The sequence below is a fragment of the Parazoarcus communis genome (assembly GCF_003111665.1).
GTDB lineage: Bacteria > Pseudomonadota > Gammaproteobacteria > Burkholderiales > Rhodocyclaceae > Parazoarcus > Parazoarcus communis_B.
Genome location: NZ_CP022188.1, coordinates 2,912,247 through 2,968,892, shown reverse-complemented (window position 1 = coordinate 2,968,892; position 56,646 = coordinate 2,912,247). Strand labels below are relative to the sequence as shown.

General features: G+C 63.8%; 55 protein-coding genes and 2 tRNA genes (2 of these 57 running past the window's edge). 6 read left to right on the top strand and 51 right to left on the bottom strand.

What is annotated here, in order from left to right:
• Both CEW87_RS13605 and mltB read left to right on the top strand, forming a co-directional pair.
• A protein-coding gene (locus CEW87_RS13605) for a transglutaminase TgpA family protein (RefSeq protein WP_234421535.1) crosses the window boundary here: on the top strand, positions 1-1,806 show its 3' portion. It extends 174 nt beyond the left edge of the window; 1,806 of the gene's 1,980 nt are visible here — the last part of the coding sequence; its start codon lies off the left edge, out of view; the stop codon is at positions 1,804-1,806.
• Entirely contained in the window at positions 1,803-2,849 is a 1,047-nt protein-coding gene (gene mltB / locus CEW87_RS13600) for a lytic murein transglycosylase B (RefSeq protein WP_108973775.1), read from the top strand. The genes CEW87_RS13605 and mltB overlap by 4 nt, the downstream gene beginning before the upstream one ends.
• Positions 2,850-2,927: 78 nt before the next feature.
• Here mltB and rpoS read toward each other — a convergent pair whose 3' ends face one another.
• The 27 genes from rpoS to CEW87_RS13465 form a co-directional block, all read right to left on the bottom strand.
• Positions 2,928-3,863, bottom strand: a complete 936-nt coding sequence (rpoS, locus tag CEW87_RS13595; RefSeq protein ID WP_108973773.1) for an RNA polymerase sigma factor RpoS — start codon at positions 3,861-3,863, stop codon at positions 2,928-2,930.
• Positions 3,864-3,874: 11 nt separating this feature from the next.
• Positions 3,875-4,783: a peptidoglycan DD-metalloendopeptidase family protein gene (locus CEW87_RS13590; RefSeq protein WP_108973771.1), complete on the bottom strand. Its 909-nt coding sequence runs from the start codon at positions 4,781-4,783 to the stop codon at positions 3,875-3,877.
• Positions 4,780-5,382 (bottom strand): protein-L-isoaspartate(D-aspartate) O-methyltransferase, encoded by a 603-nt coding sequence (locus CEW87_RS13585; protein ID WP_108973769.1) that lies wholly within the window; start codon positions 5,380-5,382, stop codon positions 4,780-4,782. Before CEW87_RS13585 ends, CEW87_RS13590 begins: the two co-directional genes overlap by 4 nt.
• Positions 5,383-5,420: 38 nt before the next feature.
• Positions 5,421-6,164 (bottom strand): 5'/3'-nucleotidase SurE, encoded by a 744-nt coding sequence (surE, locus tag CEW87_RS13580; protein WP_108977211.1) that lies wholly within the window; start codon positions 6,162-6,164, stop codon positions 5,421-5,423.
• A 325-nt stretch (positions 6,165-6,489) separates the two neighbouring features.
• Positions 6,490-7,065: a HupE/UreJ family protein gene (locus CEW87_RS13575; protein ID WP_108973767.1), complete on the bottom strand. Its 576-nt coding sequence runs from the start codon at positions 7,063-7,065 to the stop codon at positions 6,490-6,492.
• Positions 7,066-7,248: 183 nt separating this feature from the next.
• On the bottom strand, positions 7,249-8,613 hold the full coding sequence (locus tag CEW87_RS13570) for a sensor histidine kinase (protein ID WP_234421534.1): 1,365 nt from the start codon (positions 8,611-8,613) through the stop codon (positions 7,249-7,251).
• 10 nt (positions 8,614-8,623) lie between these two features.
• Positions 8,624-10,084 carry a nickel-dependent hydrogenase large subunit gene (locus tag CEW87_RS13565; protein ID WP_108973763.1) on the bottom strand — a complete coding sequence of 487 codons (1,461 nt, stop codon included), beginning with the start codon at positions 10,082-10,084 and terminating at the stop codon, positions 8,624-8,626.
• A 106-nt stretch (positions 10,085-10,190) separates the two neighbouring features.
• Positions 10,191-11,186 (bottom strand): HupU protein, encoded by a 996-nt coding sequence (locus CEW87_RS13560; RefSeq protein ID WP_108973762.1) that lies wholly within the window; start codon positions 11,184-11,186, stop codon positions 10,191-10,193.
• Positions 11,187-11,207: 21 nt separating this feature from the next.
• On the bottom strand, positions 11,208-12,653 hold the full coding sequence (locus CEW87_RS13555) for a sigma-54-dependent transcriptional regulator (protein ID WP_108973760.1): 1,446 nt from the start codon (positions 12,651-12,653) through the stop codon (positions 11,208-11,210).
• Positions 12,650-14,380, bottom strand: a complete 1,731-nt coding sequence (locus CEW87_RS13550) for a hydrogenase maturation protein (protein WP_108973758.1) — start codon at positions 14,378-14,380, stop codon at positions 12,650-12,652. Before CEW87_RS13550 ends, CEW87_RS13555 begins: the two co-directional genes overlap by 4 nt.
• A 10-nt stretch (positions 14,381-14,390) precedes the next feature.
• Entirely contained in the window at positions 14,391-15,446 is a 1,056-nt protein-coding gene (gene hypE, locus CEW87_RS13545; RefSeq protein ID WP_108973756.1) for a hydrogenase expression/formation protein HypE, read from the bottom strand.
• A 34-nt stretch (positions 15,447-15,480) separates the two neighbouring features.
• Positions 15,481-16,623, bottom strand: coding sequence for a hydrogenase formation protein HypD (hypD, locus tag CEW87_RS13540; protein ID WP_108973754.1), 1,143 nt, complete (start codon positions 16,621-16,623; stop codon positions 15,481-15,483).
• The gene (locus tag CEW87_RS13535; RefSeq protein WP_108973752.1) at positions 16,620-16,865 is read right to left on the bottom strand and encodes a HypC/HybG/HupF family hydrogenase formation chaperone; all 246 of its coding nucleotides are present in this window, start codon (positions 16,863-16,865) and stop codon (positions 16,620-16,622) included. Before CEW87_RS13535 ends, hypD begins: the two co-directional genes overlap by 4 nt.
• A 3-nt stretch (positions 16,866-16,868) precedes the next feature.
• The gene (hypF, locus tag CEW87_RS13530) at positions 16,869-19,229 is read right to left on the bottom strand and encodes a carbamoyltransferase HypF (protein WP_108973751.1); all 2,361 of its coding nucleotides are present in this window, start codon (positions 19,227-19,229) and stop codon (positions 16,869-16,871) included.
• The gene (gene hypB / locus CEW87_RS13525) at positions 19,229-20,182 is read right to left on the bottom strand and encodes a hydrogenase nickel incorporation protein HypB (protein ID WP_108973749.1); all 954 of its coding nucleotides are present in this window, start codon (positions 20,180-20,182) and stop codon (positions 19,229-19,231) included. The genes hypF and hypB overlap by 1 nt, the downstream gene beginning before the upstream one ends.
• A 79-nt stretch (positions 20,183-20,261) precedes the next feature.
• Positions 20,262-20,603 (bottom strand): hydrogenase maturation nickel metallochaperone HypA, encoded by a 342-nt coding sequence (gene hypA, locus CEW87_RS13520; protein WP_108973747.1) that lies wholly within the window; start codon positions 20,601-20,603, stop codon positions 20,262-20,264.
• A complete protein-coding gene (locus CEW87_RS13515; protein WP_108973745.1) occupies positions 20,596-21,729 on the bottom strand; it encodes a nickel-dependent hydrogenase large subunit in 1,134 nt (377 codons plus the stop codon). The genes hypA and CEW87_RS13515 overlap by 8 nt, the downstream gene beginning before the upstream one ends.
• The gene (gene hybE / locus CEW87_RS13510; RefSeq protein ID WP_108973743.1) at positions 21,726-22,277 is read right to left on the bottom strand and encodes a [NiFe]-hydrogenase assembly chaperone HybE; all 552 of its coding nucleotides are present in this window, start codon (positions 22,275-22,277) and stop codon (positions 21,726-21,728) included. The genes CEW87_RS13515 and hybE overlap by 4 nt, the downstream gene beginning before the upstream one ends.
• Positions 22,274-22,486, bottom strand: a complete 213-nt coding sequence (locus tag CEW87_RS13505) for a rubredoxin (protein WP_199917020.1) — start codon at positions 22,484-22,486, stop codon at positions 22,274-22,276. The genes hybE and CEW87_RS13505 overlap by 4 nt, the downstream gene beginning before the upstream one ends.
• Before the next feature lie 103 nt (positions 22,487-22,589).
• Positions 22,590-23,447, bottom strand: coding sequence for a hydrogenase expression/formation protein (locus CEW87_RS13500; protein WP_108973741.1), 858 nt, complete (start codon positions 23,445-23,447; stop codon positions 22,590-22,592).
• Positions 23,448-23,460: 13 nt separating this feature from the next.
• Entirely contained in the window at positions 23,461-23,922 is a 462-nt protein-coding gene (locus CEW87_RS13495) for a hydrogenase (RefSeq protein WP_108973739.1), read from the bottom strand.
• Complete coding sequence (locus tag CEW87_RS13490) at positions 23,919-24,230, bottom strand: HypC/HybG/HupF family hydrogenase formation chaperone (RefSeq protein WP_108973737.1); 312 nt, start codon at positions 24,228-24,230, stop codon at positions 23,919-23,921. Before CEW87_RS13490 ends, CEW87_RS13495 begins: the two co-directional genes overlap by 4 nt.
• A 1-nt stretch (position 24,231) precedes the next feature.
• The gene (locus tag CEW87_RS13485) at positions 24,232-24,855 is read right to left on the bottom strand and encodes a HyaD/HybD family hydrogenase maturation endopeptidase (protein ID WP_108973735.1); all 624 of its coding nucleotides are present in this window, start codon (positions 24,853-24,855) and stop codon (positions 24,232-24,234) included.
• 182 nt (positions 24,856-25,037) lie between these two features.
• Positions 25,038-25,367: a HigA family addiction module antitoxin gene (locus tag CEW87_RS13480; protein WP_108973733.1), complete on the bottom strand. Its 330-nt coding sequence runs from the start codon at positions 25,365-25,367 to the stop codon at positions 25,038-25,040.
• Positions 25,368-25,425: 58 nt separating this feature from the next.
• Positions 25,426-26,133 carry a Ni/Fe-hydrogenase, b-type cytochrome subunit gene (gene cybH / locus CEW87_RS13475; protein WP_108973731.1) on the bottom strand — a complete coding sequence of 236 codons (708 nt, stop codon included), beginning with the start codon at positions 26,131-26,133 and terminating at the stop codon, positions 25,426-25,428.
• 68 nt (positions 26,134-26,201) lie between these two features.
• Positions 26,202-27,992 carry a nickel-dependent hydrogenase large subunit gene (locus CEW87_RS13470; protein ID WP_108973729.1) on the bottom strand — a complete coding sequence of 597 codons (1,791 nt, stop codon included), beginning with the start codon at positions 27,990-27,992 and terminating at the stop codon, positions 26,202-26,204.
• A gap of 2 nt (positions 27,993-27,994) precedes the next feature.
• Positions 27,995-29,089 carry a hydrogenase small subunit gene (locus CEW87_RS13465; protein WP_108973728.1) on the bottom strand — a complete coding sequence of 365 codons (1,095 nt, stop codon included), beginning with the start codon at positions 29,087-29,089 and terminating at the stop codon, positions 27,995-27,997.
• A 365-nt stretch (positions 29,090-29,454) separates the two neighbouring features.
• Here CEW87_RS13465 and CEW87_RS13460 point away from each other — a divergent pair, with 365 nt between their 5' ends.
• The 4 genes from CEW87_RS13460 to CEW87_RS13445 all read left to right on the top strand — a co-directional run bounded on the left by CEW87_RS13460 (position 29,455) and on the right by CEW87_RS13445 (position 35,230).
• Positions 29,455-30,834, top strand: coding sequence for an L-serine ammonia-lyase (locus CEW87_RS13460; RefSeq protein WP_108973726.1), 1,380 nt, complete (start codon positions 29,455-29,457; stop codon positions 30,832-30,834).
• Positions 30,835-30,917: 83 nt separating this feature from the next.
• Positions 30,918-32,153, top strand: a complete 1,236-nt coding sequence (sstT, locus tag CEW87_RS13455) for a serine/threonine transporter SstT (RefSeq protein ID WP_108973724.1) — start codon at positions 30,918-30,920, stop codon at positions 32,151-32,153.
• 202 nt (positions 32,154-32,355) lie between these two features.
• Complete coding sequence (locus CEW87_RS13450; protein WP_108973722.1) at positions 32,356-34,500, top strand: FAD-dependent oxidoreductase; 2,145 nt, start codon at positions 32,356-32,358, stop codon at positions 34,498-34,500.
• 259 nt (positions 34,501-34,759) lie between these two features.
• Positions 34,760-35,230 carry an NUDIX domain-containing protein gene (locus CEW87_RS13445; RefSeq protein WP_108973720.1) on the top strand — a complete coding sequence of 157 codons (471 nt, stop codon included), beginning with the start codon at positions 34,760-34,762 and terminating at the stop codon, positions 35,228-35,230.
• A gap of 12 nt (positions 35,231-35,242) precedes the next feature.
• Here CEW87_RS13445 and CEW87_RS13440 read toward each other — a convergent pair whose 3' ends face one another.
• The 24 genes from CEW87_RS13440 to hisC form a co-directional block, all read right to left on the bottom strand.
• Positions 35,243-35,614: a cupin domain-containing protein gene (locus CEW87_RS13440; RefSeq protein ID WP_108977207.1), complete on the bottom strand. Its 372-nt coding sequence runs from the start codon at positions 35,612-35,614 to the stop codon at positions 35,243-35,245.
• A gap of 161 nt (positions 35,615-35,775) precedes the next feature.
• A tRNA-Pro gene (locus CEW87_RS13435) sits at positions 35,776-35,852 on the bottom strand.
• 48 nt (positions 35,853-35,900) lie between these two features.
• Positions 35,901-36,281: a MerR family transcriptional regulator gene (locus CEW87_RS13430; protein ID WP_108973718.1), complete on the bottom strand. Its 381-nt coding sequence runs from the start codon at positions 36,279-36,281 to the stop codon at positions 35,901-35,903.
• On the bottom strand, positions 36,262-36,573 hold the full coding sequence (locus CEW87_RS13425; RefSeq protein WP_108947619.1) for an integration host factor subunit alpha: 312 nt from the start codon (positions 36,571-36,573) through the stop codon (positions 36,262-36,264). Before CEW87_RS13425 ends, CEW87_RS13430 begins: the two co-directional genes overlap by 20 nt.
• Entirely contained in the window at positions 36,570-38,960 is a 2,391-nt protein-coding gene (pheT, locus tag CEW87_RS13420) for a phenylalanine--tRNA ligase subunit beta (RefSeq protein ID WP_108973716.1), read from the bottom strand. The genes CEW87_RS13425 and pheT overlap by 4 nt, the downstream gene beginning before the upstream one ends.
• A gap of 7 nt (positions 38,961-38,967) precedes the next feature.
• Entirely contained in the window at positions 38,968-39,999 is a 1,032-nt protein-coding gene (gene pheS / locus CEW87_RS13415; RefSeq protein WP_108947617.1) for a phenylalanine--tRNA ligase subunit alpha, read from the bottom strand.
• A 69-nt stretch (positions 40,000-40,068) separates the two neighbouring features.
• A complete protein-coding gene (gene rplT, locus CEW87_RS13410) occupies positions 40,069-40,428 on the bottom strand; it encodes a 50S ribosomal protein L20 (RefSeq protein WP_108947616.1) in 360 nt (119 codons plus the stop codon).
• A gap of 12 nt (positions 40,429-40,440) precedes the next feature.
• Positions 40,441-40,638, bottom strand: coding sequence for a 50S ribosomal protein L35 (gene rpmI, locus CEW87_RS13405; protein WP_108947615.1), 198 nt, complete (start codon positions 40,636-40,638; stop codon positions 40,441-40,443).
• A 151-nt stretch (positions 40,639-40,789) separates the two neighbouring features.
• Complete coding sequence (gene infC / locus CEW87_RS13400; protein WP_108947614.1) at positions 40,790-41,314, bottom strand: translation initiation factor IF-3; 525 nt, start codon at positions 41,312-41,314, stop codon at positions 40,790-40,792.
• Between the two features lie 26 nt (positions 41,315-41,340).
• Positions 41,341-43,257: a threonine--tRNA ligase gene (thrS, locus tag CEW87_RS13395; RefSeq protein ID WP_108973714.1), complete on the bottom strand. Its 1,917-nt coding sequence runs from the start codon at positions 43,255-43,257 to the stop codon at positions 41,341-41,343.
• 198 nt (positions 43,258-43,455) lie between these two features.
• A tRNA-Val gene (locus CEW87_RS13390) sits at positions 43,456-43,532 on the bottom strand.
• A 70-nt stretch (positions 43,533-43,602) separates the two neighbouring features.
• On the bottom strand, positions 43,603-44,391 hold the full coding sequence (locus CEW87_RS13385) for a 3'-5' exonuclease (protein WP_199917018.1): 789 nt from the start codon (positions 44,389-44,391) through the stop codon (positions 43,603-43,605).
• Positions 44,391-44,801, bottom strand: coding sequence for a YdbL family protein (locus CEW87_RS13380; protein ID WP_108973710.1), 411 nt, complete (start codon positions 44,799-44,801; stop codon positions 44,391-44,393). The genes CEW87_RS13385 and CEW87_RS13380 overlap by 1 nt, the downstream gene beginning before the upstream one ends.
• On the bottom strand, positions 44,798-44,989 hold the full coding sequence (locus CEW87_RS13375; protein ID WP_108973708.1) for a hypothetical protein: 192 nt from the start codon (positions 44,987-44,989) through the stop codon (positions 44,798-44,800). Before CEW87_RS13375 ends, CEW87_RS13380 begins: the two co-directional genes overlap by 4 nt.
• Before the next feature lie 39 nt (positions 44,990-45,028).
• Entirely contained in the window at positions 45,029-46,987 is a 1,959-nt protein-coding gene (locus tag CEW87_RS13370; RefSeq protein ID WP_108973706.1) for a hypothetical protein, read from the bottom strand.
• A 37-nt stretch (positions 46,988-47,024) separates the two neighbouring features.
• Positions 47,025-47,915 carry a cysteine synthase CysM gene (cysM, locus tag CEW87_RS13365; RefSeq protein WP_108973704.1) on the bottom strand — a complete coding sequence of 297 codons (891 nt, stop codon included), beginning with the start codon at positions 47,913-47,915 and terminating at the stop codon, positions 47,025-47,027.
• Positions 47,916-47,954: 39 nt separating this feature from the next.
• A complete protein-coding gene (locus CEW87_RS13360; protein WP_108973702.1) occupies positions 47,955-49,277 on the bottom strand; it encodes a UDP-glucose dehydrogenase family protein in 1,323 nt (440 codons plus the stop codon).
• A gap of 33 nt (positions 49,278-49,310) precedes the next feature.
• Complete coding sequence (gene lapB / locus CEW87_RS13355) at positions 49,311-50,486, bottom strand: lipopolysaccharide assembly protein LapB (protein WP_108973700.1); 1,176 nt, start codon at positions 50,484-50,486, stop codon at positions 49,311-49,313.
• A 5-nt stretch (positions 50,487-50,491) separates the two neighbouring features.
• Positions 50,492-50,797, bottom strand: coding sequence for a LapA family protein (locus CEW87_RS13350; RefSeq protein WP_108973698.1), 306 nt, complete (start codon positions 50,795-50,797; stop codon positions 50,492-50,494).
• 83 nt (positions 50,798-50,880) lie between these two features.
• Entirely contained in the window at positions 50,881-51,165 is a 285-nt protein-coding gene (locus CEW87_RS13345; protein ID WP_108947605.1) for an integration host factor subunit beta, read from the bottom strand.
• An 11-nt stretch (positions 51,166-51,176) separates the two neighbouring features.
• Positions 51,177-52,880 (bottom strand): 30S ribosomal protein S1, encoded by a 1,704-nt coding sequence (gene rpsA / locus CEW87_RS13340; RefSeq protein WP_108973696.1) that lies wholly within the window; start codon positions 52,878-52,880, stop codon positions 51,177-51,179.
• 90 nt (positions 52,881-52,970) lie between these two features.
• Positions 52,971-54,923 (bottom strand): bifunctional 3-phosphoshikimate 1-carboxyvinyltransferase/cytidylate kinase, encoded by a 1,953-nt coding sequence (locus CEW87_RS13335; RefSeq protein ID WP_108973694.1) that lies wholly within the window; start codon positions 54,921-54,923, stop codon positions 52,971-52,973.
• Between the two features lie 3 nt (positions 54,924-54,926).
• Entirely contained in the window at positions 54,927-55,817 is an 891-nt protein-coding gene (locus tag CEW87_RS13330; RefSeq protein ID WP_108973692.1) for a prephenate dehydrogenase, read from the bottom strand.
• A 17-nt stretch (positions 55,818-55,834) separates the two neighbouring features.
• Positions 55,835-56,646: the 3' portion of a histidinol-phosphate transaminase gene (gene hisC / locus CEW87_RS13325; RefSeq protein ID WP_108973690.1), read on the bottom strand. 286 nt of this gene lie beyond the right edge of the window; the window shows 812 of its 1,098 coding nt (coding positions 287-1,098); its start codon lies off the right edge, out of view; its stop codon occupies positions 55,835-55,837.

Here is a 56,646-nt window from a genome sequence, read left to right as displayed (position 1 = left end):
CTGCTGTGGCAGGGCGGCCGCACACCAAACACTTACCTCATCCTTTTGATTGCCGTCGCCGCGGGCATCGGTGTGCGTGTGGCCTTCGGACACTTCTTCGGCAAGGATCCCGGCCTCGCCTTTCTGGCACTGCTGCTCGGACTGAAGCTGCTGGAAACGAGCAGCATGCGCGACATCCGGGCGGCCATCCTGCTGTGCTTCTTCCTGCAACTGGGCGTGTTCTTCGACAACCAGAGCTTGCCGGTTGCGGGGCTCGCCCTCTGTGCCAACCTGCTGTCGATCGGCGCCCTGCTGTCCCTGTCCGACCCCGCGGCCGGCACCCGCGAGCGTCTGCGCACCAGCGCGCTGCTACTGGCGCAGGGGCTGCCCTTCATGCTGGTGCTCTTCGTGCTGTTTCCGCGTATCGAGGGACCCTTATGGGGCCTTCCTGCCGACGCCCACAGCGGCATGAGCGGCCTCTCCAACACCATGGCTCCGGGCTCAATCAGCGACCTCAGCCTGTCCGAAGCGATCGCCTTCAGGGCCGATTTCGCGGGTATCCCGCCCCAGCCTGCGCAGCGCTACTGGCGCGGTCCTGTGCTGAGCGTTTTCGATGGCACCACCTGGCGCGCCGCACGCCACCTCGAAGGCGACCGCCCACCCTATGAGCCCTCCGGGCCGCGGCTTGATTACCGCATCACGCTCGAGGCCCACAACCAGCGCTGGCTGCTGGCACTCGACTTTCCTGCCGGGTCTCCGGACGGCGTGCGCTACAGCAGCACCTTCCAGGCCATGTACAGGCAACCGCTGCGCAGCCGCACACGACTCGACCTGGCTTCCTACCCGGAAACCGTCGTCGGCCTCAATGAACATGCCCACGTACTCGACACCGCGCTGCGCCTGCCGCCCGACAGCAACCCGCGCACCCAGGCGCTGGCGCAGCAACTCGCCGCGGGATCGACATCGCCCGAAGACATCCTCGCGAGGACGCTTGCTCGCATGCGCGAGATCGACCTCACCTACACCCTGCGCCCGCCACTGACCGGTACCAATGGCGTGGACGCCTTTCTGTTCGACACCCGTCGCGGTTTCTGCGAGCACTTCGCATCGGCCTTCGTGTTCATGATGCGCGCCGCTGGCGTTCCGGCGCGCGTCGTCACCGGCTATCAGGGCGGCGAGATCAATCCGGTGGACGGCAGCATGATCGTGCGCCAGTCGGACGCGCACGCCTGGGCCGAGGTATGGCTGCCACAGCGCGGGTGGGTGCGGGTCGACCCCACCGCCCTTGCCGCCCCCGGACGCATCGAGTCCGGCATGGCTGGCGCGCTGCCGGCAGGCGAAGTCCTCCCGCTGTTCATGCGCCCACATCTTTCGTGGTTGCGTGATCTGCGTTTCCGCTGGGAAGCCGTGTCGAACAGCTGGAACCAATGGGTTCTTGGCTACAATCCTGAACGGCAGCGCGAATTTCTGTCACGATTGGGTCTGGGCGAACTCAGCTGGTCGACCTGGATCGGTGTTCTGGGCGTCATGGCTGCCGGTCTGATGGGGCTGCTTTTTGCATGGGCGCTCAGACAGGCACGTGCGGCCGACCCCCTTGACCGGGCCTGGGCCGCGTTTTCCGCCAGGCTTGCCCGCCGCGGACTGAACCGGCGCCCGGCCGAAGGTCCGCTCGATTACGGTCGCCGCCTTGCGCAGGCCCTGCCGGACCACGCAGCCGAGATCACCGACATTACGACGCGCTATGCAAACCTGCGCTACCGCCCCCCTGCCAGCCCCGAGGCGGTTCGCGAACTGAAACGACGCATCCGGATACTGAAACTGACATGACTGGAATCACTGCACACCTGCCCCTGTCCCGCCTCGCCTGCACCCTCGCACTGAGCCTGTCATTCGGACTCGGCAGCGCCAGCGCAGACACCGAAAACTATGCAGAACGCGAGGATGTGCAGGCTTTCATCAGCGACCTGTCCGCGCGCCATGGCTTCGATGCCGGGCAGTTGAGCAGGACAATCGGCCAGGCCCAGAAGCTCCCCCGTGTGATCTCGCTGATCACCCCACCCACCAAACGTGGCGTGCGCTCATGGGAACGCTACCGTTCGCGGTTCATCGAGCGTATCCGTATCGAGCGCGGACTCGACTTCTGGGATGAGTACGCCCCGATCCTGCAGGCTGCCGAAGAACGCTATGGCGTGCCGGCCGAGATCATCGTCGCCATCATCGGGGTGGAGACCGTTTACGGCCGCCATACCGGCAATTTCGAAACCCTGTCGGCACTGACCACGCTCGCATTCGACTACCCGCCGCGTGCCGACCTGTTTCGCCGCGAACTCGAGCAGCTCTTCCTGCTCGCCCGGGAGCAGGGGCGCGAGCCGACGAGCTACTCGGGCTCCTATGCCGGCGCACTCGGCTACCCGCAGTTCCTGCCCAGCAGCATGCGTGCCTACGCCGTGGACTTTGACGCCAACGGTGTGATCGATTTCGAGGACAACCCGCTCGACGCCATTGGCAGCGTGGCCAACTATCTCCACGCCCACGGATGGCAGCCGCAGGCGCCGGTGGCGGTGCGTGCCCGCCTGAGTCTGGATGCAAGCCCTGCTCCGCTGGTGGCTGCGGGAATCGAACCGACCCTGAGCGCCGACACGCTGCGCGACGCGGGCATCACGGCAGCCGACGGCGAAGCGGTCACTGCGCCAATCACGCTTGTCGACCTCGAAACCCCGGGCGCCGATGTCGAATACTGGCTGGGTTACCGCAACTTCTACGTCATCACCCGCTACAACCGCAGCAGCTTCTATGCGATGTCGGTCTTCGAGCTCGCGCAGACCATCCGTGCGCGCAGACTGGCCCTCAACCTGGCGGTCTCAGGCTAGTTCCGGGCCGCAGGAGCGTGCCGCAGCGAACATGAGCGGAAGGTACCCGCTTCGGCGGGCGCGCTGGCGCGCAAACGCTCAGAAAAGGGCGTCCTTGGAGATACCGCGGCGCCGGAGCGTGCGCCGGAGTTGGCCCAGCGCCTCGAGCTGTATCTGGCGTACCCGCTCGCGCGTAAGCTCTAGCCGGGCGGCGAGTTCTTCGAGTGTCAGCATTTCGCACTCGTCGATGCCGTAGCGGTGACGGATGACCAGACGCTGCTTCTCGTTGAGCATGTCGATCCAGGTGCGCAGCAGCGTTTCGATTTCCGCGCCGTGAATCAGCACTTCGGGGGATTCTGCGTGGTCGTCCGCAAGCGACTCGCCGATGGACAGACTGGGATCGATGTCCAGCGGCGCATCGAGCGAGGCCGTATGTTCGCTCAGCGCAAGAATGGCGCGAACGGTCTCGATGGGTTTGTCGAGACGCTGGGCGATTTCCTCCAGGGTTGATTCCCCGTTGGAATTCGCCTCGATGTTGCGCTGAGCGCGCAGCACCTGGTTCAATTCCTTGACGACGTGCACCGGGAGCCGGATCGTGCGCGACTGGTTCATGATCGCGCGCTCGATGTTCTGCCGGATCCACCATGTCGCGTAGGTCGAGAAGCGAAACCCGCGCTCCGGGTCGAACTTTTCCAGCGCGTGGATCAGACCGAGGTTTCCTTCCTCGACCAGATCCAGCAGTGGAATGCCGCGATTCAGGTAGTGTTTGGCGATGTTGACCACGAGCCGAAGGTTGCGCTCGATCATCGTCTGGCGCGCCTCGAAATCACCCAGCCTCACACGGCGCGACAAGGCCGCTTCTTCTTCGGCCGTCAGCAGCGGATTGGCACCGATCTCGTTGAGATAAATCTGGGTGACGTCGCTGAGAAACTCATTCTCGACCACCGGCGCCTGACGGTCGGAGAAAACCTCCACCTCAAGGGGAAGATCCGGTTCTTGACTATCGATATCGTCAGGGTTTGCCGGCTCTTCCATGTGCCTCCTCGTCAGTGTGCGGGCAGGTATTTCAGCGGATCAACCGGCTGCCCCTGCTTGCGAATCTCGAAATGCAACTTCGGCCGATCTGCGTCGGTACTGCCAAGCTCTGCAATCTTCTGACCCTTTGTGACCGTTTCAGCTTCCTTTACTAGCAGTTGCTGATTGTGTGCATAGGCTGTCAGGTAATTGGCATCGTGTTTGATGATGACCAGTTTTCCAAGACCACGCAAGCCGCTTCCGGAGTAGACCACCTTGCCGCCGGCCGAGGCAAGTACGGGCGTACCCGGAGTACCTGCGATATCGATCCCCTTGTTGCGCAACTTGGCATCACCCGCCACCGGTTCGTCGAAACCGACGATGACCTTGCCCTTTACCGGCCACAGCCAGTCGCCATCAGGCCCCGGCAACCGTGGGGTTTCAGGCGCGACAGGCGCAACCGGCGGCTTCGGCTCGGCTACTGCGACATCGCCGGGGCGCTGCATCTTTTCCCAGGCCTCGTCCGAGTACGGCTGCTTGCCGCCACGCGGCTCCTGCTTGATCGATGCTGCGCCGCTGGTCTGCGGAACAACCGGCGAAATCACGACCGGTTCGGACGTGATCGGAATCACCTGTGCCACCGCGGGCGTATCGGGCGCAACCCGCAGCTCCTGCCCGACGTGGATCTGATTGGGGTTCGTCAGGCCATTCCAGCCCACGATATCTGCAACGCTGACGTTGTACATGCGGGACAGGGCCAATACCGTCTCACCGGGGCGCACCACGTGAAAACCCGCGCGCTCAACCGGCGCGGCTGCAGCAGGCGGCTGCGTCCCGTCACGAACCGGAGCGGAAACGCGGCTGGCGCAGCCCGCGGTCAATGCGAGCAGCGAAACCATCCCGAGCAGGGCCAGGCGACGACGAAAAATTTCTTTGTTCATTCTGTACCAGTCAATAGCGGCACGAAGCGCACTGCTTCGTACCAGCTTTCCTTGAATACGTTACCCTGCCGCTCGATCAGCAACAGGCGTTGTTCTCCGCTGCCCACAGGAATCATCAGGCGCCCGCCGGGCGCAAGCTGATCTTTCAGCGCCTGGGGCACACCGACAGCTGCGGCAGCGACAATAATGGTGTCAAACGGTGCTGCCTCGGGCAAGCCTACGCTGCCGTCAGCATATTTCAAACGTACATTCGGCAGGCGCAGCGGACGCAGATTGTTGCGCGCACGATCAAGAAGCGGGCGTATGCGCTCTACCGCATAGACATCTGTCGCAATCTTGGAAAGCACTGCAGCCTGGTAACCACAACCCGCTCCGATTTCCAGCGTGCGACCGAGTTCCCGGCCCGCACGCAACAACTCAATCATGCGCGCGACGACAAAGGGCTGGGAGATGGTCTGCTGGAAACCGATCGGCAGCGCGGAGTCGTCATAGGCGCCGTAGGCCAGCCCTTCCTCGACAAACTGGTGACGGGGGATCTGGGCCATCGCAGAGAGGACCTTCTCATCCCGGATTCCCTGCGCACGCAGGCGATCGACCATTCTGGCCCGGGTTCGCACTGCATCGGGCGTCCGCGCGTTCATTGTGCCAGCCAGTCCTTTACAGTATGAATCTGTGCGGAGTGCGTCAGGTCGATCTGCAAGGGCGTGATCGACACCATGCCGTTTGCCACCGCATTGAAGTCGGTACCGTCACCAGCGTCCGCTGCGCCACCGGCAGCCCCCACCCAATATACGGTCTCGTTGCGCGGTGTCACGCTGCGGATGACCGGCTCGGCCTTGTGACGCTTGCCCAGACGGGTCACCTGCGTCCCCTTGATCTGCTCATAGGGCAGATCGGGCACATTGACGTTGAGCAAGGCGGGCCGCGGCCAGGGCTGGCGCATGAAGCGCTCGGCGAGGTCACGCGCGACGCGTGCCGCGGCCGAAAAATCCGACGCGCCCTTGCTGACCAGCGACACCGCGATCGAAGGCACGCCCAGCAGGAAGCCTTCGGTGGCAGCAGCCACGGTGCCCGAGTAGATGGTGTCGTCACCCATGTTGGCGCCATGATTGACGCCGGATACCACCATGTCGGGCATATGGTCGAGCATGCCCGTGACCGCCAGATGCACGCAGTCGGTTGGCGTACCGTTGACGAAGTAGAACCCATTGGCCGCACGACGCAGGGACAGGGGGCGATCGAGCGTCAAGGAGTTGCTCGCGCCGCTGCGGTCACGTTCGGGCGCAACGACGGTTACCTCGCCGATTTCTGCCAGCGCCGCTGCGAGCGCTGCAATCCCTGGCGCGAAATAGCCGTCGTCGTTACTGACCAGAATACGCATCTTGAATCCGTTCGGAATGAGACCCCGTCGATCGACAAGGTCGGCCGATGTTAGCACAGCAGCAGGCATGCCTTCCGGACGCGCCAGAACAAAAACCGGCCAGCGCCGGTTTGAATTCGTTTGAGCCGGGCTCCGGATCCGGAACCCGCTACCCTGAGACTGCCTGCTGCAGGAGAGTCGGACACGCCGCTCTTCGCCACACCACACGGATCATCAGGCCGCCGATCGGAAAGGCCACTGCTCGAAATGAAAAGCGATGCGATTATCGCACGCCAGCCCCGCAAGAACCATTTCTTCGGCGGTCTGGCGCGCCCTTCACGTCCCATCAGCTTCCGAGCATCAGCACGCCGGCACCGCTCACGACGACGCCGATGCTCCGCTTCAGGGCCAGCCCCGTGCGCGATTCGGGAAGCCAGCGCGCACTCAGGAATCCGGCCAGGTGCAGCGCACCCGTAGCCAACACGAATCCGCCCGCGTAGCGCATGAAACCCGCGTCGCCCATCTCTGCGTAATGGGCATGGCCGTGGAACACTGCAAAAATCGTGATCAGCGGAAGCGTGAAGGCCAGCGACAGGTTTGTCAGCGAGATCAGCAGCAGACCAAGCACGATCACCGACGCTGCGACCACGCCCTCGACCGCCGGCAGGGCGACGCCCGCCATCCCCAGCAGCGATCCACCGAGCATCGCCAGCACGAAGCCCAGGGGCAGCCCCCAGCGCGCCGCACCGCGCTGACCCGCGGCGTAAAGCCCCACGGCAAGCATTGCGAGCAGGTGGTCGAGGCCGCTCACCGGGTGCATCAGGCCCGACGCGAATCCCGCATCCGCATGCCCCGGATGTGCGAACACCGATCCGGCACAAAGGCTGAGTACGGCAGCAATCAGAACACGAGAGCGAAGCATGGAATTCTCCTCATTTTTTGGCGTTGTCGAGCAAACTGTCATCGATTGATACAAGATGCGTGCCAGCAAGCGCCCCCACTGCCTGCTGGCAATCCGGAGCCCCTTTTTCGCCACACCGGATGCGCTGCTGGCGGTGCGCAGCCCAAGCCGGTTACAGACTTTCCACTGCGCGTCGCGGAGGCGTCAGCGCGCAAGCGGCAGTTCGAGCGTGAATGCCGCACCGCCCGCAGACAGGTTTTCGGCCCGCAACGACCCGCCATGCCGCTCGACAATGCCGTAGCTGATGGACAAGCCAAGCCCGGTACCCTGCCCCACCGGCTTGGTGGTGAAGAAGGGATCGAACACGTGTGCCAGATGCACAGGAGTGATGCCGGGGCCGTTGTCTTCGAAGCGCAAGAGGATGCGTGCCCCCTGAGCCGTTGAAACCTGCTCCGAGGAAATCCGCAGCGTCGGCAACTCGGTCAGACGGGTGGCATCAGCTGCGTTCTGAACCAGGTTCATCGCCACCTGCTGCATCTGCCCTGCCGATCCGATCACCGGTAGCGGACCTGAAAACTCCGTCGCAACCTTGAAGCTCTTGCGCTCTGCCTGACACACCCAGCGCACCGCACGCTCGATGACCTCGGCAAGATCGAAGCGTTGCTGCTCGTCACGATCGACCGCAGAGAAGCGCTTCAATCCATCGACGATCTCACGCGTACGCTCGGCGCCCTCGATCGTGCCCTCGATCAGTGGATCGAGATCGACCAGGATGCGGTCGATACGCAGGCGTTTGCGCAGCTGTTCGATCTCCTCGGCCGGCACCCCCTCATGCACGGCGGCAAGGTACTGCCCGAGACGCTCGGCATAGCGGCGCAGCGCGTGCACATTGCCGATGATGAAGCTGATCGGGTTGTTCAACTCATGCGCAACGCCGGCCACCAGGCGCCCAAGAGAAGCCATCTTTTCCGAATGCAGCAGTTGCTGCTGGGTACGCTTCAGGTCGTCGTGCGCCTGAGTGAGCGCCTGATAGGCCTTGCGCAGTTCGCCGACCGGGCGCCCGGTCACGACCATGCCTAGGGACTTGCCCACCGCATTGAAACGCGGCGTACAGTTGAAGGAGACCGGCACCGACGCGCCGTCGTGCGCGCGCAACGGGAGTTCGCAATCGTGCACTTCCTGATCGCCTCCGGTCACATTGAGCCGGGCACGCGCCAGCACGCGCGCGTCGCCATCGGCAAACAGGTCGAAAACCGAGGTGCCGCGCAAATCTGCGGCCTTGCGCCCGGTAATCACCTCGAGCGCCGGGTTCACATCCTCGATGGTGCCGTCGCGCCCACAGATCACCAGAATGTCGGACATCGCAGTCAGCACGCTGAGGATGAACTGCTGCGACTCCTCAAGCTTGGCGTTCTTTTCCTCGAGTGCGACCTCGTACTGCAGCAGATCGGAATAGACCTCATCCATCTTGTGGATCACATCCATCCACACGTCCTCGCCCACACCGACGAGTTCGCCAGGATGTCCGGTATGGCCGACGTCGAGGGAAGACTCAGGGGTATTTTTCACGCAGTCCTCCTCAGTGCACCGTGCATACCATGCAGGGGTCGAAGGAGCGCACGACATGCTGCACCGCAAGCGGCATTTCATCCGACTCGCACGCGGGCGTGCCCACCAGAGCCTGTTCGAGCGCGCCGGGCGTACCGCGCTCGTCGCGCGGAGAAAAGTTCCAGGTCGTGGGCGCGATGATCTGGTAGCGCTGAATCCGCCCCTTGCGGATCACGACCCAGTGTCCGAGCGCACCGCGCGCGGCTTCGATCAGGCCCACGCCCTGCGCCGAATCGGGCACGCCGGCTTCGGTGCAGAAACGTTCGCCAGGCTCGATCGCAAGCGCCCAACGCTCCATCTCGGGCACCACCCGCGCAATTTCGAGCAAGCGCCCGACCACCCGGCTGAACACGTTTCCGCCGCCCGCAGCCACGAGATCGCGCGCCAGCGGATGGGCATCCACCACCTGCCGCGACAAGGCGCCGCACTGCACCACCTCGCCCCGCCAGCGCGGCGCCTTGCACCAGCTGTAGCCGGACTCGCGCGCGATATCGGGCTGGGTGAAACCGGAAAGCGGATGGCAGGCCCCCTCCCCCGCCATCCATGCATGGGAGACGTCCTCGGTCACATCTTCATGGGCGAAGTCGAGCAGGCTGGCCGACACCCCATCCCACACTCCGCGGGCGAAGAGGCGCTCGCCTTCGAACACGTAATTGCCATGGCTCAGGTAGCGTTCGCCCCCCTCACAGCGCCCCAGGCGATCGAGCCGGAGGTTGCGGGCAATCCCCAGGAAACGGGCGAAATCCCCACGCTCCGGCCCCTTCGCATCGAACCACTCCCACAGGGCCGCCTCGGAGCCGATACCGCTGATGGCCTCCAGTGCATCGCCAAACAGATGACGCTCCAGCCAGGCGCGAAAATGCCGGATCAGGGACACCATCCTCACGCGCTCGGTCGCGCTGACAGCGCGCGCCGACCCGCCAGGCTGCACGCTCAGCGTGTGCGGCCACTTGCCGGCCAGCGTGCCGAGCAGGTGCATGAACTGCGCCCGTGCGGGCAGGACGTCGGCCGCGGCCGCCCCCCGGATCGCCTTGAAGCGCGCTTCGGCCGACGCGAACCACGGCGCACCGGCATACGCGTCGCGCGCGAAATCCGGCATGAAGAACAGATAGAAATGGGTCAGGTGATCGGCGAGGTTCTCGGTAGCAAGCATCAGGTTGGTCGCACGCGCGCCATTGGGCGGAGGCGTCACGCCCATCGCATCGGCGAGGGCCGTCGCAGCCGCCACCGACTGGGATACGGAGCAGATACCGCAGATGCGCGGCACGATGACCAATGCATCAGCCGGCACCTTGCCTTCGAGAATCTGCTCGAAACCACGATACAGCGGCGAATTGACTCGCGCCGCCGAAACCACGCCATCATCGGTATCGAGGCTCAGCTCGAGGTCGCCCTCGACGCGGTTGAACGGGCCCAGCACACGACGGCTCATGGGCGTACCTGCACAGGCCGGCGCACCGCCACGCTGCGTCGAGCGACACCGCAATCCATCATCCGGACGATCACACTTGCCACCTTCAAGGTCATTTCACACCCTGTTACTTGAGCCCGGTCTTGCGGATGACCGGCGTCACCACCGGGTGATCTGCCGTCGCATTGGTTCGCACCCGCTTCGGCGTGGCCGACTTGGACAGCGCCGCGAGTGCGACAAACCAGGCCTTTGGCATGTCGGTCGGCAAGCCGATGGGAATGCCGCCCACCTTGGGCGTTTCAAAGAAGGGATGGCCGGGCTCCTCGAAACCGGGTTCGGTACAGCTGATGCAGGGGTAGCCCCCGCTGGTACATGAACCTGCTCCGTTCCATGGGCGCACATTGCAGTCGGCGTGCGCCTGCGTACCCTTGCAGCCCATGTGCTCCATCATGCAGCCGAGATCGGACGCCTTCTCCGCGCTGGCCTTGAACTCGTAGAACTCGTTGCGCGAACAGCCGTGGTGCACCAGCTGGTCTGCATAGAAGCGCGGACGCCCGAGCGCATCAAGGTCGGCCGCGGCGATGCCGTCGAGCGCAAGCGCCAGCAGGGTTTCCAGCACCCAGCCCGGATGCGTCGGGCAGCCCGCGACATTGATCACCGGCAAGCCGCTTGCGCTGCGATAGCCGGCACCGAGCAGGCCGCCTGCCGCGTTGCCATCGTACTGCAGGCCGCAGGCATCGGTCGGGTTGTATGCGGCTGCGGTCACCCCGCCAAACGCAGCGCAGGTGCCCACCGCCACGGTATGACGTGCGCGCGCCGCCAGGGCGCGGACCCAGTCGATCATCGCCTGCCCGGTACCCGCCAGCACATGAAAACGGCCACTGCCATGCGGTCCGCGCAGCAGCGCGCCCTCCACGCAGAGGACGTCGAGCGGGGTCGTCCCGGCGATACAGGATTCGAGGATGGCCACCGCCTCGCGGCCGCTGGCCTCGGACAGGCTCGGGTGCCACAACAGTGACACGCCACCGCCCTCGAGCGTCGCAAGCACGTCGGGCGACTCGGCGCACAACAGGGACATGGTGCAGCCACCACAGCCGCCGGATTGAAGCCAGAGCACGTTCATGAGCGGTATTGAAGCACAGGATCAGTCCTTGTCGAGCCCGTAGCGGGTGAGCTTGTTGCGCAGCCCCACGCGCGACAGGCCGAGCTCGCGCGCAGCATGGGTCTTGTTCCAGCGATGACGCACGAGGCTCTCCCTGACGATGCGGGCCTCGAGCGCGTCGAGCCGGGTCTTGAGATCACCGTCGAGCCCCGACAACAGCTCGAGTGCCGGCTCCTGCTCCACCGCGGCAGCACGCAGCACGCGCGGGCTGAGATCGGCCGCACGCAAGTCGCCGTCGTCCGCCAGTGCGACCATGCGCAGTACCTCGTTGCGCAGTTCGCGCACGTTGCCAGGCCAGCGGTACGCAGTCAGACAGGAAAGCACATCGTGCCCAAGCCGCTGTGGCGCCAGCCCCGCCGCGGACAGGGTTTCGTCGACGAAGGTCTGGGCGATGAGGCCGATATCCATCGGCCGCTCGCGCAGCGGCGGCACCTGAATGGTGATCGCGGCGATACGGTAGTAGAGGTCCTCGCGGAAACGACCGCCGCGCACGTCGGCCTCGAGGTCGCGGTTGGTTGCCGCCACCACGCGCAGATCGACCGGTAGCGGGCGGGGCGCGCCAATCGGTCGCACCTCCCCTTCCTGCAGCACCCGCAACAGCTTGACCTGGAAAGCCGGCGTGGTTTCGCCGATCTCATCGAGAAAGATGCTGCCCCCATCGGCCTGCTTGAACAGCCCGACCCGATCCTCGTAGGCGCCGGTAAACGCACCACGCTTGTAGCCGAACAGTTCGGATTCGAGCAGCTGGTCCGGCACCGCACCGCAGTTCTCGGTGACGAAGGGCTCGGAACGGCGCGGGCTGGCCAGATGCAGCGCGCGCGCGAGCAGCTCCTTGCCGGTACCCGACTCGCCGGTGAGCAGCACCGGCACATCGAGCCGCGCCACCTTGCACAGCAGATCGCACACCGCATTCATTGGCGAATCCGGCGCACGCAGCAAGGTGTCCAGCGCAAACTTGCGTTCGATCACCTGGCGCTTGCTCGCCACCCGCTGACGCATCACCGGCCCCGTCACCTTCAGGTCGAGCGACAGGCGCTGGTTCTCGGTCTGCAGCCGGTAGATCTCCGCTGCGCCACGCAGGGTAAGGAGCAGCTGTTCCGGCTGCCAGGGTTTGAGCAGGTACTGGTAGATGCCAGCCTCGTTGATGCCGGCGATGATGTCCTCGGACTCGGTGTAGCCCGAGATGATGATGCGCACCGCGTCCGGCCACTTGTCGCGTACCTCGCGTAGAAACTGCACGCCGGACACCCCGGGCATGCGCTGATCGCACAGCACGATCTGTATCCACTCGCGCGCCATGACCTCAGCCGCTTCGGCCGCAGACGAGGCGGTGAAGACGTTGAAATCCTCTTCCAGCGTGCGATGCAGGGCTTCCTGCGAGCGCAGTTCGTCATCCACCACCAGCACGCCTGGCAATTCGCTCGTCATGCACCCGCCTCCGTTGCGCCTTCCGGCACCCGCCACCCCAGATCGCGGTGCAGGGCCAGATGCCTCGGCGTCCACGACTGCGCCGATTTGTGCACGAAGTGGTAGCGCGCCACGTGATAACTCGGATCGAAGCCGAAGAAGTTGCGTCGCATCTGTTCAAGTTCGTGGTCGCGATAGGCGGCAAGCGGCTTGATGGCTTCGTCAGCAGCACGGCGGCTCTGCTTGTCCGCCAGCCGGGCTGGGTAGTCCGCAGCGCGCGCAAGCGCATCCGCGTGTGCAGCCACCTCACGCTCGAAACCGGGCAGATCGCGACCGAAACAGGCGTCGATCAGCCCCGCCTCCACGGCACGTCCGGCCAGCAGCGGCAAGCGGCTGGACATGATCGTGCGCGCAGTTTCCGGGCCAACCCTGCGCGGCAGCAGATAGGTCCAGTACTCGGAGCCGTAGAGGTTGCCCATGTTGCGGTAGTGAGGATTGAGGACCACGCCCTCGCGCGCCCAGACGAAATCCGCAGCCAGCGCCAGAAAGCAGCCGCCCGCGCCGGCATTGCCGCGCATCGCCGCAACGGTCAGTTTGTCGCTCGTCTGCAGCAGTGCCAGACAGACGTCGTCCATGGCATTGATGTTTGTCCACGACTCGTCGGCCACCGAGCGTGCCGCCTCGATGGTGTTGAGATGAATCCCGTTGGACCAGAAATCACGTCCGCCTTCGAGCACCAGCACCCGCGTCGGCCGTGCATTGGCCTGTTCGATGGCTTCACGCAACTGCCCGCACTGGGCGGTACTCATCGCACCGTTGTAGAAGTCGAAGCGCAGGAAGCCAACGCAACCGTCGGCAGACTCGCGGTAGCCGATCGCATCGGCATCCGGGTCGGCAAGCAAGGGCAAAACCGCGACCTGTTGCGGAAAGGCGTCCGCGACCGGAAGCTTGAATCGGTGTTCGCCATTGCTGCACCTGACGTGACCGATCCACACTGCGCCATCGACCGTTGCGCGCAACACCGCGCCATCGGCCCGCCGCCCCACGACCTCGCCTGCCGCGGCCTCGTGCTGCACCTGAGCGGGCTGTGCGTCGAAGAGCCGGCAGTCCTCTCCGAAAAGCGTATCGGCCACACCCGGATAGCCGTCAGCCGCACGCAGCCGCGCAAGCACCGTGGCCGTGCCGTCAGCGGCCCAGTCGATGCTGCGATCCGCCTGCTGCATGGGTGGGTGCCAGGTTCCGTTCGCGCCCGTCCAGTCGTGGATGGGACAGGGTTGCCACCGTCTCGCACGCCACGCGGCGACGCGCGCCAGCGCCTCGCGCACGGCTGCGAGCGCGGCATCGGTCACCTCGTTGCGGTAAAGGCTGGCCTTGGTCGCGGCCCGCATCGGAAAGCGCCGCGCCGCCCACACCGGGCCGGCGTCCATTTCAGCTTCGGCCTGCAGCACCGTCACACCCCATTCGGGCACCCCGTCATGAATGGCCCAGTCCAGCGCTGACGGCCCACGGTCGCCGACGATGCCCGGATGCACGATCAGGGTGAGGTGTTCGCGCCAGATCGAGGCCGGCACCGCGCGCTTGAGAAAAGGACACACGATCACATCGGGCCGGAACAAGGCCACGGCCTCTTCGGCCACCGCGTTGGCAATGTCGAACTCCACCGACACCCGATGCCCGTCGGCACTCAGTTCGGCAAAGAGACGCTGGCTCAGGCTGTTGAAGGCGTGGGTCAGAAACAGGATGCGCATCCGTTCGGCCTCAGCAGATGCGGGGCAATTGCTCGCCCGACAGCCAGTCGACCATGCGCCGCCCGCCAAACCCGGTGCGGATCTGTACGAAATGGTTGGGATCGTCGATCACCTCGCCGATGCGCGCGGCCTCGGTGCCAAGCGGATGCGCGCGCAGGGCGGAAACGGCTGCGTCCGCATCGGCCGCGGCACAGATCACCACCAGCTTGCCCTCGTTGGCCACATACAGCGGGTCGAGGCCGAGGAACTCGCACGCGGCCTCCACCTGCGGATGAACCGGTATCGCCGCCTCCTCGAGGCTGATCCCGACCCCGGACTGGACCGCAATCTCGTTGAGCGTGGTCGCCAGCCCGCCGCGGGTGGGGTCGCGCATAACCCGGACGCCGGGCACAAGCTCGAGCAGGTGGGCGATCAGGCCGTACAGCGCGGCCGTGTCGGACACGATTTCGGTGTCGAAGGCGAGCGATTCGCGCTGCGACAGGATGGCCGTGCCATGGTCGCCGATGCTGCCGGACACGATCACCGCATCGCCCGCGCGCGCATTCGCGCCGCCAATGTCGCGCCCCGCCGGCAAGGCCCCGACGGCGGTGGTGGAAATGAACACACCGTCGCCCTTGCCTGCTTCGACCACCTTGGTGTCTCCGGTCACCACCGGCACGCCGGCCTCGCGCGCGGCCGCGGCCATCGAATTGACGATGCGTACCAGATCGGCCAGCGCAAAGCCTTCTTCCAGAATGAAGCTCGCCGCAAGGTAGAGCGGGCGGGCGCCCATGACGGCCACATCGTTGATCGTGCCGTGCACCGACAGGCAACCGATATCGCCGCCGGGGAAAAACAGCGGTGACACCACGTGCGCATCGGTGGCCATCACCAGCCGCTCGCCCGCTGCGGGTGCAGGCAGCACCGCCGCATCATTGCCCTGCCCCAGCCACTCGTTGGCGAAGGCGCGCGCAAACACCTCGTCGATCAACTGCGCCATCGCTCTGCCACCCGCACCATGTCCCATATCCACCCGGCCCTGTTTCAGGTCGAGCGGGCGGACATAGCCTTTCTTTACCTCACCCATGTTGGGGCCTCCAGCGTCGCACTCCAGCCTCCAGTCACGCAGCCACCACCGGAATATCGCGGAAGCGACCGTAGTTGTAGTGGGCCGCGCACGCACCTTCGGACGACACCATGCACGAGCCCATCGGATTCTCTGGCGTGCACACCGTGCCGAAGATCCTGCAGTCGGTCGGCTTTTTCACCCCGCGCAGGATCGCACCGCATTCGCAGGCCTTGTTGTCCGCCACGCTGCGGTAGGCGATGTCGAACTTCGCCTCGGCATCGAAGGCGGCGAAGCGCGCCCGAATGCGCAGCGCCGAATACGGCACCTCGTGCAGACCGCGCCATTCAAAGCTGCGACGCAGTTCGAACACGTCGCTCACCAGCGCCTGCGCCTTGAGATTGCCGTCCTCGGTAACGGCGCGGGTGAACTCGTTCTCGACCTCGGCGCGACCTTCGTTGACCTGGCGGATCAGCATGCGCACGGCCTGCATCACGTCGAGCGGTTCGAACCCGGCGATCACCACCGGCTTGCGATACTCCTCGGCGAAGAAGGCATACGGGCGGCTGCCGATGATGGTCGACACATGCGCCGGCCCGATGAAGCCGTCCAGCGGCACGCTGCCGATCTCGCGCACCTCGGGCGACTCAAGGATGGTGACGATGGCCGACGGCGTGAGCACGTGGTTGCAGATCACACTGAAATTGTTCAGCCCGAGCGCTTCGGCCTGGCGAATCACGAGCGCGGTAGGCGGCGTCGTGGTCTCGAAGCCGATGGCGAAAAACACCACTTCGCGCGCCGGGTTGGCCTGAGCGAGCGCCACTGCGTCGGCCGCCGAATACACCATGCGGATATCGGCGCCACGCGCCTTGGCCTTGAGCATCGACAGCCCGTCGGAGGCCGGCACCCGCAGGCAGTCGCCATATGTGCACACGATCACCTCGGGCCGCGCAAGCGCCAGTCCGATCGCCATGTCGATGCGGCCGATCGGCAGCACGCATACCGGACAGCCGGGGCCGTGGATCATGCGCACATTGGGCGGCAGCAGGTCGGTCACACCGTAACGCGAGATGGCATGGGTATGACCCCCGCAGAACTCCATGAACGCATACTCGCGCGCCGGATCGGCCTCGGCGCGAATCGCGGCCGCGAGCTTCTGCGCAAGACCTCCGTCACGGAACTCGTCCACGTACTTCATGCGCCCACTCCGGCGCCCGGCACGCCACCGATGCCGGCCTCGGCGAACAGGGCGAGCGTGCGCTCGGCCTCCTCCGCATCGAGCCGGGACAGGGCGTAGCCGACATGGACGATCACGTAATCCCCCACCGCGACATCCTCGACCAGGGCGAGCGAGATCTCCTTCTTTACCCCGCCGAGATCGATGCGGGCATTGTCACCGTCGAGCAGTTCGACGACACGGGCAGGAATCGCAAGACACATGGCTCAGTTTCCGGGTTGCAGTTGCTGGATCGCCACCCACGCCTGACCGAGGGCGATACCGCCGTCGTTGCACGGGGCCTGGCGCGCAGTAAGAACCTCAAGCCCGCGTGCCGAGAGCCGGCGCGGGAGCTCGAACGCAAGCTGGCGGTTGAGAAAACAGCCGCCGCCGAGCGCGACGGTCGACAGCCGCTCGCGCCGCGCGGCAGCGACGATCCAGTCCTCGAGTGCGGCCAGCAGCGTGGCATGAAAGACCGCTGCGCCACGCGCCGGATTGCGCTCGTGCGCAAGCTCGGCAAGCAGCGGCAGGAGGTCGAGTTCGGCGCCGGTCTCATCTTCGCGCACAGTCCACCCTCGATGCGCGCGCAGTGCCGAGCCATAGCTTGCGGCAAGACTCTCCAGTCGCATCGCGGCCTCGGCGTCGTAGTCCATGCGCTCGCATACACCGAGGAGTCCGCCTGCAGCGTCGAACCAGCGCCCCATGCTGGTCGTAGTAGGGCACAGGTGGGGCTTGTCCAGCAGGATGTCGATCTGCTCCGCTCCGCGGTGCGCGGCAAAGCGCGGCGCGATGTCGGCGCCCCTTCCCATCCGGTGCAGCGCGGATGCGGCCATTCGCCACGGCGCCCTGGCGGCCTGGTCGCCACCGGGCAGCGCCAGCGGCGCGAGATGGCCCACGCGCTCGAACGCTGCGCCATCCACCGTCAGCAGCTCGCCGCCCCAGGCGCTGCCGTCACTGCCCAGGCCGACGCCGTCGAGCGCGACACCGAGCACCGGGCCCGAACGGCGATGCTCGGCAAGTACCGCGGCGATATGGGCATGGTGATGCTGCACCCCAATCGCTGGCACACCGAGCCGGTCCGCCAGCGCCAGCGCGGCACGGGTGGAATGGAAATCCGGATGCAGGTCGTGCGCCACGGCTTCGGGCTGGATGGCCAGAATGCGCTGCAGATGCTCTGCCGCCTGATCCATCGCCACGCACACACCCGGATTGTCGAGATCGCCGATGTGCTCGGAGAGGAAGGCTTCGTCGCCACGGGTGAGGCACACCGCGTTCTTCAGCCACGCGCCAAAGGCCAGTACCGGCACGCCTTTCTGTGCCAGCCGGATAGACCGCGGGGTGAAACCGCGTGCGCGGCGAACGAAGCGCGGCGTTTCCCGCGCCGCGGCAAGCGCGCTGCGCTCGGCGACCATGACCGAATCGTCGCAACGGCTCAGGATGTCACGATCGTGCATCAGGTAAGCGTCGGCGATCCCTTTGAGGCGCTGCAGGGCTTCCTGGTTGTCAGTCACCAGCGGCTCGCCCCCGGGGTTGGCCGAGGTCATCACCAGCGCCAGATCCTGCACCTCGCCGAGCCAGTCCGTCCCCGTCGGGCGGCCTGCGTTGTCGTGGAACAGCAGGTAATGAAGCGGCGTATAGGGCAGCATCAGCCCGATGCTGCAGAGATCCGGGGCAACGCCCCAGAGCTCGTTATCGACGCTCGGACGCTTTTCGCACAGCACGACGGGTCGCTCGGCGCCAGCCAGCAAGGCTTCTTCGGCGGAAGCCAGTCGCGCCCAGCGACGGGCCGACGCGAGATTGGCCACCATCACCGCAAACGGCTTCCCGCCGCGCCCCTTGCGCGCACGCAGACGCTCGACCGCCTCCGGGTTGCGCGCATCGCACACCAGGTGAAAGCCGCCGAGCCCCTTGACCGCAACGATCTCGCCGGTGAGCAGGCGCAGCAGGGTGTCGGCAATCGGGTCGCGCGTCGCCACCCGCACGCCGGCCGCTTCGAGCAGGCTCAGCTGCGGCCCGCAGTCCGCGCACGCATTGGGCTCGGCATGAAAACGCCGATGCACGGGGGAATCGTATTCGCGCTGACATGCCGGACACTGCACAAACGTCGCCATGCTCGTGTTGCTGCGGTCATAGGGCAGCGCACGCGTGATGGTGTAGCGCGGACCGCAGTGGGTGCAGTTTATGAAGGGATAGCGCCAGCGCCGGTCGGCAGGATCGAACAGTTCCGCAATACAGTCTGCACACACGGCGCTGTCGTGGCCGATGGTGGTGCTCACCGCGCCGCTCTCGCTGGTCCGGATGGTAAAGCCCTGATCTGCGGGGTCGGCATCGCACAGCCGGGTGTGAATCGAATCGACCCGCGCAAGGCTGGGCGCCTCCGAACGGATCCGCGCAATCAGCGCCGAGAGATTGCCGGGCAGCCCCTGCCCTTCGAGCTCGACGCCATCACCGTCGTTTCTGACCCAGCCGGAGAGGTCCAGCGTCTGCGCCAGACGATAGACGAAGGGCCTGAAACCCACGCCCTGAACCACGCCGCGCACGCGAATATGCCGGCGCTCGAGCCTGGGCTGGGAGAAGTCCTGCGCCATCAAGCCACGACACCTGCTGCGGCCACTTGCGACGGCGACCGGTCAGCCGAGGCCGCCTCCACGCCTGCACCAATCCAGGCAAGCCACTCATCGAAACCTTCGCCGGTGGTCGCGGACACCTTCATCACCTGCAGGCGCGGATTGACCCGCAGCGCAAACTCCACCGCCCTGTCCACATCGAAGCTCAGGTAGGGAAGCAGATCGACCTTGTTCACCAGCATCAGATCGGCCGCGGCGAACATGTCGGGATACTTGAGCGGCTTGTCCTCTCCCTCGGTCACCGACAGGATCACCACCTTGTGCGCCTCGCCGAGGTCGAAGGCTGCCGGGCAGACCAGGTTGCCCACGTTTTCGATCAGCAGCAGCGAATCATCCGCAAGCTCGAGGCGCGGCAATGCCTGACCTACCATGTGTGCATCAAGATGGCAGCCCTTGCCGGTATTGATCTGCAGTGCGCGCACGCCGGTCGCGCGGATGCGCTCGGCGTCGAAATCGGTCTGCTGGTCGCCCTCGACCACGGCCACCGGCAATCTGCCGCCCAGTTCGGTGATCGTGCGGCACAACAGGGTCGTCTTGCCCGAACCCGGACTCGACACCAGATTGAGCGCAAAGATGCCGCGCTCGCCCAGCCAGCGACGGTTGGCCTCGGCGAGGCGGTCGTTCTTGCCGAGAATGTCCTGCTCGATCCTCACCATCTGGCCCTGACTGAGTCCGGGCGCATGTGCGTGCGCCGGGCCGGTGCCGTAGTCCACGTTGTCGCCCTCAACACGGGGGCCATGCTCGGTCGCATCGCCATGCGGATCGTGCGCAGTCTGACCGTGCTGATCATCATGGTCGTGCTCATGCGCTGCCACGGCGCGCCAGGCCACGGTCGCCCCGGCTTTGGCCCTCGGCCTGGCGACGGCCTGACCGATTCTGATCTCACCTGTTCCGCAACCACATACCGTGCACATGCTCTCTGCTCCTCGATCACCCGGGCAGTCACGCTGCCTCTCAGTTACTGCCTCGGTTTCAGCATTCGCTTCTGAATCACTACTCGACTTCCAGTTCCAGCACCCGCATCTCGGTGCCCCCCGTCGGCTGGACCTGATAGCTGCCACACTGCGGACACGGGTCATACAGCCTGCTCACCGCGACCGTCTGCGCGCACTGCATGCACCAGCCGCTCCCCGCCACCCTGACCACCTCCATCCGCGCGCCTTCAGCCGCACTGCCGCGCATCACCGCATCGAAACAGAAACTCAGCGCATCGACTTCAACTGCCGACAGCTCGCCGATCTCGACCACGACCGTCTTGACCCGACCGAGCTGCTGAGTACTCACTGCATCATCGACGATGCTGCGGATACCTTCGGCCAGCGACATCTCATGCATCCTCCGCCGCCTCCTGCGTGACGGTGAATGCGACACAGGGGTCGAGCGACAGGGCAAGCCAGTCGAGCCGCGCCAGCGCCGCGTCACGCCCCTCGGCCTCCCAGCCGGTCGCCTCCTGCATGAAGGCGCCGCCCGGTGCAAAATTCCATTCGGTGGGGGCGATGATGTGATAGTCGGCCACGATGTCGCCCTCCAGCCGCAAGGCGTGCAGCAGCACACCGCGTGAGGTTTCGACGCAGGCCAGCCCGGCCCCCTCGCCCAGCGGCGCGGCATCGAAGCAGGGCTGCATGTCGCGCGCAAGCGGATGACGCAGGCGGCTGGCGTGGTCGGACAGGTCCACCACCTGCGCAAACACGCGTGCTGCAATACGATGCCCGTAGCCCAGCAGCGCCGCGACCAGTGGCGATCTGCTCTGACGCGCAAGCGCGCCGGTTTCATAGACGACCGGGCTGGCGCCGCCATGCCACGCGGGGGCGCGGTCGAATTCGGGCGCGGGCAGCGTGCCGCCCAGCATCTGCGCCCACTCCTGCGCCGTATGCGGGGGCAGCAGCGGCGCGACCTTGTCGCAGTCCGGCGTCCACCGTCCCGCCTCGATCAGCTCGGCGAGCGTCTCGCCGACAAAGCCGCCGTAGCGCGTCGCACTGACGAACTCGGCCAGGTTGGCGGGTTCGCGCATGGACAGGAAGAAGCCCGACAGCAGGTCCTTGGCGACCAGGTCGAGCAGCACGCCGCCCACATCGAAAGCGGCGGCCGTGTCGTTCACCTGCGCCAGACGATGATGCAGTTGCGCGAAGCGAACGCGTTGCGGCAACCGGCCGAAGCGCGTCGGCCAGTCGAGCAAGAGCCGCCACAGGTGTTCCTGAGCGGCCTCGCAGCTGATTGCGCGCTCGTCTTCGACGCTCGGCACACAGGCCTCGCCGCGTGCGGCAGCCACCGCGGCCCGCGCTGCAATGCCCTGCGCCCGGCCGCACAGGCTGAACAGCACCGGCACCATGCGCAGCACTTCATCCACATGCCGCCCCACCAGCACCGCTGCGGCACGCGGCCGCGTGTTCTCGACCCGCGCCGCCAGACAGCGCCCGCCATCAATACTGACCACGATATTCAGGTTGCCAGCACTGCTCATCCCCGCCCCCGCAGTAACAGTCCGCCGCGCAGAAAATCGCGCCGCGATACCGGCGCGGCGGCGACGGATTCGCCCTGCAGCCGTGCCTGCTCGGCTGCTGCGCCCGCTTCTGCCGCCCCATCGGCCGCCACAAACAAGGCGTCGAGCGCCGCATGTGCCACGGCTTCTGCATCGGCTTGGCTTTCGAACTCGAACACCGGCGAATACAGGGAACACATCTGGTAGGGGCCGAGTTCCGGTTCGCGGTTGCCCAGAAACGCATATTCGCCAGAGGGAAAGCTCCAGCACTGGCGCTCGTCTGCCGCCAGGGGCCGGAACAGACCGCCACCGCCCGGGAGCAGAACCAGGCTCAGCGACCATGGCGTCAGCAGCGCACCCAGCCACTCGCCCTGCCAGGACCGAAACCCGATGGCAGCCACTTCGAGCGCGGGATTGCACAGCGGCAACCCGGCCATCGGCCCCGCCGCGATCGCAGCAAAGCAGGCCCGGAGTTCGGGCGCGGGGTCGTGTGCGAAACCGGAGAGACCGGCAGACGTCGTCGGGCTCATGCGGCGTCCACCACCATGAACTTGTGACGCGGCGCGTCGCAGTTGGGGCAGGCCCAGTGCTCGGGCAAGGCCGAGAACGGTGTGCCGGGCGGGATCTGCCACACCTCGTCGCCTTCGGCCGGATCATAGACATACCAGCAGATGCCGCACTCAAGACGGGCTCCGTCCGAAATGCGACTGCCGTCGCCGAGATAGCTGCCTTCAAACATGGTCGGAATTCCTGTTGTCGTGCGCGTCCATATGCACCGCCTGCCCTCATGCAACCCGATGGTACGCCGAAGCCACGGAGAGGAGCAGTCGGGTCAGCCCGCATCATTCAAACCTGAGCGTCTCGATCCATTCGTCGAGGCGTTCGACGCTGTCACCGAAGTCGTCAGCCGCAGCGGGCACCACATCGGGCATGTCGGTCACCTCGATGGTGTTGAGAATCAGATTGTCGGCACTGTTGAAGTACTGCACCCACCAGGTGTTGGCGAGCCGGGTGCTGCTGACGCGGCAGTTCCCGTAGCCGCGGGAGAGCACCAGCACGCTGCCCGCACCCAGCGCGCCGTCGAGATAGGCAAGGTCGTCAGGTACCAGCGGCAGCAGGGTGAGATTGACAATGTGGGCGCCATCGCCTGACTTCCACCGCGCGGCGGCATCGACCAGTTCGGCCAGGATCGAGGGTGCGTTCATCACGCCTGGCGGCGGTGGCGGCACCGAAATCCCGACGCTGCCCGCAAGCCGCGCGCAGACCCCGACAGCCCCGGGCACCGGCGCTGCCGACACCACATCGCGCACCTGCTGCTTCGCGACGTCGAATCCGAGTTCGCGCCAGACGCCGGCAAACACCGTTTCCTGAATGCGCAGCCTACCTTCACCGGCCTCCACAACGATGCTGACCTCACCCTGCCCCAAGGCCTCGTTGACCAGCTTGAGGCCAGGGGCCGACAGCCCTGCGAGATCGATTTCGGGATAATCCGGATCGCCAAACGACCAGGCACGCATGGCGTCGAGCAGGCGCCCAAGCACGCCGAGCACCTCGTCGCGCACGGCGGGGTCGATCGCCTCGGGCATGCGTGGCACGTTGAATGTGCTCATTGCGCCCGGTGACGGAATGTACTCGAGCGTATCGTCTTCTTCCTGCGATCCGGGACCGAAGGCCACGACGGGGATGGGGAAGGCTTTCATTGTCTGGCTCCGGTCAGTGGCAGGCGGAATCGGACGCGGGACCGCGCACCGGAATGCCGATGGAAGGCGCACGTCCGACGGGCAAAGCAAGCTTGCGTGCCACCGCCCCGCCCCAGGCATCCCAGTCGAGCATGCCTTCGAGCACCCCGACATAGCCACCGTCACGCAGGAACAACTGCGCCGGATAGCGGGTGATTCCGTAGCGCGCGGCCACTTCGCGGCTGTCGGCGGGCATCAGGGCAGCTGCTCGCAGCCGACGTCCGCACGTCTTGAGGATCTCGGGCAGGATGACCGCCACATCCCAGGTCTCGGGACTGCGGGCGGGGTCTTCGGTGAGCAGGATCAGCACGTCGCCGCCTTTGGCTACGAACGCGTCCAACCCGGCAGCGTCGACACAGGCGATGCCATGCCGCAGTGCCTGGCGTTCGAGCAACGCGGCGAGGGAATCGAGATTGGGTGCGGCATAGTCGTTCATGTTCGGGGGCCTCGCAAAAATTCCGGAAGTTGGGGCTCGCGGTCGACGAGGTCGGCAAAGGCTGCGTCCAGATCCACGGGCTGACCGGCCATCAGACCCGACAAGGCATTGAGGGCAGCGCCGACCCGGGCCGCCTCGGCCTCATCGATCACCGCCCGTGCAGCGCCGAGAAATGTCATCAGCCAGACCCCTTGGGTCTGCGGCCCCACGAGCAGCGTATCGATGCGGTGCTCGACGCCATCGAGGTCGGTGCATAGCGCAACGCTGCCCTCCATGCGCTGCACCTGCAACGGAATGCCGACACACATCTCAGACCTCCCCGGCGGTCGTGACGAAACGCAGATCGCCATGCCGGCAGGCAGCCTCGGGCGGGGGGCGCCCCGCTTCGTAGGCATCCATGGCGAGTGCAACGTCGTTGAGCCGCAGCACCGCGTCGGCACGAGGCTCGACGCTCACGCCCCAACTGCGCAGGCGCGCCACCGCATGTGCCACCGCCGGCTCGATACAGGCACGCACGACCGGACGAAGGCTGCCACCGAAATCGTCGAGCTCGACCGGCTGCACGCCGATGAGCAGCATGGATTCGGGCAGGCGGTCGAGCATCTGCGCCGAGGCCAGCACCTCCTGAAAGCCGGTCTGGTGCAGGCTCATCTTCTTCGCCCCCATGAAGCGGGGCACTTCGCTGTCCTCGACCAGGCGCATCGCGCCCGGCTCTAGGCCATAGTCCACCGCATCGAAAACGATCAGACGGCGGGCCTCGGTGACATAAGGCAGCAGGTACAGGCCCTGGGTGCCGCCGTCCATCACGGTCACCTCGTCGCCGAACTGCCAGGCCGCATCCAGCGCCTCGACACAGCGCACGCCGAAGCCCTCGTCAGCCCACAGGAGGTTGCCGATACCAAGAATCAAGACTGAACTGGACTGTGTGCGCATGCCGACTCCGGGTGTAACGAGTGGGGTTACAGTTGCATGTGCCGTGCCAGCCCGGGTCGCGCGCATGATTCAGCGCATAATCAATCACTTGAAGAACAGCTGACTGACGATGCGGGACCGCCGACTGAGGCAATGTCGATCAGGTTTACATCAAATCGAAAACCTTCTTTCCACTTCCGCATTCAGCCATCAGCCGTACCGCACAGGCTGCGCCACGCGATATGGGTATCCCACGCAGCCTGCAGATGCATCCATAACAGCGGGTCGGTACCGAAGAAGATTCCCAGACGCACAGCGGTGTCCGGCGTGAAGGCACGCCGGCCGCGGGTCAGCTCATTCACCCGTCGGCGCGAGACGCCGAGCGCCCGGGCCAGCGCATCCTGCGAGATACCAGCCGGACGCATGAAGCGGGTTTCGAGAAAGCGCCCCGGATGCCTGGGCGCCCTGGCGGGGCCGCGGACCACAGGCAAAAAGATGCGCGGGCCGAAGCCCGCGCGAACGATCGTCATCATGAGGAGAAAGAGACGAAAGGGGGAAAACGCGAATTCATTGCGGAAAGAAGGACCGGCGTCAGTCCTTGAACATCCGCCAGCCGGAAATCATGGTGGAGATCAGGCTCTGGCGGCTCATGATGTCCTCACGGATGGCGGCATAGACGTGCACGATCACGAAGCAGACGGTGACCCACATGCCGAGCCGGTGAAAGCTGTGCACCTGCAGGCTGTTGCCGCCCACCGCAGTGATGACCCAGCCGAACATCGATTCGGCCCAGCTGCCTTCACCCAGCCCTTCGCCATACAGCGCGAAGCCGGTGCAGATCATGTACACCGCGCCAATGGTGAAGAACAGGAACATCATCAGCTGGGCAAGCGGATTGTGGCCGACATATTTCTTCGGCTCGCGAACGAGAAAGAGGTACCAGCGCAGTTCGTAGAACACCTCGCTCCACCACTTCAGACTCCACACCGGCACCAGAAAGATCTGCCGGGCGTGGTGGTTGCCCACCATGGCCCAGTAAATCCGGCCGAGAAAGCCGACGGCGAAGATATAGGCCGCTGCGAAATGTACGAAACGGATGTAGCCCATCAGGAAGTTCGCACTCGCTTCGCCCGGCACCGACGGCAGCGGCTGCCCGATGAAATAGCCGGTGATGGCCAGCACGGTGATGGCCAGCGCATTGACCCAGTGCCACAGCCGCAAGGGCGCCTCATACACATAGACGGCCTTGACCAGCCGCGCCTGACGTTCGGCCTCGAATGCATCTTGTTCTGCCAGCATGTCGTTCTCCTTTTCCCGACGACCGCGCCGCTTGAGCGGCAGCGGCGCAATCCGTCGAAGCGTGGGATTCAGCGCACCTTCACCTCGCTCAACTCCTGTCCGTCCGGGCTCATGACATGCGTCGAGCACGCCAGGCAGGGATCGAAGGAATGCAGGGTGCGAAGGATCTCGAGCGGCTCGTCGGCCTTGGCCACAGGGGTATTCAGCAGCGACGCCTCGAAGGCACCGATCTGCCCCTTGTCGTCGCGCGGGCTGCCGTTCCAGGTGGTGGGCACCACGGCCTGATAGTTGTCGATCTTGCCGTCCTTGATCCGGATCCAGTGCCCAAGCGCACCGCGTGGTGCTTCGGTGAAGCCAACGCCCTTGGCCTCGGCCGGCCAGCGCGACGGGTCCCACTTGTCGACGTTGGCGGTGGACTCATCGCCCGCCTTGATGTTGGCCATCATCTTGTCGAAGAAGTAACGCATCTTGTGCGCCGCCCACGAGGCCTCAAGGCCACGCGCGGCGGTGCGTCCCAGCGTGGAGAACAAGGCCTGCAGCGGCAGGCCGAGATCGGTCAGCAGCTTGTCGGTCGGCTCCTTGAACTCGGGATTGTTCTGCACGTAGCCGATGATGTAACGCGACAGGGGGCCGACTTCCATCGCGTGCCCGCGCCAGCGCGGCGACTTGATCCAGGAGTACTTGCCCTCCTCGTCCAGCGACTCGATGCGCGTCTTCGTGCCCTTCGTATTCTTGCCGAGCACGAAGTTGGGTTCGGTAATGCCGTCCCAGGGGTGCAGGCCTTTGGTCTCGTCCGGATAGCTGTACCAGCTGTGGGTGACGAACTCTTGTACCTGATCCGGATCGCGCAGATCGATCTCGTGAATCTTCGACAGGTCGCCGTTGATGATGGCGCCGCGCGGCAGCAGCAGGTTGGACGCGGAGTAGTCGTTGGCGCGGTCGGGAATGTCGCCGTAGGACATGACCGACAGCGAGGAGATACCGCCGCCATGGAGCCAGTCCTTGTAGAAGCTGGCGATGGCGGTCAGATCGGGCACGTAGACCTGATCGACGAACTCGATGCAGCGGTCGATGATGTAGCTGACCTGGTTGAGCCGCTCCATGTTGATTGCACCCACCGCGCCGGTGTCGTGCACATTGATCGCGCACGGCATCCCACCCACCAGCCAGTTCGGATGCGGGTTCTTGCCGCCGAAGATGGTGTGGATCTTGACGATTTCCTTCTGAAAGTCGAGTGCTTCCAGGTAGTGCGTGACCGCCATCAGATTGGCTTCGGGTGGCAGCTTGTAGGCCGGATTGCCCCAGTAGCCGTTCATGAAGGGGCCGAGCTGGCCGGACTCGACGAATTTCTTCAGCCGGTTCTGGATGTCGCGGAAGTAGCCAGGCGAACTGTTGGGCCAGTTCGAGATGCTTTGCGCCAGCGCCGACGTGGCCTTGGGGTCGGCCTTGAGCGCCGACACCACATCGACCCAGTCAAGCGCGTGCAGGTGATAGAAATGCACCAGATGGTCATGCACCTGCAGCGTGAGCTGCATGATGTTGCGGATCGAGTTGGCGTTCTCGGGGATGTCGATCTTCAGCGCGTCTTCCACCGCGCGCACCGAGGTCAATGCATGGGTGCCGGTGCACACGCCGCAGATGCGCTCGGTAAAGGCCCATGCATCGCGCGGATCGCGCCCCTTCAGAATCACCTCCAGCCCGCGCCACATGGTGCCCGTCGACACCGCGTTGCGGATCACATTGCTTTCGTCGAGGTTGACCTCGACCCGCATGTGGCCCTCGATCCGGGTTACCGGGTCGACCACCACGCGCTTGCCGGTATTGTCGAGCTTGAAGCCCTGCGTCTCGTACGAGCCCATGATCACTTGTCTCCCGCTTGCGGTTTGTTGTCGAGTCCGGGCGTGCTGCGCGCTCGCGCCAGTGCGGTCACCGCCGCATGCGCCGCAACCGATGCACCGACCACGCCGGCTGCGGCTGCACCAATCCTGTCCGCATTGGCCTCGATACCGAACTGATGGATGTCGGTGACCCGGTCGTAGAAACTGCCCTTGTCCCAGAAGCCGTCTTCCGAGCAGCCGATACAGCCGTGGCCGGACTGGATGGGGAAGGACACACCGCTGTTCCAGCGCACGGTGGAGCAGGCGTTGTAAGTGGTCGGCCCCTTGCAGCCGACCTTGTACAGGCAGTAGCCCTTGCGCGCGTTTTCGTCGTCCCACTCCTCGACGAACTGCCCGGCGTCGAAGTGCGGCCGGCGGTAGCACTTGTCGTGAATGCGCTGGCCGTAGAACATTTTCGGCCGCCCCTGACGGTCGAGCTCGGGGATGCGATCGAAGGTCAGCATGTAGGTGACGACGCCGGTCATGACCTCGGCAATCGGCGGACAGCCCGGCACCTTGATGATCGGCTTGTCGAAAATGACCTTGTGCACCGGCGTGGCCCGGGTGGGGTTGGGCTTGGCCGCCTGCACGCAGCCCCAGGAGGCACACGAGCCCCACGAGATGATGGCCTTGGCGTCGGCAGCGGTTTCCTTGAGCACCTCGATGAAAGGGCGTCCGCCGTGGATGCAGTACATGCCATCCTCGTTGAGCGGCGGGTTGCCCTCCACGGCCAGGATGTAGTTGCCCTTGTACTTGCGCTTGACCTCTTCGATGATGGCCTCGGCCTGGTGTCCGGCCGCAGCCATCAGGGTGTCGTCATAGTCGAGCGAGAGCATCGACAGCACCACGTCCTTGGCCAGCGGATGTGCAGAACGGATGAAGGACTCCGAACAGCAGGTGCACTCCAGCCCGTGCAGCCACAGCACCGGAGTGCGCGGCCGGGTTTCCAGCGCATGGGCGATCTGCGGCGCAGCGGCCGAACCCAGCCCCAGCGAAGTCGCGGTAAGGCTGCAGAACTTGAGGAAACTGCGACGTGTGATGCCCTGACGGCGCAGCACGTCGTAGAAGGTTTCAGTCATGGAATGTCTCCCTCGAAGGTCTTTCTTCTGACCCCGCAGCCAGGCAGCGCGGCGGCACATGCCGGGAGACAACACAAGAACCATGCCAAAGCCCAGTGAAATCACTTTCCGCATGATAATCAACACATTAAGAAGCCACTGAAAATCTGCCGACGGTCCGCCCAGGCAAGATGGTTTCCACTTCCGAAAAGCAGCTGATCGCTGCGTACCCGGCGTCGCACAGCCGCGCCGCGCCGGCGCGAGCTGGCAGGAATCAGGGGAGAGGACAATCACCAATTGAAAAGCCCGGCCCCGCACCACAGAATCGCGGCTCAGGGTCGGCGGTCTGACGGCCCTGAATCCGCCATTTCCATGAAGGTGCCGCCATGTCCATCAGCGTTCTCGACCTGTTCAAGATTGGCATCGGCCCGTCGAGCTCACACACCATCGGGCCGATGCGGGCGGCGCACGACTTCGCAGCGGAGCTCGACGCGAGACAACTCACCGCCAGCGTGAGCCGCATCGAGGCAAGACTGTATGGCTCGCTGTCCGCGACCGGAATCGGGCACGGCACCGATCATGCGGTGATCGTCGGCCTCATGGGCCAGCGCCCGGACGAAGTCGACCCGGACTTCATCGCCCCCGCGGTGGCCGAGGTCCGGCAGACCGCGAGCCTGCGCCTTGGCGGAACCCATGCCCTGGCTTTTCACTGGGATCGCGACATGCGATTGCTGCCGGTGAGCCTGCCCTATCACCCCAACGCACTGAAACTCATCGCCCACGGTGACACTGGCGTGGTGTACGAGAACACCTTCTACTCGATCGGCGGTGGCTTCGTCATCGACGAGGCCCAGGCCGCAGCAGATGCGGGCCTGGTGCCACAGACGGCGTTGCGCCACGAATTCGACAGCGCAGCGGAACTGCTCGCGATCTGCAAAAAGCATTCGCTGCGTATCAGCGAGGTCATGCTGGAGAATGAGCTCGCGTGGCGCAGCGAGGACGAGACGCGTGCTGCGCTGCTGCAGATCTGGGCGGCCATGCGCAGCTGCGTGGCGCGCGGCATCGAACAGCAGGGCGTGCTGCCGGGGGGCCTCAGGGTGCGGCGTCGCGCACATGCCCTGCACGAAAAACTGAGCGGGCTCGAACACGGCCGCAACTTCATCAGCGACACCCTGGCTGCGCTCGACTGGGTCAATCTGTATGCGCTCGCGGTGAATGAAGAAAACGCCGGGGGTGGCCGCGTGGTGACGGCGCCGACCAATGGCGCGGCGGGCATCATCCCTGCCGTTCTGCACTACTACATGAACTTTCATCCTGGCAGCGACGAATCCGACGTGGTCGATTTCCTGCTGACCGCAGCGGCGATCGGCACCCTGTGCAAGAAGAACGCCTCGATCTCCGGTGCCGAGGTTGGCTGCCAGGGCGAAGTCGGTTCGGCCTGCGCGATGGCGGCCGCCGGCCTGACGCAGATCATGGGCGGCACGCCCGAACAGGTGGAGAATGCGGCGGAGATCGGGCTTGAGCACAACCTGGGCCTGACCTGTGACCCGGTTGCCGGGCTGGTACAACTGCCGTGCATCGAGCGCAACGCAATGGCCTCGATCAAGGCAATCAACGCTGCACAACTGGCGCTGCGCGGAGACGGTTCGCACGCCATTTCGCTCGACCAGGTGATCCGCACCATGCGCGACACCGGGCGTGACATGCTGGACAAGTACAAGGAAACCTCGCGCGGCGGGCTGGCGGTCAACTTTACCGAGTGCTGACTGCTCCGCCGCAGGCCCTGCAGCCCCACCCGGCTGCGTGGCCTTTCTAACCGCAACACACGCGACACGACAGGAAACACGTCATGAACACCGCAGTAAGCCGTTCCCCCGTTTTCATGCTGAGAACCAGCCTCATCACCCAGATCGTCGTCGGCCTGATCTGCGGCATCGCCCTCGCCCTGCTCGCCCCCGACCTGGCACGCTCCGTATCGCTCCTCGGAGACGTCTTCATTTCTGCGCTCAAGTCGGTGGCGCCGGTACTGGTCTTCCTGCTGGTGATTGCGTCGATCGCCAGCCACAGGCGCGGTCAGCCCACGCACATCCGGCCGGTGCTGATCCTCTATCTGCTCGGTACGCTCGGTGCCGCAGCAGTCGCGGTCGCCGCCAGCTTCGCGTTTCCCACCACCCTCGTTCTCGACGCGCCCGCAGTGAGCGGCACGCCACCGGGCGGCATCGTCGGCGTACTCAAGAACCTGCTGCTGAGCGCGGTCTCGAATCCTGCCAAGGCCCTGATGGAAGCGAACTTCATTGCCATCCTGAGCTGGGCGATCGGCCTCGGCATCATGTTGCGCCACGCGTCCGACACCACCCGGACGATGCTCTCCGACCTCTCCGAAGCCGTATCGAAGATCGTCAGGCTCGTGATCCGCTTCGCCCCGCTCGGCATCTTCGGCCTCGTGGCAAGCACACTTGTGGAGTCCGGACTCGACGCCCTGCTCGACTACGCCAGGCTGCTGCTGGTCATCGTCGGCTGCATGATCTTCGTTGCCCTGGTCGTCAATCCGCTGATCGTATTCCTGAAGACCCGCCGCAATCCCTACCCGCTGGTGCTGACCTGCCTGCGCGAAAGCGCGATCACCGCATTCTTCACCCGCAGTTCGGCCGCCAACATCCCGATCAACATGGAACTGTGCAAGCGCCTGAACCTGCACGAAGACACGTACGCGATCTCCATCCCGCTGGGCGCGACCATCAACATGGCCGGCGCGGCCATCACCATTACGGTGATGACGCTGGCCGCTGCGAACACCCTGGGCGTCAGCGTCGACCTGCCGACCGCATTCCTGCTGTGCATCGTGTCGGCACTCGCCGCCTGCGGCGTTTCCGGCGTGGCCGGCGGCTCGCTGCTGCTGATCCCGATGGCGTGCAACCTGTTCGGCATCTCGACCGATGTTGCCATGCAGGTGGTCGCGATCGGCTTTGTCATCAGCGTGCTGCAAGACTCTGCCGAAACGGCGCTGAACTCCTCCACCGACGTGCTGTTCACCGCCGCCGCCTGCCCGCCGGCAGCGCCCGCACCAGCCGCTGCAAAGCCGTGATTCGAGAGACGATCGAGCCGGTTCCGCGGTGCCGGCTCGCGTCAGATCATGTCGTTCCCACCCCATCACGTTCCTTCCGCTGAGCGCAATCTCGTGTGCGCACGTGTCGTACGCGATGTGTAAGTAATCGAGCATCCATCCGACTGAGTAATGCACAGGCGGGGGCGGCAGCCCTCGCTCTTTACATTCACCGAGGTCTTTCATGCAAGCTCGAAAACTGGCAGTCGTGGCAGCCGTCGCGTCGGCCATTGCGCTGTTCTTCATCCTGGACCTGGGCCAGTACCTGAACCTGCAGAACCTCAAGGAGCAGCAGGCCGCCATCGAAGCGTTCCGCGACGAGAACGTGCTCCTGAGCGTCACCATCTACTTCGTCATTTACGTGCTGATGGCGGCCTTGTCCCTCCCCGGCGCAGCCCTGCTGACACTGGCGGGCGGTGCAGTGTTCGGCCTGCTGTGGGGCACGGTCATCGTCTCCTTTGCCTCGACCATCGGCGCCACGCTCGCCTTCCTGATGTCGCGCTTCCTGCTGCGGAACTGGGTCGAGCAGCGCTTTGGCCAGCGCCTGCAGGCCATCGACGCCGGGGTTCGCCGCGAAGGTGCGTTCTATCTGTTCACCCTGCGTCTGGTACCGGCCTTCCCGTTCTTCCTGGTCAACCTGCTGCTCGGCCTGACTGCAATGAAGACCCGCACCTACTACTGGGTCAGCCAGCTCGGCATGCTTGCCGGCACCATTGTGTACGTCAATGCGGGCACCCAGCTGGGCAAGCTGGAGTCCCTGTCCGGCATCCTCTCGCCGGGCCTGCTCGGCTCCTTTGTGCTGCTCGGCATCTTTCCGCTGATTGCCCGCAAACTCCTGGAGGTCATTCGCATGAACAAGGTATTCGCCAACTGGACGAAGCCGTCGCGCTTCGACCGCAACCTCGTGGTCATCGGTGGCGGCAGTGCCGGACTGGTGACCTCCTACATCGCCGCTGCGGTCAAGGCCAAGGTCACGCTGGTCGAGAAACACAAACTGGGCGGGGACTGCCTCAACACCGGCTGCGTGCCCTCGAAGGCGCTGATTCGCTCGGCCAAGTTCCTCTCTCACGTCGGCAGGTCGCAGGAGTTCGGCATCAGGTCGGCGCGCGCAGAAGTCGATTTCGCCGACGTCATGGAGCGGGTTCAGTCGGTGATCAAGGCGATCGAACCGCACGACTCGGCCGAGCGCTACACCGGGCTCGGCGTCGATGTCGTGCAGGGCGCAGCGAAGATTGTCTCGCCCTGGGAGGTCGACATCACCCTGGAGGACGGCAGCACGCAACGCCTGACCACCCGCAGCATCGTCATCGCCACCGGCGCCCGTCCCTTCGTGCCACCTATTCCGGGCATTGAGCAGGTTAGCTACCTGACTTCGGACAACGTCTGGGAACTACGCGAACTGCCGCAGCGCCTGATCGTACTCGGCGGCGGGCCGATTGGATGCGAACTGACCCAGGCCTTCGCACGGCTTGGCGCCAGCGTGACCCAGGTCGAGATGGAAGCGCGCATCATGGGTCGCGAAGACCCAGAGGTCTCGGACCTCGTCACCGAGCGCTTCCGCGCCGAAGGCGTCGCCGTGCTGACCGGGCACAAGGCCAAGGAATTCCTCATCGAAAACGGCGAGAAGATCCTGATCGCCGAACACGAAGGCGAGGATGTTCGCATTCCCTTCGACGCCGTGCTGGTCGCCGTCGGCCGCGCGGCCAACCTGAAAGGCTTTGGCCTCGAAGAACTGGGCATTCCGACCGGACGAACGGTGGACACCAACGCGTTCCTGCAGACCAACTACCCCAACATTTACGCCGCAGGCGACGTCGCCGGGCCCTTCCAGTTCACCCATACGGCTGCGCACCAAGCCTGGTATGCCGCGGTCAACGCACTCTTCGACCCGCTAAAGAAATTCAAGGCGGATTACTCGGTGATCCCCTGGGCCACCTTCGTCGAACCCGAAGTCGCCCGCGTCGGCCTGAACGAACAGGACGCAAAGGCACAAGGCATCGCCTTTGAGGTGACCACTTACGGCATCGACGATCTCGACCGCGCCATCGCCGACGGCGAGGCACATGGCTTCATCAAGGTACTCACCGTCCCTGGCAAGGACAGGATTCTCGGCGTGACCATCGTCGGCGAGCACGCGGGCGACCTGATCGCCGAGTACGTGCTGGCCATGAAACAAGGCATCGGCCTGAACAAGATCCTCGGCACGATCCATATCTACCCGACACTGGCCGAGGCCAACAAGTATGTCGCAGGCAACTGGAAGAAGGCGCACGCACCGCAACAGTTGCTGGCCTGGGTCGAACGCTTCCACGCCTGGCGCAGGGGCTGAGACAAACGTCGTTTGCGAAAAGGCGAGGTCCCGGCACGGTGCGCGCATGGATGACGTGCACGTGGAAAGGACCGTTCCCGATGATGGCAGGCGCCAGCAAGAATCGGCGCAGTGCCGGAGAGCCCTGAGCCGGATTGCGCACCCGCCGCTTCGTCCGCCCTCCTTTTGCCGCACAATGTGGCGTGAAGGAGGTGTTCATGAAAGCAAGCGACTCGGCACCGGCGCCGGGAGCCGGTGTCCTCAAACAGGCCGCAGCCACATGATGGCGACACAACTTTCCTGCGGCCTGCTGGTGATCAATGAACGCGGCGAACTGCTTGTGGGTCATTCCACCGGAAGCACGCACTGGGACCTGCCCAAGGGCCTCATCGATGAGGGAGAGAGCCCCATGGCTTGCGCCCTGCGCGAGGCTCGCGAGGAGTTCGGACTCGAGTTCCCGACCGGGCGCCTGGTCGAGCTGGGCCGTTACGCCTACTACCGCGGCAAGGATCTTCATCTGTTCTGCGTCGGCACCACATCCACCGAAACCCGTCCCGAGCATTGCCGGTGCACGAGCTACTTCGACCACTACGTGACCGGCAAGCGTGCGCCGGAAGTCGATGGCTTCGCCTGGGCTGACGACGCGCAGCTGCGTGTTCGGCTGGCAAAGAGCATGAAGAGACTGCTGCTGGAAAAGGGCTTGCTCGCACACGCCAGAACACTGCTCGGGCGCGCACCGGACGCGGGCTAGCTCAGACCCGGCTCAAGAAGCACCCGGTTCAAGAAGCTCGGTATCTTCATGAGCGTATGCCGGTGCACAGCAGCACAGCAATTTCAGCGGGGCATCTCCAAGCGCTTCGATGCAGTGCGGTGTGCCGGGCGGAATGCAGACGGTATCGCCGGCCGCCACGTCGAAACGCGCGTCGCCGAGTTGCATCCGCCCTGTTCCCGACGTGATGTGATAGAGCTCCTCGGTCAGGGCGTGGCGATGCAGCTGCGTTCTCGTCCCTGCGGGGACGGTGGCTTCGGCCAGGCTCTGTGCCTTGTTGCCATGTACGTCCGGATGCATCAGTTCGCGAATCATCGAACCGTCCTTCGTGATGTAGGGCCTGGCTTCGCTGTATCCGTACTTCATGAAATCTGCCTCCGCTGATTGCATCCGCCTCGGTCTTCAGTCATCGCTGCCAGCGCCGCCCCGCCGTTCCATCGTTGCAAGAAGATGCAGACGTGCCCGAATGGACTGAGCCGGAAAAACAAAAAGCCAACCCCGAAGGATTGGCTTTTGTCTGATTCGTTTGGTCGGGGCGGTGGGATTCGAACTCACGACCCCTTGCACCCCATGCAAGTGCGCTACCAGGCTGCGCTACGCCCCGACACAAGCCGGCATTATAGCAGGCCAAAAAAACTTTACCAGCAAAAAATCAGCTTTTCAGCGCTGCCAGTGTAGTCTCGATTTCATGCCGCAAATCCGCGATCAAGGCCTTGTAGCGTGTTGCCGCCTCGATCTCTTCGTGCTGATGAATCGCGGCTTCGCCGAGACGGTTGCGTGCCCCGGAAATAGTAAAGCCTTCGTCATACAGCAGATGGCGGATGCGCCGGATCAGCATCACTTCATGATGCTGATAGTAGCGACGGTTGCCGCTGCGCTTGACCGGCTTGAGCTGGGTAAACTCCTGCTCCCAGTAACGCAGCACATGTGCCTTGACCCCGCACAGTTCGCTTACCTCACCGATCGTGAAGTAACGCTTGGCGGGAATCGGCGGCAGTGCTGCCGTACCGGTTTCAGGGTTGCTTGCTTGCATCGCTGAGTTCCTCTACCGCGGCCTTGAGCTTCTGGCTGGCGTGGAAGGTGACCACCCGACGGGCAGTGATCGGAATTTCCTCGCCAGTCTTCGGGTTGCGCCCCGGACGCTGCGGTTTGTCACGCAACTGAAAGTTGCCGAACCCGGACAGTTTCACACTGTCGCCGCGCTCGAGCGCTGTCCGGATTTCTTCAAAGAAGCCTTCCACCATGTCCTTGGCTTCACGCTTGTTCAGGCCAACCTGCTCAAACAGCAGATCGGCCAGTTCGGCTTTGGTCAAGGTCACGTTCATTCTCCCGATCCACGCAGTCGCGCACCCAGCGTGAGCTCAGCATGGCGGAGCAGTGCCGACATTGCGGCTTCCACCTCGGCATCTTCAAGGGTCCGTTGAGTATCTTGCATCAACACACTGAAAGCAAGACTCTTCTTGTCAGGGTCAATGCCCTTGCCATGGTAGACGTCGAACAGGCTGATCTCGCGTACGAGGCTCGGCGCCGCTTCACGCAGCACTGCCAGAACACGCGTCGCACTGAGTTCCTGATTGACCACCAGGGCCAGGTCACGGGCAACCGCCGGCATACGCGACACACTGCCCGATGCAGGCAGAATCGCCTCCAGTGCGGCATCAAGCTCAACCTCGAACACCACCGGTGCAGGCCCGAGATCGTAGCGCTGCACCCAGATCGGATGCAGTTCGCCGATGACACCGATGCGGCGACCATCGAGCATGACGACTGCCGCCCGCCCCGGGTGCAGCGCGGGATCGGCCAGGCATTCAAAGCTGAGTTCGCGCGGCGCGAACAAGGCCTCGAGATCCCCCTTGAGATCATAGAAGTCGGTCGTCCTGCTGCGCTCGCCCCACTGTTCGGGCACGACCGGACCGGCGGCAAGCGCGGCAATTCGCCGCGGCTGATGGAAGCCGGCTACCGGCTGACCGTCAGCCTTGCGCTCGAAGCAGCGCCCGAGCTCGAACACGCGAACACGGTTCTGCTGGCGCTTGCGGTTCGTGACCAGATTGGCAGCCAGTCCCGGAATCAGGCTTGAGCGCATGACGCTCATCTGACTCGCGATCGGGTTGGCAAGACGGATCGGATCTTCGTTGGAACAGAAATCGCGCTCCCACGCTTCTTCGACGAAGGCGAAGTTAACCACTTCCTGGAAGCCGCGCGCAGCGAGCAGGTGGCGAACATCCCATTCGCTGCGATCGGACTCGCTGCGATCCAGCATCACCAGCCGACCCAAGGGTGCGACCGCGGGGATGTTGTCATACCCATGCAGCCGAGCCAGCTCTTCGATCAGGTCTTCTTCAATCTCGATATCGAAACGGAAGGAAGGCGGGCTGACGAGCAGCGCGTCACCGTCCCGGCTCACTTCAAGATGGACGCGTTCGAGCAGTTTCTGCATTGCGTCGTCGGCCATGTCAATGCCAAGCACGCGGCGAGCACGTGCCGGACGCAGACGCACCGGCGGACGGGCGGGCAATGCATCGGCAGCCAGCGCCTCTTCAACCGGGCCTGCAGCACCACCGCAGATCTCGAGAATGAGACCGGTGGCGCGCTCCAGCGCCGGGCGGGCGAGTGCGAAATCGACACCGCGCTCGAAACGATGCGAGGCATCGGACGAGAAACCGTAGGCACGGGCGCGACCGGCGATTGCGTCGGGTGCGAAGAAGGCGCTTTCGAGGAAAACTTCGGACGTTTCCAGCGTGATACCGCTCTCTTCACCGCCCATGATGCCTGCCAGCGCAAGCGCGCAGTGCTCGTCGGCGATCAGCAGCGTGTCGGCCGCCGGGGTCACCGTCTGTTCGTTGAGCAACAGCACCTGCTCACCCTCCACCGGAAGGCGCACATGAATTGCGCCCTTGAGACGGGTGTTGTCGAAAGCGTGCAGCGGTTGCCCGAGCTCGAGCATCACGTAGTTGGTGATATCCACCAGCGCGCTGATCGACCGGATGCCACTGCGCTGCAGACGCTGCTTCATCCAGTCCGGTGTCGGCGCCTTGGCGTCAACACCCTTGAGCACACGACCACAATAACGCGGACAGGCCTGGGGCGCGTCAAGCAGGATCGCACGGCGATCGTCGATCGTCGGTACAACCGCAGCAATCTCGGGCCGCACCAGCGGCACGCCAGTGAGGGCCGCGACCTCGCGTGCCACGCCGGTCAAGCTCAGACAGTCGGAGCGGTTCGGCGTGAGCTTGATCGTGAACAACGTGTCGTCGAGCGCAAGGTATTCCCGGATGTCCACGCCCACCGGCGCATCGTCGGGCAGCGCATACAGACCGCCATGCTCGTCGGACAGACCAAGCTCGCGCTCCGAGCACAGCATGCCGAAGGATTCAATACCGCGCAGTTTGGCCGCCTTGATTGCAAAGTCACCCGGCAGCACCGCACCCACCTTGGCGCACGGCACTTTCAGACCGACCGCGGCATTGGGTGCGCCACAGACGATCTGGAGGAGCTCCCCGGCGCCGGCGTCGACCTTGCACAGCTTGAGCTTGTCGGCGTTCGGATGCTTTTCGGCTTCGACGATCTGCGCCACGACGATGCCGGTAAATGCCGGCGCCACGGGTTCGGCTTCTTCCACTTCGAGGCCGGCCATGGTCATCAGATGACCCAGCGCAGCACTATCAAGAAGCGGATTGGTGAAGGTCCGCAGCCAGTGTTCGGAAAATTGCATGATTCGCTTACCTGAATTGGCTCAAGAAACGCAGATCGCCCTCGAAGAAGAGGCGCAGATCGTTGACGCCGTAGCGCAGCATGGTCAGGCGGTCCGGCCCCATGCCGAAAGCAAAGCCGGTATAGCGCTCGGGGTCGATGCCGCCGAGGCTGAGCACGTTCGGATGGACCATGCCGCAACCGGCGATCTCCAGCCAGCGACCTTCGAGCGCACCGCTCATGAAGGCCACGTCGATTTCAGCCGAAGGTTCGGTGAAGGGGAAGAAGGACGGACGGAAGCGCACCTGCAGGTCTTCGGTCTCGAAGAACTTGCGCAGGAAATCGGCAATCACGCCCTTGAGGTCGGCAAAGCTGACGTTCTCACCCACCCACAGGCCCTCGACCTGGTGAAACATCGGCGAGTGCGTGGCATCGGAGTCCACCCGGTAGACCCGGCCCGGCGCGATCACGCGAATATCGGGCATGGTGTCCAGGTGCTTGTAGCGTTCGACGTGCGCCATCATCGCCCGGTTCTGTACCGGGCTGGTATGGGTGCGCAGCAGGACGTCGTCCCGGCCTTCCAGGTAGAAGGTATCGTGCATCGAACGCGCTGGGTGATTCTCAGGCGTGTTGAGCGCGGTGAAGTTGTGCCAGTCGGTCTCGATCTCGGGACCATCCGCCACCACGAAACCGACGGAGCGGAACAGGCTTTCGATACGCTCAAGGGTGCGGCTGACCGGGTGCAAACCACCGGAAACCGAGCCGCGCCCCGGCAGGGTGACGTCGAGTGCTTCCGCGGCGAGCTGAGCCAGCAGCGCGGCTTCGCGCAAGGATTCGCGGCGCGCTTCGAGCGCAGCTTCGATCGCGACCTTTGCACGGTTGATTGCAGCGCCAGCTTCGCGCTTCTGTTCAGGCGCAAGCTTGCCCAGCGCCTTCATCTGTTCGGTGAGCGACCCGCTCTTGCCAAAAAAGCGCGCTTTTGCCTGCTCAAGCTGGGCGCCATCAGCTGCCGCGGAGAACGCCTCCTCGGCCTGTTGAACCAGTTGATCGAGCTTATCCATGTCCCTGCCATCTCGGGAAAATCAGAAAAAAAAAGGAGGCCAGGCCTCCTTTTTTCGGGCTGCGACGACTTACGCAGCGATTTGGGCCTTGGCTTGCGCGACGAGCGCTGCAAACGCGGGCTTGTCGAAAACGGCCAGATCGGCCAGAACCTTGCGGTCCACTTCGACAGCGGCCTTCTTCAGGCCATTCATGAATACGCTGTAGGTCAGACCGCACTCACGCGCAGCGGCGTTGATACGGACGATCCACAGGGCACGGAACTGACGCTTCCTTTGACGACGGTCGCGGTAAGCGTACTGGCCGGCCTTCATCACCGCCTGTTTGGCGATGCGATAGACGTTTTTGCGACGGCCGCGGTAACCCTTGGCCTGAACGAGAACTTTCTTGTGACGTGCGCGGGCTGTTACACCACGTTTAACTCTGGGCATAGCGGTCTCCTATCAAGCGTAAGGCAGCATGGCGCGGATCAGCTTTTCGTCGGCTGCATGAATTTCCTTCATGCCGCGCAGCTGGCGCTTGCTCTTGGTGGTCTTCTTGGTAAGGATGTGGCGTTTGAACGCCGAGGACCGCTTGATCCCACCGCTAGCACGAACCTTGAATCGCTTCTTGGCTCCGCTCTTGGTCTTCATCTTGGGCATTGCTTAGACTCCGAGTTTATAGAATGCCGTCAGGTAGTACCGGTTCAGGTACGTTTTACACCCAACACCACTTGTTTTCCGCAGACATCCACAGCTGGATGTCTGCGGTCTTGCCACCGGTTACCCGGCGGCAAATCCTGCAACCGCCCGATCAGCGATTCTTCTTGATCGGCGCGATGACCATAACCATCTGACGCCCTTCCATCTTGGGCATCTGCTCAACCTGACCGAGCTCTTCGAGATCGGCCTTGACTCGCTCAAGCTGACGCAGACCAAATTCCTGGTGCGCCATCTCTCGTCCGCGGAAGCGAAGCGTGACCTTGCACTTGTCACCTTCATCCAGGAAGCGCTTCAGGTTGCGCAGCTTGATCTGGTAGTCGTTCTCGTCCGTACCCGGACGCAGCTTGACTTCCTTGATCTGAATCTGCTTCTGCTTGGAACGCGCCTCGTGGGCTTTCTTCTGCTCCTGATACTTGAACTTGCCCAGATCCATTACCCGGCAAACCGGGGGTTCCGCCATTGGCGCGATCTCGACAAGGTCCAGCCCGATTTCTTCTGCTGCTTCGAGGGCAATTCTCAGGGGGACAATACCCAGCGGTTCACCGTCTTCACCGACTAGCCGGACTTCCGGCGCGGTGATCTCCCCGTTGACGCGCTGCTTTTTATCTTGAGCGATGGTTCAGTTCTCCATAAAGGCCAATATCAGACCGAGCCGGCTTTCGCTTCAATTTCACGATGCCAGCGCTCGATCAGCGAATCTAGGGACATTTGGCCAAGATCCTGGCCACCCCGGACGCGCACAGCAACCACCCCGGCGGACTTTTCCTTCTCGCCGATTACGATCTGGTAAGGCAGCTTGTGCACGCTATGTTCGCGGATTTTATAGTTAATCTTTTCGTTACGCAAATCCGTCTCGACCCGGAAACCGGCTTTCTTCAGTCTCTGAGTGACTTCCTGCGCGTATTCGGCCTGACCTTCCGAAATATTCATCACCACCGCATGAACCGGCGCCAGCCACAGCGGCAGCGCCCCGGCGTAGTGCTCGATCAGGATGCCGATGAACCGCTCCAGCGAACCCAGGATTGCGCGATGCAACATCACCGGATACTTCTTGGTGTTGTCCTCGGCGACGTATTCGGCCTCGAGCCTCACCGGCAGGTTGAAGTCGAGCTGCAGCGTACCGCACTGCCACACCCGTCCGAGGCAGTCCTTCAGCGAAAACTCGATCTTGGGACCATAGAACGCGCCCTCGCCCGGCTGCAGGTCGTATTCAAGCCCCTGGGCATCAAGCGCAGCCGCAAGCGCCGCCTCGGCCGCATCCCACTGCTCGTCGCTACCCACCCGCTTGTCCGGGCGCGTCGACAGCTTGATCAGCACATCGGTAAAGCCGAAGTCGACATAGACTCGCTGCAGCAGACGGATGAACTCGGCCGCTTCGTCCTGCACCTGTGCATCGGTACAGAAGATGTGCGCATCGTCCTGCACGAAGTTGCGCACGCGCATGATCCCGTGCAGCGCGCCGGACGGCTCGTTGCGGTGACAGGAGCCAAACTCGGCCATCCGCAGCGGCAGATCGCGGTAGCTCTTCAGACCCTGGTTGAAGATCTGGATATGACACGGGCAGTTCATCGGCTTCACTGCATAGTCGCGCTTTTCCGACTGCGTGGTGAACATGAGGTCGGCGTACATACCCCAGTGACCGGATTTCTCCCACAGCGAGCGATCAACGATCTGCGGCGTCTTTACTTCCTGATAGCCAACATCGCCAATGGTCTTGCGCAGGTACTGCTCGACCTGTTGCCACAGCGTCCACCCTTTGGCATGCCAGAACACCATGCCCGGCGCCTCTTCCTGGAGATGGAAGAGATCGAGCTGACGACCCAGCTTGCGGTGATCGCGCTTCTCGGCCTCTTCCAGCATGTGCAGGTAAGACTCGAGATCTTCCTTCTTCACCCATGCCGTGCCGTAGACCCGCTGCAGCATTTCGTTCTTCGAGTCGCCACGCCAGTAGGCCCCGGCCAGCTTCGTGAGCTTGAACACCTTGAGCTTGGCCGTCGACGGCACGTGCGGGCCACGACACAGATCGATGAAATCGCCCTGACGATAGAGCGAGACATCCTCGTCAGACGGGATGGAGGCAATGATCTCGGCCTTGTAGTTCTCGCCAATCCCCTTGAAGAACTCGACCGCCTTGTTGCGCGGCCAGACTTCACGCGTCACCGGCAGTTCGCGCTTGACGATCTCCGCCATGCGCTGCTCGATGGCAGCCAGATCTTCCGGCGTGAACGGGCGATGATAGGAGAAATCGTAGTAGAAGCCATTGTCGATCACTGGCCCGATCGTCACCTGCGCTTCCGGGAACAGCTCTTTCGCCGCGTGCGCCAGCAAGTGCGCCGTCGAATGACGAATGACCTCGAGACCTTCCGGATTCTTGTCGGTAATGATTGCCAGCGCAGCATCGGATTCGATGCGGTGCGAGAGATCAACCAGACGGCCATCCACACGCCCCGCCAGCGAAGCCTTGGCCAGCCCCGCACCGATCGAAGCGGCGACCTCACCCACAGTAACCGGATGGTCGAACTGACGAATGGAACCATCGGGAAGCGTGATATTCAGCATGATCTCTAGCCTCTAGACTGGGTGAGCTGATGAAAAGTGACAGCTCTGGTAATGCGACCTTGGTTGCACTGCACAAAACGTGGACGAAAAAAAAGTGCGGTCGAACCGCACTTTTTCCTCAAGCAGACAAGCGGACCCGACCTGTTCAGTTTCCGGCCTTGGTATGAGTTCGGAACATGGCAAATCGACTCCAAGTGTTGGTAGGCGCGATTGGACTCGAACCAACGACCCCCACCATGTCAAGGTGGTGCTCTAACCAGCTGAGCTACGCGCCTGCTAAGAGCCGCGAATTATAGGCACTTCACGACAGGTGTCAAACTATTTTTAAAACTTTCTTCAAAAAAATTAAATCTCGGGCCATTCGGCCAAGAACGCCTCCCAGTGCGGAGCGCCGATCCGCCCCAGCGCTTCGCGCACCACAGCCAGTTCGCTCGCAAGGCCGGCCGCATCGAGGTGGCCGCGCATGCGCTGAAAACGCAGGAACACGAGGTAAGTATTCACCACGTCAGTCTCGCAGTAGTCGCGAATCTCAGCGATGCGCCCCTCCTGCCAGGCGGCCCATACAGCAGATCCGTCCATGCCGAGCTTGCCGGGATACCCCATGAGCTTTGCCAGATCATCCAGCGGCGCATTGGCACGTGGCGAATACATTGCCAGCATGTCCATCAGATCGAGATGCCGCGTGTGGTAGCGACTGATGTAGTTGTTCCACTTGAAATCCCGCGAATCGGCGTAGTCGCCGTCACCCAGGTCCCAGTAGCGGGGCGCAGCTACGCCATGGAGCATGCCGCGGTAGTGAAGCACCGGAAGATCGAAGCCGCCGCCGTTCCAGGACACGATCTGCGGGGTGAAGCGCTCCACCCCGTCGAAGAAACGCTGGATGATCTGCCCCTCGTTCGACTCCGGCTCCGATAGCGAGAACACGCGGAACTGATTCGCATCGCGCATGGCGCATGAAATCGTCACCACCCGCTGCAGATGATGAGGCAGGAAATCATTCCCGTGGCTCGCCCGCCGTTGCTGGAAGGCGAACTCCGCCACCTCGAAGTCGGAGAGATCATCCGGCAACTCGTTGAGGCGTCGGATCCCATCCACGTCGGGAATGGTTTCGATATCGAAAATCAGGGTCGGCATCACTTCTGAACCCAGCCTCCGCCCTGCTGCACCCACCAACCGGGCTGCGCCCGCTGCACCCAGCGCTTGGCAAAGGTGTTACGCACGTCCGACTCCCACTCGGGGTGCCCGTTGGCACGCGCAATTTCACGATAGAGGGCGCTACGATCAGCGTTCTCGGCCGCGATCAGGGCATTGACCTGACCGCGCTGAGCCAGGGGCACATTGCCGGCACTGTGCAGCGCCACTGAGCCATCATCCGCAAGCCCCACCGCACCCGACTGGTACAGCGGCGCAAGCTGCGAGTGGCGTTGGTGCATCGACTGCTTGAGCGCACCGATTGCCGGAGAATCGATCTCGAGATTGCCCTGCGCTGCAACCGAGAGCGAAACGCTCAGGAGCACCGCACAAATCAGGGGAGCGAGTTTCATGGTTTCTTTTCCTCCGCAGGCGGCTTGGCGGGCACGGCAGCATCTTCCCGCAACTGCCACACTTCGTCGATGATCCGGTCCGCAGCCTTCTCCGCCGCAGCGGCCGGGAAATAGATATTGATCGTGACACAGGCACTGCTGGTCAGAACCAGCGCGCCCAACAACACGTTTCGCAAGCTTGGCGACATGTCACCTCCTTCGTTACGCGGCACTCCGTACCGCCCGCTTCAGCGCACCTCGGCCGCAGCATTGCCTTCGATGACACGCTGAAGGCGCTCGACCAGTTCGCGCCAATCCACGCGTCGATTGTAGCCGATGACATCCAGAGCCGGGATTCCGCCGCCACTGACGATCACGAAGCGCCCCGCCTCCGCACCGTCGCCGATGCCGCTCATCTCGCACACACCTGACTTCAGAACACAACCGAGCCCGATTTCCCGATAGCCGAAGGTGTCGAAGAACCCGAGCAGGCTGCGCTGAATCGCTGCCATTGCGCCCGGCCCGCCCAGCGCACTGATGTTCTGCACAGCTCGCTGGCTGATGCGTCGCGGATAACGCCCCGGACTGCTGCTGACCCGCGCATCGAAGCCCACCGGACGCCAGCGCACCAACTCCAGCCGACGAACGTCGGCATCAACGAAGCCCGTAATAGTGCCGAAGCTGAAGGTTTCGGTCAGTTGCTCAAGATCGAGATGACGCGCCTCAATGTCGGCGGTGAGGTGCGAACCGACGCCAAAGGGTTCCAGAACCCTGAGCCCGGTTGCCCGCAGATAACCGTCGAACACGGAGACCACCGTCGTCCCGTCCAGCACGACCTCGCCTGGTGACGCGCGCAGCCCCGGAATCGAGCCCGACAGCACGCCGGACATTGACGGCAGGTCCAGTGCATCGGTGAGCAGGCGCATCGACACCGGCTCGATGACCAGACTTCCCTTGCCCACCCAGCCCTCACTCCCGGCATTCAGGACCGTCTCGCCAAATACCAGCGCGCCATCAAGCAGCGGAATACGCACCCGATCGACACGGATGCTGCGCTCGTCGATGCTGACGCCAAGGTCAAATGCACCGAGTGCAAGCTTTTGCCAGCGCCCGCCTCCGATCTGCAGCTCCCCGCGCGTCGGCAGACCGTGGCGCCATGGCACATGACCGCTCAACGGCCCGAAGGCCAGCCCCGGGCCCCCATCGCCACCCGCAAGGCTGACGCCGGCCTCGTCGAAGACTGCATCGAGCGCGCGCAGGTGCACGCCCTCGAACTCAAGCGCCCCGCTGACCCGCCCGGCAAAACGCAAGCGCTCGCCGGCAGCCGGTGCCACCAGCGGCGCCAGCCAGCGCGGCCCGACAATCGCAAGATCAGCGCCAGCAAGCGCGACCGAAAGTCTGTCGGGCATACCGGTGGCCAGATTGATCCGCGCCGACGCCGCGAGCTGCTCGACCCCCTCAAGCATCACGGACGCCTCGTGCACCTCAAGCACGCCTGGCCGCAACTGCCCGTGGGCGTGCAAGGACGGGCCGGCCTCGACGAAGAAAGGATGAAGATAGGCAGCCCCCTCGCGCCACCCGAGCTCGGCGATCCAGTCCCAACGCCCCGACTTCAGGACTGCATCGACACGCACATCAAGCGCAAGCTTTTCTGCCGCGTGCAAACCGTCCGCGGACCCGAAGGCGCCACCGGAAAGACGGCCGGTCAATTCAAGCATCCGGGTTGGATGCCACAGGAGCTCACCGTCGAAACGCCCCGTCGGCGACCACGGCTTGAGCACCGGCAGCCAGGTCGGCAATGCGGCGAGATCGAGTCCGATGACCTTCGCCCGCACACTCCCATCGCCGGGCAGGCGTGCCGTCAGCCGCGTACCGTCTGGCGTACCAATGGCGAACGTGCCGGCGCGGGTTGCGAGGTCGAGTCGAAACGAGATTTGCAGGGGGTGCGGCAGACCGGGGAGGCGAAAGACCCCGTCGGTGCAACGAACGACCGTCGCATCGAGACTGCCGTGAGCGCAGTCGAGGCGCACGTTGCGCCAGTGCCGGTCGGCAACCCGCAGACGAGCGATGCTCAGACTCGCACGCCCACCTACAGGAAAGCTGAATTGCAAACCCTGCAGGCCGAAGCCCGGGTGCTCGATGCGGTCGACCGACAAAGCCAGCGTGCCCAGCGCCGATGCGGCCACAGGCAGGGAAAGCAGCACCATGCACAGCCATCGCCATGCATGGCGCAGGAGCGGACGATCAGCCCGGGAAAACGCCCGTCGACAGATAGCGATCACCCCGGTCGCAGACGATGCTCACGATGACCGCATTCTCGACTTCCTGAGCGAGGCGCAGCGCCACATGCAGGGAGCCGCCGGACGAGATGCCTGCGAAGATGCCTTCTTCCCGCGCCAGTCGGCGGGTCATCTCCTCGGCGTCAGCCTGCCCGACATACTCGAGCCGATCAACCCGAGGCTTCTCGTAGATGCTCGGCAGGTAAGCCTCGGGCCACTTCCGAATGCCCGGAATCTGCGAACCCTCTTCGGGCTGACAGCCGACGATCTGGATGGCCGGGTTCTGCTCTTTCAGGAAACGTGAGGTCCCCATGATGGTCCCGGTCGTCCCCATCGAACTGACGAAGTGCGTGACACGACCGCCGGTCTGCTCCCAGATCTCGGGGCCGGTGCCCTCGTAGTGCGCCAGAGGGTTATCCGGGTTACCGAATTGATCGAGAATGACCCCCTGCCCTTCGTCGCGCATTTTCTCGGCGACGTCTCTCGCCATCTCCATGCCGCCTTCCTTGGGCGTGAGCACCAGCTCTGCGCCAAATGCGCGCATGGTCTGACGACGTTCGACGCTCTGGTTCTCCGGCATGACCAGAATCATGCGGTAGCCCCGCATTGCGGCAACCATCGCCAGCGCAATGCCGGTATTGCCACTGGTGGCCTCGATCAGGCAGTCGCCCGGGTGGATCGCCCTCCGCGCTTCAGCGTGCATCACCATCGACAGTGCCGGCCGATCCTTCACCGACCCTGCGGGGTTGTTGCCCTCGAGCTTGGCCAGGATCACATTGTTGCGTCCCGCCTCAATTCGCTTGAGCCGCACCAACGGCGTATGCCCAACGTAATCCTCGAGCGTCTTGAATTCCATTTGAATACCCTTTCAGACCTTCAAGGCCATTGCAGCCGCTCAGCGGCGACCGATACCGTGATAGTCGATGTCGAGTTTGCGCATCACAGCGGGGTCGTACATGTTGCGTCCGTCGAAAATGACCGCGCTCTTCAGCGCCTGCCGGATCGCATCGAAATCGGGACTGCGAAACTCCTTCCACTCGGTCACGATCACCAGCGCATCCGCATCGTCGAGCGCGGCCATCGGGCGCTGGGCATAGCGCAGGCGCGGTTCGTCGCCGAAGATCCGCTTTGCCTCGTCCATTGCCACCGGATCGTAGGCCGTCACGGTTGCGCCACGCTCGAACAGTTCGCGGATGATGACCCGGCTGGGGGCGTCGCGCATGTCGTCGGTGTTGGGCTTGAACGCGAGTCCCCACAGGCCGAAATGCAGCCCGCTGAGGTCTTCGCCGAAACGGGACACGATCTTGCGCACGAGCAGCATCTTCTGCGCATCGTTGGCAGCCTCGACCGCGTTGAGCAGCAACAGGTCGTGATCGTTTTCGCGCCCGGTACGCACCAGCGCCTTCACATCCTTCGGGAAGCACGAGCCGCCATAGCCACAACCGGCATACAGGAAGTGCCAGCCGATACGCGGATCGGAACCGATACCCTGACGCACGAGTTCGATGTCAGCACCGAGAGTCTCGGCCAGATTGGCCAGTTCGTTCATGAAGCTGATGCGGGTCGCCAGCATCGCATTCGCTGCGTACTTGGTGAGCTCCGCACTCTTCACGTCCATCGCCAGCAGCTTTTCGTGATTGCGCTGGAAGGGGCCGTAGAGCTGGCGCATCAGCTCAATGGCACGCTCATCGTCGGCACCGACGATGATGCGGTCGGGACGCATGAAATCGTCGACCGCAGCGCCCTCCTTCAGGAACTCAGGATTCGACACCACGGAGAACTCAATCGCAGCCTTGCGCTTTTCGAGCTCTTCGGTGATAGCTGCACGGACCTTGTCGCCGGTACCGACCGGCACCGTGGACTTGTCGACCACGACCCGGTAATCGTCCATGTAGCGACCGATGTTGCGCGCGGCCGCAAGCACGTACTGCAGATCGGCCGAGCCGTCCTCATCGGGCGGCGTACCGACGGCGATGAACTGGATGGTCCCGAAACGTGCGGCCTTCTCGATGTCTGTCGTGAACGAAAGACGCCCGGCTTCGACGTTACGTCGAACCACGTCGAGCAGCCCCGGCTCGTGAATCGGAATCCCGCCCTCCTCGAGGATGCGGATCTTGTTCGGATCCACATCGAGACAGAGCACGTCATTGCCGACATCCGCAAGGCACGCACCGCTGACGAGCCCTACATACCCCGTACCGACAACCGTAACCTTCATGCGATTTCCCTCATCAGTGCCGGAACCCGAGGCTCACGGCGTAAGATCGAATTCCTCGGTCCTGCGCGGCGGATAGGTCTCCCAGCCGCCACAGGCCGGACAACGCCAGTGAAACTGTCTCGCCTTGAACCCGCAGGCGTCGCAGCGGTAGCGTGCAACCTTGCGCGTATGACCGTGGATCAGCTGCTTTATCATGTCGATGTCGCCGCGCAACTCCGTCGGCGCTGTCAGCAAGGCCGCCTCGAGCAGTTTGTCCAGGCCCAGCAGGGTCGGGTTGCGACGCAACTCCTCGCGCACCAGATCATAGGCCGCCTTGGCCCCGAGCTTGTCAATTTCCCAATGAAACAGCTCGTCGAGCAGATCGAGCGAGGGGTGGCGCTCAAGCCATGAACGCAGCAACTGGTGGCCCTGCTCGATCCGCCCCAGCCGTCCATAGATGTCCATGACCCGCTGTGCCGCCAACGCAAGGTAGACCGGATCCTGGCTCTCGATCCGCTTCCATGCCTCAAGCGCATCCTCGTCACGCCCTTCGGCAAGCAGGAGGTCACCCTGAATCAGACTCGCACGCACGCAGCGGCGGTTGATTGCCAATGCGTCACCCACGTGCCGACGAACCTCGTCGAAGCGGGAACTGGCAAGTGCCTGGGTCGCGAGCTCGCAATGAAAGTTGGCCACGTCCGTGCGCCAGTGCAGGCTATCGTGATCGGTCAGAAAGCCTGCGATCTCGATCGCCTTGGCCCAGTCCTTTTCCTGCTGATAGATCTCGAGCAGATAGCGCAACGCGACATTGTCGGCGCGCGTGCCACGCAGCCGCATGAACACGGCTTCAGCCCGATCGAGCAGACCTGCCTTGAGAAAATCCTGTCCAAGCTCGCCCAGCGCCTGAAGGCGCTGCTCCTCGGAAAGGTCCTCCCGATCGACAAGCAGCTGATGCATGCGAATCGCACGATCAGTCTCGCCGCGGCGCCGGAACAGACTGCCCAGTGCGAAATGAAGTTCTATTGTCTGAGGATCGATCCGGACTGCCTCGACAAAGGCATCGATGGCCTTGTCAGGCTGTTCGTTGAGAAGAAAATTCAGCCCGCTCAGGTAGGAGCGGGGCAAGGCTCTGGACTCGTGGACGACCTGGCGGATGTCGATGCGTGCCGCCAGCCAGCCCAGGCCAAAAAACAGTGGCAGCGCAAGCAGCCACCAGAATTCGATTTCCATAGATGTCAGAGAGTCTCGGGTGCCTGTGCTTCGGCCACGGGAACGGGTGATTCAGCACGCTCGCGTTTTGCCCGGTCGATCTGCTTGCGCAAGCGCGAAATCTCACGCCGCTGCCGCAACAGAGACCCGAAAGTTGCCGTTACACCCAGCAGGGCACCGGCCGCAAATGCAATCAGGATGATGAAGACGATGGGCAGTTGCCACTCACTGCCGAAGAAGAACCTCAGGCTCGCCAACTGGTCGTTCTTGACCGCGAAGCCGAAGAGGAGAAAAAACAAAACGAGGCGGAGTAACCACATCAATGCGCGCATATCGACATTATCCCCGAGCACATGACAAAAAAGAAGGCAGCCTAAGCCGCCTTCCCTGATTCATTCCACCGATCGCCGCGCGGTCAACCGCCAATATCCACCCGTTCGCGCAACTCTTTGCCGGCTTTGAAGTGCGGTACGTACTTTTCAGGCACGTGCACCTTATCACCAGACTTGGGGTTGCGTCCCGTTCGGGGAGGACGATAGTTCAGCGCAAAACTTCCAAACCCGCGGATCTCGATGCGGTCACCGCGCGCGAGCGCGTCGGTCATCGCATCGAGAATCATCTTGACCGCGTAATCGGCATCCTTTGCCACCAGCTGCGGGAAACGTGCCGCCAGCTGGGCAATCAGCTCCGATTTGGTCATGATCGGTTAGATTACTGCTTCTGCTCGTTCAGCTTGGCCTTGAGCAACGCACCGAGGTTGGTCGTGCCGGACGAAGCAGCGCTTTCGGAAGCCATCTTGTTCATGACTTCGGACTGCTCAACCTGATCCTTGGCACGGATCGACAGGTTGATCGAACGCGTCTTGCGATCAACGTTGATCACAACTGCTTCGATTTCCTGGCCTTCCTTCAGCACGGAGGTCAGATCATCAACACGATGAGCTGCAGCTTCGGAAGCGCGCAGGTAGCCCTCGACTTCTTCACCCAGCGCAATCACGGCACCGCGAGCTTCAACCGACTTGACCGTACCGGTCACGAGGCTGTTCTTCTCGTGGGTAGCGATGAAGTTGGTGTACGGATCGCCTTCCATCTGCTTGATGCCCAGCGAGATACGCTCACGCTCGACGTCGATTGCCAGAACGATGGCCTCAACCTCGTCACCCTTCTTGAAGCGGCGCACGGCGTCTTCACCGGACTCGCTCCACGACAGGTCGGACAGGTGAACCAGGCCGTCAATGCCGCCTTCCAGGCCGATGAACACACCGAAGTCGGTGATCGACTTGATCTGGCCGCGGACCTTGTCACCCTTCTTGTGGTTCAGGGCGAAATCGTCCCACGGGTTCGAAGCGCACTGCTTCATGCCCAGCGAGATACGACGACGGTCTTCGTCGATTTCGAGGATCATCACTTCGACTTCGTCGCCCAGCTGGACAACCTTGGTCGGATGGATGTTCTTGTTGGTCCAGTCCATTTCGGAGACGTGCACCAGGCCCTCGATACCCTGCTCGACTTCGACAAAGGCGCCGTAGTCGGTGATGTTGGTGACCTTGCCGAACAGGCGGGTGCTCTGCGGGTAACGGCGGGAGATGCCGACCCACGGATCTTCGCCGAGCTGCTTGAGACCCAGGGAAACGCGGTTCTTCTCCTGGTCGAACTTGAGCACCTTGGCTTCGATTTCGTCGCCGACGTTGAGCACTTCCGACGGGTGACGCACACGACGCCAAGCGAGGTCGGTGATGTGCAGCAGGCCGTCGATGCCGCCGAGGTCAACGAACGCACCGTAGTCGGTGATGTTCTTGACGATACCCTTGATGACCGTGCCTTCCTTGAGGTTGGCAAGGAGCTTCTCGCGCTCTTCGCCCATCGACTCTTCGAGCACTGCGCGACGCGAAACGACAACGTTGTTGCGCTTGCGATCGAGCTTGATGACCTTGAATTCGAATTCCTTGCCTTCGTACGGCGTGGTGTCCTTGACCGGGCGCATGTCGACCAGCGAACCCGGCAGGAAGGCGCGGATGCTGTTGGTCATGACGGTCAGACCACCCTTGACGCGACCGGAGATCACGCCCTTCACCAGGGTGCCTTCGTTCAGTGCCTTCTCGAGGTCGTTCCACGCCGAGATACGCTTGGCCTTGTCACGCGACAGGCGGGTTTCACCGAAACCATCTTCAAGTGCATCGATCGCAACGTGGACGAAATCGCCGACATTGACTTCGAGGTCGCCGCGATCGTCGCGGAATTCCTCGATGGGAACATAGCTCTCGGACTTCAGGCCGGCATTGACGACGACGAAGTTCTGGTCGATGCGTACGACTTCAGCGGTGATGACTTCACCGGTACGCATTTCCTGAAGGGCAAGGCTTTCTTCGAACAGGGCGGCAAAGCTTTCTTCGAAGGCGGGGGTGGCAGTTGACATAAAGAGAAAGAATCCGGGACCGGCGTGCGACGGCAAGCAAAGTAAGTTGATGGACACGCACCGGGCACCCTTGCCCGGGCATGGTGAAACTCAACCGGTCGCCAGTCCCCGATCCCGCACGAGATCGAGCACGAAAGCCACGGCCGCATCGACATCCATTGAGGTGGTATCGAGCAGTACCGCGTCCGGCTGTTGCTGCAATGGAGCAACGGATCGGGCCGCATCACGCGCATCCCGTTCACGGAGATCCTGCATCAAGCTCTCAAGCTTAGCAGGCAAACCCTTTTCGATCAACTGCTTATATCGACGCTCCGCACGCGCCTCAGCGGAGGCCGTGAGAAACACCTTGACCTGTGCGTCAGGGAAGATCGTCGAGCCCATGTCACGCCCTTCCGCCACCAGTCCAGGCCCGTGCCTGAAGTCGCGCTGACGCCCGAACAGTGCGTCGCGCACCGCCGGCAGCACGGCCACCCTGGAGGCGCCGACCGAGCATGCCTCTTGCCGGATCTCATCGCTGACATCCTCGTCGCCAAGCAACACACGGCCGCCATCGAAGCGGGCCGGCAGGGCCGCCGCCAGCGCGGACAGCGCCACCGCGTCGCCGAGATCAACGCCACGACGCATCGCAGCCAGCGCCGTGAGCCGGTACAGGGTGCCGCTGTCGAGGTGATGCCAGCCCAAGGCCTCGGCCACGCGGGCGCCGACCGTTCCCTTGCCCGATGCGGACGGACCGTCGATCGCCACCACCGGGACCGGTGTCACGACACCGGAGAACGCAGCGAAGTAGTCGGGGAAGGTCTTGTTGACGCATTTCGGATCATTGATCCGCACCCTGCAGCCGCCCAGGCTCACCAGCGAGAAGCACATGGCCATGCGGTGGTCGTCATAGGTATCGATCGCAGCGGGTTGCAGCGTCGCAGGCGGGGTCACGCGAATGTAGTCGGCACCCTCTTCCACGTCGGCGCCGACCTTGCGCAACTCGATGGCCATGGCCGCGATGCGGTCGGTCTCCTTGACCCGCCAGCTGGCGATATTGCGCAACCGGCACGGGCCGTCAGCGAAGAGCGCCGCCACCGCAAGCGTCATGGCGGCATCGGGAATGTGGTTCAGATCGAGATCGAAGGCGCGCAGACAACCAGACGCCGGCGCCGAAGCCTCGATCCAGTTGTCGCCCATACTGATGCGCGCGCCGATCTGCTCCAGCGCCTCGGCAAAGCGGACATCGCCCTGGATGCTGCTGCTGCCTACACCCTCTACACGAACCGGACCACCACCAATGGCGCCAGCGGCGAGAAAATAGGAGGCCGATGAAGCATCGCCCTCGACGAACAGGGTGCCGGGAGAGACATAACGGGCACCGCCGGGAACGATGAAACGCCCCCAGTTCTCATGCGTCACCCGTACGCCGAAGCGCGCCATCAGATCGAGCGTGATCGCGATGTAAGGCCGCGAAATGAGCTCGCCCACCACTTCGATCGTGACCTCTTCACCGGTGAGCGGCAGCGCCATCAGCAAGGCCGTCAGAAACTGACTCGAGACGTCTCCCCGCACCTTGACCACACCGCCGCGGCGAATCGTCGCCGGGCGCAGCTGCAGCGGCGGGAAACCCTCGTTGCCGAGATAGTCGATATCCGTACCGATCTGGCGCAGCGCATCGACCAGATCGCCGATCGGACGCTCGTGCATGCGTGCCACACCCGACAGGTGATAGCTGCCACCGGACAGCGCAAGTGCGGCCGTCAGCGGCCGGAAGGCGGTCCCCGCATTGCCGAGAAAGAGCTCGGCGGCCTTGACCGGAAACGGCCCACCCGCACCACGCACGCGGTAATCGTTGGTGCCGGACTCATGGCGCCAGTCGACCCCGAGCGCACGCAGCGCATCGAGCATGCGTTCGACGTCGTCCGAGGCCAGAAGGTCACGAATGTCTGTTTCGCCCTCGGCCAGCGCGGCCAGCAGCAGGACCCGGTTGGAGATGCTCTTGGAACCCGGCAGACGCACCGTTCCACTGGCCTCGAGTACGGGAGGCAAATCTAGAAATTGCATGGCTTACTCAGCAGATGAGGTGGGCGGAAACTGTGATGCCCAGGCATTACGTGCAACGCGGGCTTCATCGAAGAGCTCTTCGAGTCGCTTGCCGTCGCCCGCCATCAGGAGTGCACGTACATAGGCGAGTTCGGCCAGATACTGATCGAGTTCGCCAAGCAGCGCCTGACGGTTGGCGATGCAGATGTCACGCCACATTTCGGGGTGGCTGCCGGCAATCCGGGTGAAGTCGCGAAAACCGCTGGCCGCATGGGAAAACAGCAATTCGGCATTTGCACGGCCGGCAAGGTCGTGCACCAGCCCAAAGGCGAGCAGATGCGGAAGGTGGCTGACTGCCGCGAACACCCGGTCGTGGTCGTTGGGTGCCATCTCGACCACCATTGCCCCACAGGCCTCCCATGCGGAACGCACCAGGACGACCGCAGCCGCATCGTTCTCGGGCAAAGGGGTGAGCACGACCTTGCGATCACGGTAGAGCTCGCCGAAGGCGGCATCCACACCGCTGGTCTCTGCGCCGGCAATCGGATGCGCCGGCACGACGTGCGACAGCCGGCTATCGAGATGACGGTAGGCCGCCTCGATCACGTCACGCTTGGTACTGCCGGCATCGGTCACCACGGTGCCGGGGGCGAGATGCGGCGCCATTGCCGCCATGATGCTGTCCATCTGTCCGACGGGCGCCGCAAGCAGCACCAGATCGGCGCCATCGAGCGCAGATGCCCAGTCGGTGGCGACCTCGTCGATCACGCCCAGCTCTCGCGCCCTTTCGAGCGCGCTCGCTGTCCGGCCAATCCCGACGATGCGCTCAACCACGCCCGCCTTACGCAGACCCAACGCAAATGAACCGCCGATCAGACCGACGCCACACACCACCAGTTTGCCGATCAGCGCCATACCTTCTCCTCGGGCGCTCACGCCAGAATCTGGCGCAAGGCCTCAATGAACCGAGTGTTTTCTTCGGGCAGTCCGATCGAGACCCGCAACCATTCGGGCATGCCGTAGCCGGCGATCGGGCGCACGATGACACCGCGCTTGAGCAGCCCAAGGTTCACGGCAGCCGCATCGCCTGCCCTGAAAGCCACGAAATTGCCCGACGACGGAATCCACTCCAGCCCCAACTCGGACAGAGCCCCGGTAATCTGGGCCATGCCGCGGCGGTTGATCTGAGCGCTCTGCGCCAGAAACTCTTCGTCACCAAGCGCCGCTTCCGCGGCCGCAAGCGCGATGCTCGAAACGTTGAAGGGCTGACGAACCCGGTTCATCAGATCGGCCACCTCGGGATGCGCAATCGCGTAGCCCACGCGCAATCCCGCCAGGCCGTATGCCTTGGAGAAGGTGCGCGAAATCAGCAGATTCGGAAAGCGAGCCAGCCAGCCGATGGCATTGTAGGACTGCTCCGGCGCGAGGTATTCGGTATAGGCCTCGTCCAGCACCACCAGCACATCCCGCCGCACCTTCCCGAGGAAGGCCTCGAGTTGCTCGCCGGACAGGAAGGTACCGGTCGGATTGTTCGGGTTCGCGATGAACACGATACGGGTTTCGGGCGTGATCGCTGCGGCCATGGCATCGAGGTCGTGCCCGAAGTCCCGGGCCGGCACCTCGATACACTTCGCCCCCACCGCGTTCGTCGCCAGCGGGTACACCGCAAATGCGTGCTGCGAGAACACCGCGGCACAACCGGGCGCCAGAAACGCCCGCGCAGCGAGCTCAAGAATGTCGTTGG

Excerpts from the sequence above, each read along its gene's own strand:
- CEW87_RS13490 (WP_108973737.1), bottom strand. The coding sequence starts at position 24,230 with ATGTGTGTCGGCATTCCGTTGCAGGTGCAGCGCATGGAGGGCAGCGTT.
- pheT (WP_108973716.1), bottom strand. The coding sequence starts at position 38,960 with ATGCAATTTTCCGAACACTGGCTGCGGACCTTCACCAATCCGCTTCTT.
- CEW87_RS13480 (WP_108973733.1), bottom strand. The coding sequence starts at position 25,367 with ATGATGACGATCGTTCGCGCGGGCTTCGGCCCGCGCATCTTTTTGCCT.
- hypF (WP_108973751.1), bottom strand. The coding sequence starts at position 19,229 with ATGGCGCAGGACTTCTCCCAGCCCAGGCTCGAGCGCCGGCATATTCGC.
- CEW87_RS13565 (WP_108973763.1), bottom strand. The coding sequence starts at position 10,084 with ATGAGCCGTCGTGTGCTGGGCCCGTTCAACCGCGTCGAGGGCGACCTC.
- CEW87_RS13555 (WP_108973760.1), bottom strand. The coding sequence starts at position 12,653 with ATGACGAGCGAATTGCCAGGCGTGCTGGTGGTGGATGACGAACTGCGC.
- CEW87_RS13485 (WP_108973735.1), bottom strand. The coding sequence starts at position 24,855 with ATGCGCACACAGTCCAGTTCAGTCTTGATTCTTGGTATCGGCAACCTC.
- CEW87_RS13450 (WP_108973722.1), top strand. The coding sequence starts at position 32,356 with ATGCAAGCTCGAAAACTGGCAGTCGTGGCAGCCGTCGCGTCGGCCATT.
- CEW87_RS13550 (WP_108973758.1), bottom strand. The coding sequence starts at position 14,380 with ATGCGCATCCTGTTTCTGACCCACGCCTTCAACAGCCTGAGCCAGCGT.
- CEW87_RS13590 (WP_108973771.1), bottom strand. The coding sequence starts at position 4,783 with ATGAACAAAGAAATTTTTCGTCGTCGCCTGGCCCTGCTCGGGATGGTT.
- CEW87_RS13445 (WP_108973720.1), top strand. The coding sequence starts at position 34,760 with ATGATGGCGACACAACTTTCCTGCGGCCTGCTGGTGATCAATGAACGC.
- CEW87_RS13360 (WP_108973702.1), bottom strand. The coding sequence starts at position 49,277 with ATGAAGGTTACGGTTGTCGGTACGGGGTATGTAGGGCTCGTCAGCGGT.
- CEW87_RS13465 (WP_108973728.1), bottom strand. The coding sequence starts at position 29,089 with ATGACTGAAACCTTCTACGACGTGCTGCGCCGTCAGGGCATCACACGT.
- hypB (WP_108973749.1), bottom strand. The coding sequence starts at position 20,182 with ATGTGCACGGTATGTGGTTGCGGAACAGGTGAGATCAGAATCGGTCAG.
- pheS (WP_108947617.1), bottom strand. The coding sequence starts at position 39,999 with ATGGATAAGCTCGATCAACTGGTTCAACAGGCCGAGGAGGCGTTCTCC.
- CEW87_RS13330 (WP_108973692.1), bottom strand. The coding sequence starts at position 55,817 with ATGGCGCTGATCGGCAAACTGGTGGTGTGTGGCGTCGGTCTGATCGGC.
- CEW87_RS13505 (WP_199917020.1), bottom strand. The coding sequence starts at position 22,486 with ATGTTTGAAGGCAGCTATCTCGGCGACGGCAGTCGCATTTCGGACGGA.
- thrS (WP_108973714.1), bottom strand. The coding sequence starts at position 43,257 with ATGCTGAATATCACGCTTCCCGATGGTTCCATTCGTCAGTTCGACCAT.
- CEW87_RS13460 (WP_108973726.1), top strand. The coding sequence starts at position 29,455 with ATGTCCATCAGCGTTCTCGACCTGTTCAAGATTGGCATCGGCCCGTCG.
- lapB (WP_108973700.1), bottom strand. The coding sequence starts at position 50,486 with ATGGAAATCGAATTCTGGTGGCTGCTTGCGCTGCCACTGTTTTTTGGC.
- CEW87_RS13430 (WP_108973718.1), bottom strand. The coding sequence starts at position 36,281 with ATGCAAGCAAGCAACCCTGAAACCGGTACGGCAGCACTGCCGCCGATT.
- mltB (WP_108973775.1), top strand. The coding sequence starts at position 1,803 with ATGACTGGAATCACTGCACACCTGCCCCTGTCCCGCCTCGCCTGCACC.
- CEW87_RS13345 (WP_108947605.1), bottom strand. The coding sequence starts at position 51,165 with ATGACCAAATCGGAGCTGATTGCCCAGCTGGCGGCACGTTTCCCGCAG.
- CEW87_RS13335 (WP_108973694.1), bottom strand. The coding sequence starts at position 54,923 with ATGCAATTTCTAGATTTGCCTCCCGTACTCGAGGCCAGTGGAACGGTG.
- CEW87_RS13370 (WP_108973706.1), bottom strand. The coding sequence starts at position 46,987 with ATGGTGCTGCTTTCCCTGCCTGTGGCCGCATCGGCGCTGGGCACGCTG.
- CEW87_RS13425 (WP_108947619.1), bottom strand. The coding sequence starts at position 36,573 with ATGAACGTGACCTTGACCAAAGCCGAACTGGCCGATCTGCTGTTTGAG.
- CEW87_RS13500 (WP_108973741.1), bottom strand. The coding sequence starts at position 23,447 with ATGAAAGCCTTCCCCATCCCCGTCGTGGCCTTCGGTCCCGGATCGCAG.
- rplT (WP_108947616.1), bottom strand. The coding sequence starts at position 40,428 with ATGCCCAGAGTTAAACGTGGTGTAACAGCCCGCGCACGTCACAAGAAA.
- CEW87_RS13470 (WP_108973729.1), bottom strand. The coding sequence starts at position 27,992 with ATGGGCTCGTACGAGACGCAGGGCTTCAAGCTCGACAATACCGGCAAG.
- CEW87_RS13350 (WP_108973698.1), bottom strand. The coding sequence starts at position 50,797 with ATGCGCGCATTGATGTGGTTACTCCGCCTCGTTTTGTTTTTTCTCCTC.
- rpmI (WP_108947615.1), bottom strand. The coding sequence starts at position 40,638 with ATGCCCAAGATGAAGACCAAGAGCGGAGCCAAGAAGCGATTCAAGGTT.
- hypA (WP_108973747.1), bottom strand. The coding sequence starts at position 20,603 with ATGCATGAGATGTCGCTGGCCGAAGGTATCCGCAGCATCGTCGATGAT.
- CEW87_RS13375 (WP_108973708.1), bottom strand. The coding sequence starts at position 44,989 with ATGTCGCCAAGCTTGCGAAACGTGTTGTTGGGCGCGCTGGTTCTGACC.
- cysM (WP_108973704.1), bottom strand. The coding sequence starts at position 47,915 with ATGGAATTCAAGACGCTCGAGGATTACGTTGGGCATACGCCGTTGGTG.
- CEW87_RS13515 (WP_108973745.1), bottom strand. The coding sequence starts at position 21,729 with ATGAGCAGTGCTGGCAACCTGAATATCGTGGTCAGTATTGATGGCGGG.
- CEW87_RS13385 (WP_199917018.1), bottom strand. The coding sequence starts at position 44,391 with ATGCCGACCCTGATTTTCGATATCGAAACCATTCCCGACGTGGATGGG.
- CEW87_RS13575 (WP_108973767.1), bottom strand. The coding sequence starts at position 7,065 with ATGCTTCGCTCTCGTGTTCTGATTGCTGCCGTACTCAGCCTTTGTGCC.
- surE (WP_108977211.1), bottom strand. The coding sequence starts at position 6,164 with ATGCGTATTCTGGTCAGTAACGACGACGGCTATTTCGCGCCAGGGATT.
- rpoS (WP_108973773.1), bottom strand. The coding sequence starts at position 3,863 with ATGGAAGAGCCGGCAAACCCTGACGATATCGATAGTCAAGAACCGGAT.
- hypE (WP_108973756.1), bottom strand. The coding sequence starts at position 15,446 with ATGGGTGAGGTAAAGAAAGGCTATGTCCGCCCGCTCGACCTGAAACAG.
- CEW87_RS13440 (WP_108977207.1), bottom strand. The coding sequence starts at position 35,614 with ATGAAGTACGGATACAGCGAAGCCAGGCCCTACATCACGAAGGACGGT.
- CEW87_RS13560 (WP_108973762.1), bottom strand. The coding sequence starts at position 11,186 with ATGAACGTGCTCTGGCTTCAATCCGGCGGCTGTGGTGGCTGCACCATG.
- hybE (WP_108973743.1), bottom strand. The coding sequence starts at position 22,277 with ATGAGCCCGACGACGTCTGCCGGTCTCTCCGGTTTCGCACACGACCCC.
- hypD (WP_108973754.1), bottom strand. The coding sequence starts at position 16,623 with ATGAAGTACGTGGACGAGTTCCGTGACGGAGGTCTTGCGCAGAAGCTC.
- cybH (WP_108973731.1), bottom strand. The coding sequence starts at position 26,133 with ATGCTGGCAGAACAAGATGCATTCGAGGCCGAACGTCAGGCGCGGCTG.
- rpsA (WP_108973696.1), bottom strand. The coding sequence starts at position 52,880 with ATGTCAACTGCCACCCCCGCCTTCGAAGAAAGCTTTGCCGCCCTGTTC.
- sstT (WP_108973724.1), top strand. The coding sequence starts at position 30,918 with ATGAACACCGCAGTAAGCCGTTCCCCCGTTTTCATGCTGAGAACCAGC.
- CEW87_RS13495 (WP_108973739.1), bottom strand. The coding sequence starts at position 23,922 with ATGAACGACTATGCCGCACCCAATCTCGATTCCCTCGCCGCGTTGCTC.
- CEW87_RS13585 (WP_108973769.1), bottom strand. The coding sequence starts at position 5,382 with ATGGTCGATCGCCTGCGTGCGCAGGGAATCCGGGATGAGAAGGTCCTC.
- CEW87_RS13535 (WP_108973752.1), bottom strand. The coding sequence starts at position 16,865 with ATGTGTCTTGCGATTCCTGCCCGTGTCGTCGAACTGCTCGACGGTGAC.
- CEW87_RS13380 (WP_108973710.1), bottom strand. The coding sequence starts at position 44,801 with ATGAAACTCGCTCCCCTGATTTGTGCGGTGCTCCTGAGCGTTTCGCTC.